The sequence below is a fragment of the Thermoanaerobaculia bacterium genome, from assembly GCA_035717485.1.
Lineage (GTDB): Bacteria > Acidobacteriota > Thermoanaerobaculia > UBA5066 > DATFVB01 > DATFVB01.
Genome location: DASTIQ010000006.1, coordinates 1 through 57,671, shown reverse-complemented (window position 1 = coordinate 57,671; position 57,671 = coordinate 1). Strand labels below are relative to the sequence as shown.

Below are 57,671 nucleotides of genomic sequence, written 5' to 3'. Positions count from 1 at the left end.
CATCGTTATCAGCGGTGCCTCCTATCCCCGGATGCTCGAAGCATTTCGGCGGTCCCGGCCGGCACCCGTTGCCGTTGCCGCCGAAGCCACCGCCCTGCTTTCATGGATCCTCGGATTGACCACGCTCGTGACCGCATCCGGCGCGAGGGCGCCGACGGCACGTGGGCACCGCCTTCGGGTCGGCGCCGAAAACACCGACCACTCGCTCGACTGAAGCGAACCGCCCCTTCCCGGCGGCATGCATTTGCATCTGGCTGCGCCTGCCGCTCTCCGCATAATGGCCACGAGCGACCCGATGAAGCGGAAGTCGAGCATCTCGCCGCCGCGGAGGCGAATCGTCGTATGGAGCGCGGTCACTTCCGTCGCGGCCGCGGTCCTCTGCGTCGTGCCGCCGGCCGCGGCGCAGCACGCCGTCTCCTTCCCGCCGCCCCCGGTCGGTGTCGTCAACGAGTTTCGCTACCTCGGAGGCGCGTTGGTGTGCATCTCCGAGAACGAACCTCGGCCGCGCGACCGGGGCCTCGCTCCATGCCTCCACATCGGAGCGATCGCGGTCGACGAGACGACGGAAAGAGTGGACGACCGCCTGGGGAGGCCGTGGAAGGTCGTCGGGGGCGGAAGAGGCGAGACGATCCGCGTCTATCCCATTCACGGAGACCCCGAAGCCAATCCCTATTTCGCCGTCACGTTCAAAGCAGGGCGCGCCACGGCGATCCAGCTCTCCGGCGAGGAGACGCCCGACCCGTACAGCTTTTCCGGGCTTCGGCTGGGAGATTCGATCCGGCTCCTGAAGGACGTTCTGGGCCCCGTGACGGCCTCGGAGAAATTGCAGGGCACGGAGACCACTCTCCTGAGCTATCAGCCGTTTCCCATTTCCATCGAAGTGAAGAACCGGAAAGTCGTTTCGATCAAGATCTGGGCCGCGCATTCCTGACGAGCGCGCCAGCGGAATTCCAAAGCGCGCCGGGATCGATCGGCCGTCGACTCCCAACCGTTCCGAGTCCGTCGAGAACGGGAGGCAGTTCCCCTTGCTCGTCCATCGGATTGATGCTGGCATCGGTTGAGCAAGCGGCAACGGGGCGCGGGCGGCACGCCCGCCAGCGAAGGAGGACGACCGATGGAGAACGGAGAACGAGGGAACAGCCGAAACCTGGAGGACGAAATCCGGGAGCTTCGGAGGCTGGTGGCGCTGATCGGAGCGGGCTACCTGGTCACTGTCGCCGTGGTCGTCAGCGCCTGTCATTCGCCTCGGGGACGGGAAACACCCGGATTCCTCACCGTCCGCGGGCTCTCCGTCGTCGACGCGAACGGCACGGTACGAGTTCGCCTGGGCGCCCCGTTACCGGACCCGATCGCCGATGGCCGCCGGATCAAGCGGGACGAACCCGTTTCCGGAATCCTGATCTGCGACGCGGCGGGCGACGAGCGCGGCGGCTACGTCACGGACGAGACGAAGACCGGGGGAAACGCTCTCCTGACGCTCGACGGCAAGGACGGACAGGACGTCACGCTCGTCGCCTATCCTCATCGCGGCGCGGAAATCGGAGTTCAGTGGCGGCGGGGAAGCGCCGTCGCACTTCGCTCGGTGGAGGAAGGATCGAGCATCACGATCCTGAACGATGGCCGTGTCTCTTTCAAAGAGCCGCAATAAGGGGATCCGGAACGGCGCTTCAGCATCCCGGGAATCCTGACTCTGTCCCCGCCGGTCGGAGCTTCCATTGCCCATCGCGCTCCCGTTGAGTTACCTTCTTCAGACAAGCCGTTGAAGGGTGTTCCGTGGCAAGCGGATCCCGGCGGGGAGGATCGACCGCGCACCATTCCGTGGGCGATCCTCGGCTCCCTCGCCCTCGTCGCGGTCGCCATTCGCCTCTATCGTCTGAATCATTTTTCGTACTGGCTCGACGAGATCCTGGAATCCTTCACGATTCACGATTCCTGGAAAGGGTTGTGGCGGTCGCTTCGGTCCCAGGGAATCCAGGCGCCCATCGATTACGTCGTCGGAAAGATTCTCGGCACGCTGCATCCCTCCGACGCGGCGAGAAAGCTGCCGGCGGTCGTCTGGGGAACGGCGACGGTCGTCACGGCGGCGGCCTTCATGGCCCGGCGGGCCGGCCGGATCGCCGGGGTCGTGACCGGCGTTCTCCTCGCCGTTTCACCGTTCCACGTCCACTACTCACAGGAACTGAGACCGTACTCGCTCGGGATGTTCCTGTTGTGCGCGTCACTGCTCGCGCTCGAGAGCTTCCTGGCGCGGCCCTCGGTCACGCGCCTGGCCGCCCTCTACGGCGCGAGCCTTGCGACCGCGTACGCTCTCTACGTCGCCGCGCTCGCCCTCCTCCTGGCCGGCGCCGCTCTCGTCATCGAGGACGCGTTTTCCTCCGACCGGGTCCGGTCGCGTTCCGCGCGTCGATTCCTGGCGGCCGGTCCGGTGTTCGCAATCGCCTTGTGGCTCGGGTTCCTGCCGTGGTGGCCGGTCTTCCTGACCGGGATCCGCGGCGCTCCGATGGGAACCGCTCCCGTATTTTCGATGGCGCGGATCCCCCGGTTCTTCTCGTTTTTCGGTTTCGGACACGTCGACTGGCAGCCTCTCGGGTGGCCGGGAGCGCTCTTCGCCGGGGGATGCGCCGCCGGGGCCGTCCTGGCCTGCAGAAGGCCGGGCGTTCGGTTCCTTCTGCCGTGGTCCATCGGCGGGTTCGCGATCCTCGAGATCCTGGAACGACATCATCCGATCTTCGACTCGATCTTCCACTACACGCCGATGGGAATCGCCCTCGTCGGCCTTTTTGCGCTATCCCTGTCGGCGCTGATCGCCCGACCTTCGACGAAGCGGCTCGGAATCGGGCTGCTGATCCTGTCCGCCGCGCTCGAGATCGTGTCGCTCCGCGAATACTTTCGGACCGGCCGACCCGACTGGCGGCCGCTCGGCGCTTACCTGCGGGCGAGCCCGGCCGATGAGCGGATCATCACCGACACCGACTACACCTTCGTCTGCGTCACTTACTACGTCGCGGGGGCGGACTGGTTCGAGACACTGCACTCGCCCGGCGCGCGTTCGATCGTCACGGTCCGGGACGATCCGGCATCGATCGCGTGGCTCCGTGAGCCGGGGAAGACCGCGTGGCTGGTCCTTCGCGGTGGTCGGACTTCGGCGCTCACGCGATGGGCGGAGCCTTACCCCGGGATCGCTTTTCCCGGCGCGGAAGAAGGAGCGGTCGTCAAACGGATCGCTCCCGACCGCTGACGTCACGCGCTCCGGATTTTCCAGTACACCGCGTAACGCTCGTCGAACAGGGAGTTCAACGGCACGAGCTCCATCGCGCGGCCGTCGATAGTCGCGGCCCGGAACTCGAGAGGACGGGCCCCCGGGGACAATGACGCCCCGCGGAGCTCGGGAGCGGATACCGGATCGAGCTTGTACTCCGGGACGGTGCGCGGCTTCGTCGGCTCGGCGCGCAGCGTCGAGGGCGTCAGCCCCTCTTTTCCGAGCCTTCCGGCGAGCACGATCGGCCCGACCATCGCGGCCTGCGTCGAAGGATCGTCCGGAGTCGCTTCGAAGCGCGCCCGCATCGGCAGCGTGAGCGACACCCTGTCGCCGTCGCGCCACACGCGGTCGAGCGACCACCAGCTTCCCGGCGCCGCGAAGCCCTCGACCGGACGGCCGTTCAAGGTTCCCGCCGCGCGGCCCTCCGTCCAGGAGGGGATCCGGAGCCGGATCTCCGCCCGAACCGGCTCGGCCGCCCGGACGACGACGTTCGTCTCCGGGGTTTCCGGGAAGCGCGTCTCCTGGACGAGTCGGAGCTTCTTCTCTTTCCAGTCCAGCTCCGAAGCGATGAACTGATCGACGACGGCGGCCTCGCCGGAGCGGCTCCAGATCTGCTCGCCGACCTTCGCGAACGACTCGCTCCCCGTTCCGGTGCAGCACCAGAAATCGTGGAGAGGCGTCCCGAAGAGCTTCCAGTACCCGGAAGCGAGCGGCACGTAGTAGAGCTTCGACCCGTCCGCGGGATGCTGGGTTCCGAGGATGCCGTTCCAGAGCGCACGCTCGGCGTATTCCGCGGGGGCGGCGTCCTCCGCCCATGCCGCGACGTGCCGGGTGAGCTTCAGCATGTTGTACGTCGGGCAGCATTCCTGCGTGTATCCCGAGAGCTCCCCCGCGATGACGCCCGGTGCGGCGTTCCAGCTCTCGCCGTTGCTCGTGCCCCCCGTGCAGTAGGCGCGCCGCGCGGTGACCTCCCGCCAGAAGTATTCCGCCACGTCGCGATACCGGCGCTCGCCGGTCAGCTCGTACCGGCGGGCGGCGCCGACGATCTTGGGGATCGTCGTGTTGACGTGAAGGCCTTTGAGCTCGTCGCGGCCCTCGGCGAGAGGCGCGAAGATCCGCTCGTGGTCGAAGCGGCGGGCGACGTCGCGGAGGCTCTCGTCGCCCGTGATCGCCGCGAGGTCGTAGAGCGCCTCGTTCATGCCGCCGTACTCGCGCTCGAGGACGCGCGCCATCGCCGCCTCGCCCAGCGGCTGCGTCCACCGCGCCGTCCAGTTCGCCATTCCGCGGGCGACGTCGAGCGCCTGCGCGTTTTCGGCGAGGGTCGCCATTTCGATCATCCCGGCGAGGATCTTGTGGAGCGTGTAGAACGGCGCCCAGACGCGCTCGTCGCGGCGGAGCCGGTCGAAGAGCTCCTCGGGAAAGGCGGAGAGATAGCCGTTTCCGTGCGCCTTCTGGCACTTCGCGAGCGCCTCGACGATCGCGCCGCCCCGGGACTTCGCCTCGTCGTCCCCGAAAGCCGCGAACCGCATCGCGAGCGCCGACAGGTAGTGCCCGGTGTAATGCCCGCGGAGCTCGTTTTCCGGCGCCTCCCATCCGCCGAGCGGATCGGCGGAGGAGGGAATTCGCGCGGTGACCCGGAACGTGTGGAGCAGGCGATCGGGATCGAGGTTCATCAGGAACCGGCGATTCACCCCGGCCGCGTCGAAGAACGGTCCCGGAAGGAGCCGCACCCGGGGGAGGTCGAACGCCAGGAGGCCCTCCGCCGCCGGGGGCGCCGCCGGCGCCCCGAAGGCGAAACGGGCGGCCCGGAGAAGCGCCGCCGTCGAGACGGCGCCGCGAACGAATCCCCGCCGGGAGATCACGACCGGAAGTGTATGCCTCGAATCAGCGGCGAGTCGTGCCCTCCGCCCTTTCGAACCGCGCGAGGAAGCGGAGCACGGCGAAGAGGATCACGGTCGCCCCCGCCGCGAGCACGAAATGGGAGATCCCGCAGGCGAACCCCACGGCGGCCGTCGTCCAGATCGAGGCCGCGGTCGTGAGGCCGTGGACCTTGTCTTCGCTCTTGAAGATGAGCCCCGCCCCGAGAAATCCGATCCCCGTCGCGACCGCCTGGATCGGATCGAGGCGCAGCACGCTCGCGTTCGTCCCGCCCGACTCCGCCGCGGTGACGCGCGCGAGCGCGACGAACATCGCCGCGCCGATCCCGACGAGGATGTGGGTCCGGAGGCCGGCCGACTTCCCCGCCTTCTCGCGCTCCCAGCCGAGAACGGCCGCGAACCCGCCCGCGGCGAGCAGCCGGAGCAGGAGCGAGAGGTCGTCGGGCCACATGATCGAGGGTCAGTACTTCGCGATCTTCTCGATGGCGGCCGAGATGTCCTCGATCTGGGGCAGGATGAACTTCTCGAGAGTCGGCGCGTAGCCGACGAAGGTGTCGGTCGCCGCCACGCGCGCGACCGGGGCGTCGAGCCACTCGAAGAGCTCCCCCGAGATCCGCGCGGCGATCTCCGCGCCGTAGCCCCACGAGATCGGGTCCTCGTAGCAGACGATCGCCTTGCTCGTCTTCTTCACGGACGTCGCGATCGCGTCCCAGTCGTAGGGCGAGAGCGAGCGCAGGTCGATGATCTCGGTCGAGACGCCGGACGCTTCCTTCGATTTCGCCGCGGCGACGATCGAGCGCTGCACCTGCGCGCCGAAGCAGACGACGGTCACGTCCGAGCCTTCCTGGACGATCCGCGCCTTGCCGAACGGGATCGAATAATCCGGCCCCGGATAGGGGCCCTTGTTGTACGTCTGGCGGTAGAGGTGCTTGTGCTCCAGGAACATCACGGGATCGTCCCCGCGGATCGCGGTTCGGAGGAGGCCGTTGGCGTCCTGGGCGTTCGACGGCAGCACCACCCGCAGGCCGGGAACGTGCGTGAACATCACGGGATCGCACTGCGAGTGATAGAGGGCGCCGGCGATGTAGCCGCCGACGGGAACGCGCACGACGACCGGCGCGGAGAAGTTCCCTCCGGAGCGCCACCGCATCGTCGCGAGCTCGTTCCGGAGCTGCATGTACGCGGGCCAGATGTAGTCGAAGAACTGGATTTCGACGACCGGCTTCAGCCCTTTCACCGCCATCCCGACCGCCCGGCCGACGATGTTCGCCTCCGCCAGCGGCGAGTTGAAGACGCGCTCGTGCCCGTACAGGCGCTGGAGATTGTGCGTGACCTTGAACACGCCCCCCTTCCCCTTGACCTCTCCGAGCACCGCCTCGCGCGAGGCGTCGGCGACGTCCTCTCCGAACACGACGATCCGCGGATCGCGCTTCATCTCGTCGCGCAGGCACGCGTTGATGAGATCGACCATCGTCTGCGGATCGCCTTCCTCCTTCTTCGGCCCGTCGAAGGCGGACGACGTCGGATCGACGTCGGGCGAATAGACCCACTGAAGGGCGCTCTCCGGCGCCGGTAGCGGCGCCTCGAGCGCGCGCTCGGCGTCCTCGTCGATCTGGCGGTCGATCTCCTTTTGGAGCGAGGCGATCTCCGCCTCGCTCGCGACGCCCTCCGCGGCGAGGAATTTCGCGAAGTTGACGACCGGGTCGCGCGCGAGCTCCCGTTCCCGCTCCGGGGCGGGACGGTAGAGCTTCTCGTCGTCGGAAACGGAGTGCGAGTAGGGGCGGATCACGTGGGCGTGAACGAGCGCCGGGCCCTTCCGGAGCCGGCAGTACTCCGCGGCGTACCGGAGCGCGTCGTACGACTCCAGGAAGTTGCAGCCGTCGACCTCGGTCACGAAGAGATTCGGGAACCCCCGGACGAGTTTCGAGATCGACGCCCCCGCGAGCCCCACTTCCGCCGGCGTCGAGATCGCGTACCCGTTGTCTTCGATGAGATACAGGACCGGGAGCTTCAGGTTGCAGGCGGTGTTGAGCGATTCCCAGAACTCTCCTTCCGCCGTCTGCCCCTCGCCTCCCGAGACGAGGACGATTTCGTCGGAGCGGAAGGCCTTTTCCTGGAGACCCGGAATCTTCGCCATCCGCATCCCGGCTTCCGCGATTCCGACGGCGTTCAGGAACTGCATCGCCGTGCAGGACGACTTCGACACGAGGTTGAAGTTCTTGTGTCCCCAGTGCGACGGCATCTGCCGGCCGCCGGAGGCGGGATCGTCCTTGGCGCCCGTTCCGCCGAGGAACATCTCGTAGGGCGTCACGCCGAGGGCGAGGCACAGCGCACGGTCGCGGTAGTAGCAGATGAACCAGTCGTGCGCGGGCTTGACCACCATGCCGGCGGCCGTGAGCACGGCCTCGTGTCCCACCCCGTTGATCTGGAAGTACGTTCGGTTCTGTCGCTTGAGCTGGATCTCCTTGTCGTCCACCCGCCGGGAACGGTAGATGTTCCGGTACGCGGCGACGAGCGTCGAAGCGTCCAAACCGTGGTATTTCTCGACTCGTGCTTCCGACGCCATGAACGCCCTCCGTGAGCGGATTTTAGTGCCCCGGAACGCGGATAGCGAACGCGCCGAGCCTGCCGCCGTTGAACGAGGTCGAGACGCGCCGTGGGAGCGGACGCCGGGAGCGTCGGGCCCGCCGGCGTGGCCGAAGCCACTTCGGCGCGGCGAAGGCCCGAGGCGTGACGCAGAGATCGTTCGGAGCGGGGCGGCTCCCTTCGGGTCCGGGCGGCGGCGCTCCGAACGCCACGATCGCCATCGGTGTTCCCGGGCGCCGGCCCGGAACCGGACCGCGGTTCCCGGCGCGGACGCACCGCGCCGCGCGGCCGGCGGGGATTGGCCCCCGCCTTGCTCTCCGGCTTGGCCCGAGTGAGCAATTCGCGCAAATCGTCCGAGTCCGAGCGGATGGACGGCTCCCGGATGTGGCTCGAGCTCGTCGTCTATTCGGCGCTGATCGTCGGCTATCTCCTCCTGGTCCTGAAGACGCTCGACCGCCCCCTCGCGGTCATGTTCGAGCGCCACCGCGTCACGTACGCGTTCACCGCGATCCTCCTCATCCTCCTGCAGGGAATCGTGCTGGAGCTCCTGACGAAGGTCCTCGTCGGGCTCTTCCGGCGGGATTCGAACGGCCGAAGGCGATGACGTTCCTGATCTCGCACGTCACGATCGCGACGCCGTGGCTGATCGCCGTCGGCTTCGTCGTCGGAATTCTCGGCGGATTCTTCGGCGTCGGCGGCTCGTTCCTCGCCGGACCCGCCCTGTACGTGCTCGGTCTCCCGATGAACTACGTCGTCGGGACCGACATCGCGCACATCGTCGGAAAGTCGGTGGTCGCGGCGAAGAAACACCGCGCGCTCGGCAACGTCGACATCAAGCTCGGTCTTCTCATGGCGCTCGGGACGATTCCGGGCGTCGAGGTCGGAGCGCGGCTCGTTCAGGCCCTGAAGCGCACGAAGCACGCGGACGTCGCGCTCGGCCTGTCGTTCTCGATCGTCCTCCTCGTGATCTCCGCGTTCATCATCTGGGAGAGCCTCGGTGCGCTGCGGCGGAGCCGCGCGAGCAAGACGGGAAAGATCCGGACCAGGAACGCGCCGAAGAAAGACCGCCTCCACTTCAACTCCCTCTGGCAGTGGATCCACGGCGTCCGCATCCGGCCGATGATCCGGCTGCCCATCTCCGGGATCCGGGTCTCGTTCTGGGCGGTGCTCGGCATCTCCCTGATCGGCGGATTCTTCTCCGGCTTCCTCGGCGGCGGAGCGGGATACATCCGCATGCCGATGCTCGTCTACGTGCTCGGGGTCCCGACCCACGTCGCGATCGGGACGGATCTCTTCGAGATCATCCTCTCGGCGGGTTACGGAACCTTCTCGCACGCGCTGAAGGGAAACGTGGACATCCTGATCGCGCTCGTCATGCACACGGGCGCCGCGATCGGAGCGCAGATCGGAGCGCAGGCGACCGAGAAGTTCCACGGGCCGGGGATCCGCCTCGCCTTCGCGCCGCTGCCGATCCTCGGAGCGGCGACTCTCCTCTACGAGCTGCATCATCGGGGGCTGCTGTGAGCGACAAAACGATCGGGAGGGTCCTTCTTCTCGTCGCGGACTCCGAAGCCGCGAAGACGGCGACCCGGTTCGCCGGCCTCTTCGCGGCGCGATGCGGCGCGGCCGTGACCGCCTTCTCGGTCGCGCGCGCGGGCGAGGTGCGCACCGATCTCGAGCGGGCTCTCGCCGAAGCGACGACGACCCTCGGCAAGTCTTCCGTCGCCGTCGAAACGGCGATCGTCGAGGGCGAGCTGATCGCCGAAGCGGCGAAGAAGGCGCGCGACGGATACGACCTGACGGTCTTCGGGGCTTCGGCGAGGACCGGGCGCGAAGGACGGCGCCTTTCGCTCGCCGTCTGGCAGCTGGCGAAGACCGTGGACACGCCGGTCCTGCTCATTCCCCGGGAAGCGAAGCCCTCCGTCGAGCGGATCCTCGTCTGCACCGGGGGCGAACGCTACATCGAGAAGGGCGTCCGGTTCGTCGCGACGCTCGCCCGGTGCCTCGCCGCCCAGGTTTCGCTCCTCCACATCCTCCCGGTCGCGCCGGAGATGTACCGGGCCTGGGCGCCGGTGCCGCGAACTCCCGACCGGCTGCTCGCCGGCGAGAGCCGTCTCGCGCGAGTGCTGCGCGACCAGCTGGCGATCTTCCAGAAGGAGGAGGTCGCCGCGACTCTCGTCCTCGAGGAGAGCGACTCGATCGAACGCACGATCTTCGACGTCTGCCGGCGCATCGACGCTCAGCTCCTCGTCGTCGGCTCTTCGCCGATCCGGGGCCGGCTCCGCACGTCGATGCTGGGGAGCGTCACCCGCGACGTGATCGTCCGGGCGAACGTTCCCGTCCTGATCGTCCGATCGAGCCCCGCGGGACTCCTGAAGGATCTGTGGAAGATCCTGAGGGAAGGATAGTCGCGAGTCCGAGAGTCACGAGTGGGGAGACCTTCGATGGGGCCCTCTTTCGAAGAGCCGGCGCCCCGCGCGGGAACCGTTCTCTTCCCCGCGCGAGGCGTTTCCCGGGCCGAACGGCGGCCTGCGCAGCGGGGATAATCGGCCCGTGCCGTCGCCCCGCCGTTTTCCGAGAGCCTTCGCTCTCCTCGTCGCCGTCGCCGCCTTCATCGCCGTCGGTTTCGCCTTCACGCGCGCGGCGGGCAGCTGGCGCCAATACCGCGCGTGCATGCCGGTCGATCCGTCCGGCGCGGAGGTCTACCTCGACGGAGCGGAGATCTGGGGCGGGGCCGGAGTGGCCGCGGTCGCGATCGGGGGAATCGCCGCGATCGTGGCCTTGCGGAGACGCTGAACGCGCCCGCTCACTTCGCCGGCGCGGTCTGCTCCTTCAGCCACGCGAGGATCGTCTCCAGCGCGTCCACGGCGAACGGTCCGGTTCCCATCCGGGTCATTCCCTCCACCGCGGACGCGTGCCGGGCGAAGACGTGGTCCATCCCCGGCACCTCGACGAACCGGGCGGCGCCTGCTCGCCGGGCGTTCACGATCGAGACGATCCGCTCGTGATCCTCCCGGCTCATGATGAAGTCGTACTCGCCGTGGATCGCGAGGACCGGGACGGCGACGCGCGCCCAGGCCTCTTCGAGATTCAGCCCCTGGAGCTGCCGGTAGTACGCGAGCGGGCGGCCGTACTGCCGCTCGGGCTCGTCGGACCACACCCCCGCGAGCTCAGGCCTCTCCTTCGCGATCTCGGCGGGAGTCATGCCGCGATTCAGATAGAGGACGTAGAACGCGGCCGTCTTCCGCATGACTTCGTTGACGTCGCCGGGAGCCTTCCCGGCGAGCGTCATGCGCCGCCGCTCGATTTCCATCATGTGCTCGAACCAGGTCTTCACCCAGCCTCCGGCCGTGACGTACCCGGCGACCGGCGCGTCTTCGGCCACGAGCGGGGCGAAGCCTCCGCCGTTGCTCCAGCCGAAGACGAAGATCCGCGAGGGATCCACGTCGGCTCGGGCGCGAAGCTGCCGGAACGCGGCACGGTAGCCGGCGAGCTCCGCGTCGAAATCCGTTTCGCCGCACACCCCTTCGCTGTCGCCGACCCCCGCCTTGTCGACCCGGTAGAAGAGCATTCCGGAGCGCGAGGCGAGTCCGCGAATCGTCGCGGACGTCGAATCGGAGGCGCCGTCCGGCGCCTCGACCGAGTCGCAGGAAAGCCAGCCGGCGAGGAAGAGCGCCGGAAGACGGCCCGATGCGCCCGCCGGTTTCGTGACGATCGTCCGGAGACGCGGTCCCCCGGGCGCCGCGACGCTCCCGTATTCCACGGCGATTCCGGGATACGTCTCGGAACGGGAGCCGCCCTTACGCGGCAACTCGCCCGCGGCCGCCGCGAGCCGCGCGAGACCGAGTCCCGTGAGGACCACCGCACCGAGGGCGCGAAGCGCGGGTCGCGGAATCATCGGCCGATCACTCCCCTTCGGCCCCCGCCGCGTTTATCGAATCCTGGACTTCCACCTTTTCCGCCGTGTCGTGAGCAAGCGCCATGGCCTTGTCCCATTCGGCCCGCGCGCGGGCGCGGTCTTTCCGGGCGAGATAGGTGTCGCCCAGCTGGGCATGGACCCGCCACAGCTCCCGGCTGTTGGGGTGCTTCGCGGCGTAGTCCGACAGCCAGGCGATCGCGTCGTCGTATTTCTTCTGCGCGTTCAACGTCGAGACGGCGACGATGATCGCCTGGGCCTCGTTGGCGATCGCCTTCGCACGGTCACGGAGCGCCGCCGCGCCCCGCGAGTCTCCCTTCTTCTCCAGAACGGCCGCTTTCGTCCGCAGCGTCGAGAAGGTTTCCGCGAGCGAGAGCGCGTGGTCCGCCATCTCGAGCGCGGCGTCGACCCCGCCGTGCGCGAGCTCCCAGCGCGCCGCCTGAGCCCACGCGTCGGCGTTCCAGTGCTTGCCGCCGCGGAGCTCGTCCCGAACCGAGACGCGCACCGTCGCCGGAACGTCGACCGCGATCCGGACCGGGATCCTCACCTTCTCCCACCGGAGCGAAAGCGTCGCAGCGTCGTCGGCGAGATCGTCGAACGTGTAGAGGAGGCGCTCCTGCGGCTCGGCGAGCGGCTGCGGAGAGACGTCGACGCGGGCGGAATCCTCGGAGGGATCATAGCTGTACGTCCCCCACCCCCCGGGAAAGCGGCTGAGCGCCAAGGTCCACCGGGAAGCCCCCGGGATCATGAAGAGCCCGTAGGTGCCCGCGTCCACGGGTTTTCCCTCGACGGTGACCGGCGTCGAGAAGGAGATCGTGGTGCCCTCGTTGGCGCCCGCGCGCCAGACCACCCCGTACGGCACGAGACCGTTCCAGATCTTCCGCTTGTTCACCGCCGGCCGGTGGTAGCGGACCTCGACGTCGGTGATCCCGATCGTCTGCATCGCGGAGGCCGCGGGACTCGCTTCCGGGAGGTCGAGGACGTATTGGCCGCGGGCGAGCCCGGCCGTTAGAACCAGGCCGGCCGCGATGGTGAAGCTCTTCTTCATGATTCTCTCCGTCCTTGTCGCTACGAACCGGACGGACGAAAGTTTTCGGAGGGGCCGGCGGGGAGCGTCGCCGAACGGCCCGAGTTCAGCGACGCGCACGCGAGTACGCGACCGCGGCAACGAGATGTTCGATACCCCCGATCGGTCCCCGAACGACGATGCCTTCGGGGGCACGCGCCGCCGTGCCCTACGGTGTCGGGTCTTTAGACCGCAGCCGCCAGATATTCGTCCACGTTTTCCGGCGTGATCACGTCGATGCCCGTATCGACGGCCCGAGGCAGCGGAACGCCCAGCGATGCCTGCCACAACATCAGGACGGACATCGAGCCCTGCATTTTCGGAATGGTTGCCGACGAGGACTCGATCACGCCTTCTTTGATGGCATCGAGTATCGGCTTGATCCCGTCCATGCCGACGACTTTCACTTTGCCGACCCTCCCGGCCTCCTTGATGGCGGTGGCGATGCCGATGGGACCCGAAGCATCGCAGCACAGGTAACCACTCAGATCGGGATGCGATTCGAGAACCGCCAAGGCCTGCCGGCGAGCAGTCTCGATGTCGTCATTGTCCATGCCGCCGTCGACAATGAATGTACCGGGATATTTCCCCAGGACGGCCATCTGAGCTTCGTAGCGCTCTTTGTGGTTTGGCGCCGTGGGATATCCCTGCATCACCGCCACCTTGCCGGCGTACCCGATCAGTTTCACGAGACGCTCGGCCGCGACGATTCCCTGCTGGGCAAAGTCGTTGCCGACGCAGGTGATGCCGGGATCCGGCGATGGTGAGTCGAAGAGAACCACCGGAATCCCCTGATCCCTGATGTGGTTGATCGCCGTCATGTGGCCTATCGCGTCGACCGGATCGACGGCGATGCCGGTCGGGCGGCGGCGGGCGGCCTTTTCCAGGATCGCGTTCTGCTCGGCGACGTCCGCAATCGACGGCGGCATATAGTCGACCACAATTTCGACACCAAGCTCACGGCTCAGGATTTCGGCCTGATCCTGCGCGCCTTTGTGTACCTCGTCGAACCAGGGGTGCGCGACTTTCGGGACGATGACGAATCGAAGCGCTTTTGCCATTTCTCGAGTTCTCCTTCGGCACAATCAGGAGTCCACGACCCGATCTCAGGCTACCGCTACTCCCTATATCTCTCCTGCAAGAGGAATCCTCTCAACTGCTCTCCTTGTTTGCATTCGAATTCGCGAAGCGAGAGTTCTGCAGGGCCGTTCCAGAGCGCGGGACTGCTCCGAACTCCCCAATTTGCCTGACTTCTTGAACTCGTCCCTCGCGCGCGCGGGAGGAATGGGGTCGTAACCCATTGGAAAAAATGGTCGGGGCGGTCGGATTTGAACCGACGACCTCCTGCTCCCAAAGCAGGAGCGCTACCGGGCTGCGCTACGCCCCGAGACGCCGACGATTATCGCACCCGCGGCTGCCATCGAAACGTCGCGAGCGAGAGCCGCCCCTCGGCTTCGAACCGGACGCCTTCGCGCTCCAGCATTCGCCTCTGAAGCACGTCGTGCCCCGAGCCGCTCCGCCGCCGGCTGACCATGCCCTTCGCGTTGACGACCCGGTGCCAGGGGAGGGGGGCGCCGTCCGGCAGCGCATGCAGCGCGTAGCCGACGAGCCGGGCGTGGCCCTCGAGGTCCGCGAGCCGCGCGACCTGGCCATACGTCGCCACACGCCCGCGGGGGATTTTCGCGACGACCCGGTAGATCGCGCGATAGGACGGCGAAAGGCCGGGGGGCGTCCTCACCGGCCCCCGAAGACGTCGGGCAGCGTCAGCCTTCCTTCTCGCAGTTGACCATCCAGGGGATGCCGAACCGGTCGATGCACATCCCGAAGCGCTCCGCCCAGAAAGTCTTCGCAAAGGGCATCTTCACTTCGCCGCCTTCGGAGAGCGCCTTGAAGATTCGCTCCCCCTCCGACGTCTTCGTCACGCCGATCGCGACGGAGAAGCCCTGCGGCTTCGTGAAGTACTGGGGCGGAGCATCCGAGCCCATCACGACCGCCCCGCCGCCGAGGTCGAGCCGCGCGTGCAGGATCCGGTCGCGCTGATCGGCGGGAGTCTGGTCCGCGACCGGCGACTCGCCGTTTTTCATCATCTCGAGCTTTCCCCCGAGGATCTTCTCGTACGTCCGAAAGGCCTCCGCGCACGTCCCGTTGAACGCGAGATACGGTTCCAGGTTCACGATTCACTCCTTTCCCGAAGAAATGCCACTTCCCGCGCCGGCGCGAGCGCCGGCGTTCACGACGTCTTCCGCTTCTCCATCTCCCTGCGCATTCTCTCTTCCTGTTCGCGGAGCTCGGGCGTGAACTCCGCGCCGAAATCCTCCGCCTCGAAGATCTGCCGGATCTCGATCTCCGACTCCCCCTCGAACGGATTCGGGCACCGCATCACCCACTCGATCGCCTCGTCCTTCGACTTCACCTGCAGGATCCAGAACCCCGCGATCAGCTCGTCCGTCTCGGGGAAGGGACCGTCGACGACCGTCCGCTTCGTTCCGGAGAACTTCACGCGCGCCCCCTTCGCGCTCGGCTGCAAGCCCTCCCCCGCCAGCAGGACCCCCGCTTTCATGAGCTGCTCGTTGAAAGCGCCCATCTCGGCGAGGATCTTCTCGCTCGGCATGGCGCCCACGACTTCGGACTCTTTCGTCGCCCTGACCATCACCATGAACCTCATCGTCGACTCCCTTCTTCCGTCGTCCCCGTTTTCGAGTCTGCCATTCCCGGCTCGATCTCACGATGACCCAGAACCGGCGGAATCGACAGCTCATTCGACGAAAACCGGAGATTTAAGCAAGTACCAGAAAGGGCGACGGAATCAGTACCGGTTTCGGCCTCGTCCGCCCGGATTTCCGTCCTTCCGGCCTGGGGACGCCCCCAGGACGTCTCTTCCGGCCTCCCCGAAGAGTCCGACCCCGAGGCGTCTCAGCCGCCCTCCCCCGGACCGAGCGCGTCGCGCCTTCCCGGCGGGTTGATCTTCCTGGCCGGATTCTCGATCTCCAGCGCGAGATAGGGATTCAGAGGCGAAGCCGCGAGACCGCGGAGGCCCGGCACCTTCATCGCCGAGAAGAAGGCGGCGATCGCGGGAGAAAAGAGCTTGCCGAACCAGCGCCTCCGCACGCGCTTGAACTGGAGGCGCCCGGAAGGGCTGACGGCGCGGAGCCGAAGAGCGGGATCGACCCGGCGGACGAGCTTCCGGACCTCGCCCACCTTCGGGAGGAAACCCTCGCTCGTCGAATGGAAGCGCGCGCCGCCCGCTCCGGTCCCGTGCCAGAAGTCGATCGGAAAGGCGCCGTTCGGAAAGTCGAGCCACACGACTCCCGAAGGCCCGACGACCCGCAGGAGCTCGCGGAGAAACACCAGGCGCTCGTCGTCGCGCGTCGGAGCGGGACGGACGGCGTACGGCGGGCCGGCCGTCTCGACGACGCCGACGTGCTCGAGGACGCCGGAGCTCACGACGACGTCGAAAGAGGCGGCGGGAAACGGAAGGCGGGAACCCGAGGCGACGCAGAGCCGGGCGGGGTTCTCCCGACCGCGCCACTGCCAGCGGCGGAGCTTCGAAGAATCGTTTCCCCATGCATCGGCGCCCGCCGCGACGAGCAGGTCCGTCGCGAGCCCGTTGCCGCACCCGCAGTCCAGGATCCGCAGCCCCTCGACTCGGCCGAAGCGCGAACGCAGCCGCGGGAGGAAGAAACTCCCGACGCGCGCGCGGGTCCCGGCGACTTCGTCCTCCAGGCCCTGCAGCAGAACGGGAGTGACGTCGCGCTCCGACGAGAACGCGTCGTAGTACTCCCCTTCGGAGAAATCGGCGATCCCGTCCTCGACCGGATACGCGCGGGCGCAGGCGTCGCACACGAGCGCCTCCTCCGCGGAGGAGAGCGCTCCGTGGCAGCGCGGACAGACGTAGGTCAAGCGCCCGGCTTCGTCAGGGTCACCGTCCCGGTCGCCGTTCCGCTCGACGTCAGATCCAGACGGCTCCCGGCGGAACCCCACGGAGCGGCGCGGGAGCGGGCTCTGCCGCCGGGACGGCGAGGCAGAGGGCGGCGGCGAAGAGCGCGGCGATCCGGTTCATGCGGCCTCCTTGTCGGGGAACGGAGGCGAAATTATGTCCCTGCCCGAGGAAGAGTTTCAACGCCGCGTTACCATCCGCGTCGTGACCTCCCGACGCCCGTCCCTCCCGCGCCGCGTGGCCGCCGCCCTCGGCCCGGGCGTGATCACCGGCGCGGCGGACGACGATCCGTCGGGGATTGCGACCTACTCGATCGCCGGCGCGCAGCTCGGGACGGGCCTGCTCTGGACGGCGTTCCTCACCTGGCCTCTGATGGCCGCCGTTCAGATGATGTGCGCCCGGATCGGGATGGTGACCGGCCGCGGCCTCGCGGGGGCCCTCCGGAAGAAGTTTCCGCAGCCGCTCCTCGTCGCCGCGGCCGTGGCTCTCCTCGCCGCGAACGCGATCAACATCGGCGCGGACCTCGCCGGAATGGCCGACGCCGCCGAGATGCTGACGGGCGTCAATTCCCATATCGCCGTCGTGGCGTTCGCCGCCGCGATCATGATCGCGACCGTGCGCCTGCGATACGCGCAGATCGCGTCGGTGCTCAAGTGGCTCGCTCTCGCGCTCGGCGCCTACGTCGTCACCGCGTTCCTCGTTCACCCGCACTGGGCAACGATCGCGCGGGACGCGTTCGTCCCCTCGATGCCGAAAGGGAGGGAAGCCTGGGCGACCCTCGTCGCGATCCTGGGAACGACGATCAGTCCCTACCTCTTCTTCTGGCAGGCTTCCCAGGAGGTCGAAGAGGAGAAGGCGATGGGGCGGCGGATGCTGGTGAGCCGGAAGGGCGCGACGTCCCGCGAGATCACGGACCGGCGAATCGACGTGGGGGTCGGAACGTTCGCTTCGAACCTCGTGATGTTCTTCGTGATCCTGACGACCGCGCTGACGCTCCACGTCCACGGGACGACGGAAATCCGGACGACGAAGGAAGCGGCCCAGGCGCTCGCTCCGCTCGCCGGAAAGCTCGCGGCAGCGCTCTTCACCGTCGGCATCCTCGGGGTCGGATTCCTCGCGATCCCGACGCTCGCCGGTTCGGCCGCGTACGCGTTCGCGGAGACCTTCGGCTGGCGACAGGGACTCGATCAGAAGCTCCGGGGCGCGAAACAGTTCTATCTCGTGGCGGGGCTGGCGACGGCGGTCGGGATCGGAATGGACCTCGCGAGGCTGAACCCCGTCCGCACGCTGTTCTGGTCCGCGGTCCTCAACGGGATCCTCGCGCCGTTCCTGCTCGTCGGCGTCCTCGTCGTCGCATCCGATCGGACTTTGATGGCGCACCAGCCCAGCTCGGTCGCGAGCCGGGTGATCGTGGGCCTGACCACGCTCCTGATGTTCGGCGCCGCCCTCGGCATGTTCGTCTTCTAGGCTTGCACGCGCGTCTCGCTCGGCTCTCGACGCGCCTCAACGTCCGTCCGAGACGTTGCCTCACCTCCACGTCTCCCCGGCTGCCCGACAGACTCAGGGCGCGGCCAGACGGGTTGGAAGACGGGTCCGGGCGGGCCGGCCGGCCGGCAAGGCGTACATGGTCCTGGAAGGCGCCAGGGCGATGGCAACGAGGTGATCGAGGCGCGGCGAGGCGCGAGCCCGGCGGGATGCGGGCAGCCGGCCGTCGGCTAAGGCGTACTGAGAACGTACGTCGTGCCGGCGGCCGGCGGGCACGCGCCCGCCCGGCTCGATGCATCGCCCCGCCTGCCGACGGTGCGTCAGCCGACGCGGACGCTCAGCATCGAAATCGATCCCCCATCGACCCCCTCCACCGGAAACGTTACCTTCTCTCCCGGGCGCCGCAGGGCGATCACGTACAGGAGGGGCAGGTAATGGTCGGGGGTCGGAATCGAGAGCCTGGCGTCGGGCCCGAGCGACTCGTAGTCGACGAGCGGGCCGTCGTCGCCCTCTTGGAGGAGACGGCGCGCGCGCTCCTCGAAACGCACCGCCCAGTCGAACGGGGCGACCGGATGACGACCCCAGGCATAGGCGTGCAGGTTGTGGACGAGATTTCCGCTGCCGATCACGAGGACGCCTTCGTCGCGGAGCGGAGCCAGGAGCTTCCCCACCTCGTAGTGGAAGATCGGTGGCCGGGTTTCGTCGATCGACAGCTGGACCACGGGGACGTCGGCGTCGGGGTAGACGCGGCACAGGACCGACCAGGCGCCGTGGTCGAGCCCCCACCGCCGGTCGCGCTCGACGGGAAGCGGCGACAGGAGATCCGCGACGCGCTCGGCGAGCGCGGGACTCCCCGGCGCCGGGTACCGCACCGCGAAGAGCTCCGGCGGAAACCCGCCGAAATCGTGTATTGTGCGGGGACTCTCCATCGCGGTGACCGCCGTCTGCGGGACGTACCAGTGTGCGGAGATCGCGAGCACGGCGGCCGGACGCGGAAGGGCGCTCCCGATCGCCGCCCACGCGCGCGTCCACGCGTTCTCCTCGATCGCGTTCATCGGGTTTCCGTGACCGAAGAAAAGTGTGGGCATCGTGGTCGGCACGAACTGGATCGTTTCGCCGGGCCGGCGCCGTGTCAATCCACAAGGCCGAGTTAGGCCGAGTCGAAGCGGCTGAGCCGCTTGACTCGGCGCTTCTGATGTGCGCCCGTCACGCGACGGCGGGCGGCACGCGCCCGCCCGGCTCGATGCATCGCCGCGCCGGCCCACGATAGGATGCGCGCCGCATGACTCCCGACCTCTTGACCGCGTGCGTGTTCTGCGGGATGTCGCTCCTTCGGACGGGACTTCCCGCTTCTCCGGGGCTCTCGGCCGAGTTCGCGGCGTCGTACGCGACGCTCGAGCGCCGGGACGACAGTCCCACCGTCTTCCACAACGACGCGTCCGACGTGACGCCGAAGTTCCTCCTCGTCGGGATGGGAAATGCCGGGGATGCCGCGCCCGGTCTCGGCGCCGGAACCCCCGCGCGCGAGTGGTTCGCGCGTCTCTCGATCGCCAACTCGCACGACGAGCAGAGCCAGACGTTCCGGATCCCCGACGCGGTCGTGGCGACCGGCACCGGGCGCTACGAGAACTTCGAGGCCGGGGCGCGGATTCCCCTCGGGGCGCGCGATTCGGTGGAGGCGGCCGTCGCTCAGCGCGTCCACAAGATCGTCGATCTCGTCAACCTGGGCGGATCGAAGTTCCAGTTCTCCGAGGAGCGCGATCTCTTCGCCCAGCGCGTGGACGTCTCGATCGGCTGGAGGCACCGGTTCACGAACGCGGAGATCGGCGCGGCGTTCCGCGAGGTCCGCCCCGAGGGGAAATACAACACGGCCTTCGTCTACCGCCAGGGAAAGCAATGGATGCCGGGGGGCCAGATCGAAGGGCGATGGCGGCACGGTACGTTTTCTCTCGGTGCGTCGGCCGAGGCGGAAGCGACCGACATGGACGTCAACGAACAGAGGGTTCCCGATTTCGCCCACGTCTCGTACACGGAGCGGGCGACGCTCTCGGCGGCCTCGCTCTTCGTCGAGAAGACGTGGGGCGGCACCGACCTGTCCTTCTCGATCGGGGCCGACCGGTCGCGGCTGCCGTTCGTCGCCATGGCGATCCTGGGGGAAGAGACTCGATATTTCGATGCGGGCTACCGTTCCGTCTCCCGAACCCGGGAGGTCGTCTGGGATCTCGCGGCACGGCACCGGATCTCGCCCGGCGTCCACCTGCGCGGCTACGTTCGCGTGATCCAGGGGGGCGAGACCGTGTCGATGACCGATCCGGCCGGCGCCCTCCCGCCGGTCGAGTTGTCCGTGCGGCGCGGAGGACATTTCCCGATCACGCAGTTCACGCTCGGCGGCGGCGCGGACTTCTCGATCGGAAGGTCGCGCGGCGCGGATTGAGCTGCGGGCGCGATGACGATTCCCCGCTCACGGCCGTGAGCGGGGAATAGGTCACTTCTTCTTCGACGGTCGATCGCCGCGGTCGCCTTCCCCCGGTCTGGCCACGGTGTTCGAATGCTGCCGGCGATCCTGCGACAGCGATTTGCCGACGTCGACGACGTCGGAGAATTGTCCCTTGTCGTCCCGCCGCACGAAGCGTTTGTCTCCGGGGTGCGGTTCGATCAGCTCTCTCTTGCCGGACATGGGTTTCCTCCTGTTCATGGACATGCCGTCGGGGTGAAGTCGGGCACGCCGTAGGCGGGCGCCGACAGACTCGGGTTGGAGAAATCGAGGACCTCCGCGAGGTTTCGGGCGTTCGTGTCGCGCACCGAGAGCGGCCGGAGATGGAACCGCCACTCGATCATCTTCAGGACCGACGTGTGGTCGTACACGTTCGAGCCGACCCAGCCGCGCCGGGACCACGGCGAGATGACGAGGGCGGGAACGCGGAAGCCGCGCTGCGTGAAGGCCGGATCCACGTCGTCGGCGGCGGGCGGCGGAACGTGGTCGAAGAACCCTCCCCATTCGTCGAAGTTCACGACGAGGACGGTCGACGACCAGTCGGGGCTCGCGACGATCGCCTCGTACGTGCGGTCGAGGAAGGATTCTCCGGCGCGGATGTCGCCGTGCGGGTGGTCGTCGGCGGACGTGCCGTTCGACTCGCCGTTGAACGGCGGGTCGACGAACGCGACGTCCGGCAGCGTGCCCGCGGCGCAGTCGGCGAGGAAGTCGTCGTACGTCCGCGTGATCGAGGCGTATTTCGTTCCCCAGAGGGCCAGGAACGGAATGTCGCTCGCGTAGTAGCGCCCGGAATATCCCTCTTCGGCGAGCCGGTCCCAGATCGTCGGAAGGGTCGAGGGGGGAAAAATCGAGTCGTCGAGGCGGTCCGTCACCGCCGCGTGCTGGTAGATCCGGTTCGGATACGTCGGAGCGAGAACCGGCGCGAAATAACGGTCGAGAACCGTCCAGTCGCCCGCCGCGCGTCCGAGGAACGCGAGATCGCTCTGCCCGTAGTAACCGATCGGGAACAGGTCGTCCGTCCCGGCGAGCAGCCACCCGTCGCAGAGCCCCCCGTCGAGCTGGATCCGGCCTCCGTCGAAGGAGTGGTCGGGATCCGCGTACGCGCACCCCTGATAATCGGGAGCGAGCGGGTAGGTCGGCTGCGGGTTGCCGTTCTTGTCGGTATAGGTGGCCGTCTGCCGCCCGTCGGCGCCGGGAAGCCATCCGAGCAGGTGATCGAAGGAGCGATTCTCCATCATCACGACGACGATGTGCTGGATTCCCGACTTCTCGGGAAGCGGAAGTGCCTTGTCACGCTTGGCGGCTCCGGCCACGGCGGCGGTGGCGAGCGCGACGAGGAGTGCCGTGGCGATTCGGGCGCGCGGACTCTGCGAATTCACGTTCACGTTCCTTTCCGGCGCGGGAAACCGGCTTCGCGCCGGGCGCCACGGGAGAGGGAGGGAGCAATCGACGTGCCGCCGGAAGTCAGTGACGAGCGGCGAGTCGCGCGGGGTGAGGTCGGAAAAGCGAGAATCAGGAAAGAAAGCCGGCGAAAAGGGCTTCGAAATCGGCCGCTCCGTCAGGGAGGACGCCCACCGCCCGGACCCGCCGTTCCAGCCCCGCGATCCCGCGGAAGGCCACCGGCTCACGGAACCGGATCGCGTATCGCGGCTCGTCGAGCATCGAGAAGCGAAGCGTGTCGCGCGACTTCGGGAACTCGCCCGGGGCGACCCGGTCGACCGTTTCGATGTTCGAGGCGTCGATCTCGGCGGACCACCGCAGGCCGAACCGGAGCCGGAGCGTCTCTCCGTCGAAAGTCGCGGGACGCAGCCGCAGCGCCTGGAAGTCGCCGAGGAGCCACAGGACCGAGTAGAAGTCGAGAGCGGTGAAGGTCCATGCCGCCCGGATGCTCCATCGCGAGAGGAGGAGGTGGGCGCCGAAGCCCTCCCCCGCGATCAGGAGGAACACGACGGCGAGGACCGTCGGCCATCCGCTCGCGCGGTAGAACGTGAGACCGTCCGCGGAGGGGCGCCGACGCGTTTCGGCGTGCGCCGTCGTCCGGCGCCACGAGAAAAGCGCATACCAGAGAATCGCGATCTCGGCGGAGACCGCGCCGGCCAGCCGCCCGGCGCCGAAGATGCCCTCGCACGCGATGCGGATCTTTTCGACCGGGTCCGCCGCGTCCGCCGCCCGAAGAACCCGCGAGATCCGCCGGACGCGCGCGAAGACGACCGCGAGGAGAACGAGATCGAGGACCGAGCCGAGCGGGGCGAGCGAGTGGAGGAACTCCTGGTGGCCTCGGGGGACGACGAGCCGCGCCAGGAGCATCCCTCCGCCGAAGACCGGGATGAGCGTCGCGGGGTGAGCTCCCCGGCGTACGACGAGCGCGTAATAGAGCGCGGGGATCGTCACGCAGAAGTCGAAAGTCACCCCGAACGCGCCCATCTCGGGGGCGCGCTCGAACAGCGGGGTGCGCACGATCGCGGCGCAGACCGCCGCGATCAGTCCCGCCGACGCCCAGAAAGCGGCCGGAAGGGGGCGGCGGGCCTCGGCGTCGGTCATCTCCCGGATATTACGCGACCCGGGCACGAGAGTTTCCGGAGGCAACCCGCTGAGCGGGCAGGGAATGGGTACCTCCGGCGACGCGTTACTATTGCCGGATGATCAGTTTTGGCTTCGCAGGGAGCGCGGTCGCCGGATAGCGCCGTCGCCACCGGCCGGCAACGCCCGGAGCTCGCGGAAGTGGCGGAAGCCCTCCGGCGCGCGGGGGTGCGCGCGCCCGACGCGCGAAAAGGCCGGCGGACGCTCGTCGTCTCGGGCGCCGTGGGGGCGCTCCCCGGCGCGATCGCCGCCCTGCTCTCCGAATCCGGACCCGTCATCGTCGTCGCCACCGACGAGCCTTCCGCGGAAACGACCGCAGCGGACGCCGCCGCGTTCGGAGCGGGCGCCATCTGCGTGGCTCCGGAGCCCTCCCTGACTCCCTACCAGCGGGTCGGGCCCTCGCTCAAGTACCGGCGGTCCGAGTTCGCCCTGCTCTCCTCGCTCGCGGAGGGGACCTGCCGGATCGCGGCGGTGCCCGCGCGCTTCCTCTTCGCGCGGCTCCCCTCCCCCGAGAGCTTCACCGCCCGCCGGTTTCCGATTTCCCGCGGCGGGGCGATCGAGCGGGGAGCGCTCCTCGCGTTCCTCGCGCGGGAAGGGTACGCGGCAACCGACCTCGTGACGGAAACGGGAGACTTCGCCGCGCGGGGCGGAATCGTGGACGTCTTCCCTCCCGATCGGGACCGGCCGGTCCGCATCGAGCTCGACGGGGACGAAGTCGCCTCGATCCGCACGTTCGACCCGGACACGCAGCGCTCCGACGCGACTCTCGAGCGCGTCGTCTTCGGGCCCCTCGCCGCCGTCTCGGAATCGAAGGAAGCGGAGGCGCTCCTCGAGGAAACCCTCGGCCGGGTCCCGTCCTCGGCCGAGAGAACTCTCTTCCTCCCGGCCGTCGCCGGAAATGCCGCGACGATCTTCGACTTCGCTCCCGAGGCTCAGGTCGTCGTGCTCGAGCCCGCCTCCGTCGAGGACGCCCTGACGCGGTGGAGCGACCGGGTCGCGGCGGACTACGAGCCCGAGCGCGACGCGATCTCGCCGGAGGCGCTCCTCCATCCGGTCCCGGCGATTCGGGAGATGCTCGCCTCCCGCGCGACGGTGGCTCTCGACCGCCTCGGGCTCGTCCCCGGAACTCCCCTCCCGCTCTCCGCCGAGGAGGTGACGGCGTTCGACGGGCGCGTGCGGGAAGCCGCCGCGGAGCTCCGCGCCGCCGCGGCCCGCGGCGAGAGCGTCCTCGTGGCGGTGCATCCGAAAGGGGGCGCCGAGAAGCTCCGGCGATTCGCCCGCGAATTCGACGTCCCGGCGACCGCGATCCCGGGACCGATCTCCGCGGGCTTCCGGCTGCGCGAGAGCGCGCTCGCCGTCTGGGCCGAGGAGCAGATCTTCGGTCCGGAACGGACGACGCCGGCTCCGCGGCGGAGGGCATCCGAAGCGTTCCTCTCCGACCTCCGGGACTTGAAGCCCGGCGACTTCGTCGTCCACGTCGATTACGGCGTCGGGCGCTTCCGGGCGCTGAAGCGCATTCCGGTGGAGGGGAACGAGCGCGAGTTCGTCGAGATCGTCTACGTCGACGACAAGACGCTCCTTCTCCCCGTCGAGCGCCTCGATCTCGTCCAGAAGTACTCGGGCGCGGAGGGCGGCGAGCCGAAGATCGACCGGCTCGGGAGCGCTTCGTGGGGCCGCAAGAAGGAAGCGGCGCGGAAGGCCGTCAAGGACCTGTCGGAAGACCTGCTCCGGATCTACGCCCGCCGCGCGCAGGCGCAGGGCTTCGCGTTCTCGAAAGACTCCCCCTGGCAGAAGGAGTTCGAGGACGCGTTCGAGCACGTCGAGACGCCGGATCAGGCGCAGGCGATCGCGGACGTGAAGCGCGACATGGAGCGGCCCTCGCCGATGGACCGCCTCCTCTGCGGCGACGTCGGGTACGGCAAGACCGAGGTGGCGATGCGCGCCGCCTTCAAGGCGGTCCTCGACGGGAAGCAGGTCGCGGTCCTCGCGCCGACGACGATCCTCGCCGACCAGCATTACCGGACGTTCACGCGCCGTTTCGCCGCGTTCCCGGTGACGATCGAGCTCCTCTCGCGGTTCCGCGACCGCGGGGAACAGAAGAAGATCGCGGCGAAGACGGCGGAAGGGGGCGTCGACATCCTCATCGCGACCCATCGACTGCTCTCGAAGGACATTCGCTTCCACGACCTCGGACTCCTCGTCGTCGACGAGGAGCAGCGGTTCGGCGTCGCCCAGAAGGAACGCATCAAGGAATGGAAGGCGTCGATCGACGTCCTGTCGATGTCGGCCACGCCGATCCCGCGTTCCCTCAACCTCTCGCTCTCGGGACTCCGCGACCTCTCGATCATCGAGACGCCGCCGCGCAACCGCCTCGCGATCGAGACGCAGATCATCCCGAAAGAGGGCGATCTCGTGCGCGAGGCGATCGGATTCGAGCTCGAGCGCGGGGGACAGGTGTTCTACGTCCACAACCGCGTCGAATCGATCCTCGCGGAGAAGACGTTCCTGTCGGAGCTCCTGCCGAACGCGCGGATCGCGGTGGGCCACGGCCAGATGAGCGAGGGGGAGCTCGAAAAGACGATGATCGACTTCGTGTCGCGGAAGTCCGACATCCTGCTCGCGACGACGATCATCGAAAACGGGATCGACATCCCGTCGGTCAACACGATCGTGATCGACCGCGCCGACACGTTCGGCCTGTCGCAGCTCTACCAGCTCCGCGGGCGCGTGGGCCGGAGCGACAAGGCGGCGTACTGCTGGCTCGTCATCGAGCCGGGAGCGGCGCTGACGGAGACGGCGCGGGCGCGCCTGGCGACGATCCGCGAGTTCTGCGACCTCGGCGCCGGGTTCCGGATCGCCGCGAAGGATCTCGAGATCCGGGGCGCGGGGAACTTCCTCGGCGCCGAGCAGTCGGGGCACATCGCCGCCGTCGGCCTCGAGATGTATCTCGACCTCCTCGACGAAGCGATGCGCCAGATGAAGGGGGAGGAAGTCCTGCCCGAACGGACCGTCACGATCTCCCTCGGAAGCGACCTGTCGATTCCCGCCGCGTACCTCCCGGAAGAGAGCCTCCGGATGGCGCTCTACAAGAGGATCGCGCGCGCGCGGGACGACGCCGAGATCCGCGAAATCGCGAAGGAGACGGAGGACCGATTCGGCCCTCCGCCGCCCGCCGTCACGAATCTGATCGAGTACGGGCGCCTCCGACGCCGCGCGGAGCGCCTCGCGATCAAGTCGATCGAGCGCCGCCGCGGCGCGTATCGCCTCGTCTTCGACGGCGAGTCGCGGGCGGAACCCGGGCGCGTCGTCGCGCTTCTGCGCGGAAAGACCGGCGCGGCCGTGTCGCCGTCCGGCGTCGTCTCCCTGCCGCCGGAATGGAGCGTCGAGGCCGTGATGGCGTTCCTCGACGCGCTCCTCGAGGCGGCGTGAACCCGTCGCGGAAGCTGGCTCGGGGACCGAGAGCGAGTGACGGCTCCGCAGCTCCTCGAACGAGCGACTCGACCGCGGAGCCGCCACCCCCTCGCCCACGCTTCCGCTCCCGCATCGCGGGACCTCCGCTCGGTTACTTCGCGGAGGATCCCCCGCAATGCGAAGGGCCCGAACCGAAGCTGCTCGACTGCCGTCGCCGCTCCGAATCCCGTTCCGAGAGCACCGCGCTCCGGCATTTCAAGAATCGATTTGGCAACGGCGGGATTTCGACGGCGATTCTCCTCGCCGCCGCGGCGCTTCTCGCCGGCGCCTGCGCCCGGCGCCCCGCTCCCCCGATCGACACGATCGCCGAGATCGACGGCCGCCCGGTCGCGCTCCGGTCGTTCCGGGCGTTCTTCGAAGCCAACGCGGGAAGGCCGATCGCGGAGTCCCAGCCCGCCGTCGTCTCGGGGCTGTTCGACGAGTTCCTCCGGGAAGAGACCTGGCGCCGCGAGGCGAAGCTCGACACGGGAGACGACAATGTCGACCGCCGCGAGGCGCCCGGAATGCTCGTCGCGCGCGCGGGAGACGTGGTCCGGCCGACCGACGCGGAGGCCTCGGAGGAATATGATCGCCACCCGGAACGGTGGCGGCGTCCGGAGGAGGCGAAAGTCGCGCGAATCTTCACCCGCACCCGCCCCGAGGCGGAGAGGGCCCGCTCCCGCGCCGTGTCGGGCAACGACTTCGGCGAGCTGGCGCGGACGGTTTCGCGGGCGCCGGACGCGGCTCGCGGGGGCGCCCTCGGATGGGTTCAGCGCGGCGATCTGCCGTCGGAATTCGAGGCGGCGGTCTTCCGTTTGAAGCCGGACGAGGTTTCGCCGGTGATCGCCGCGGAGGAGGGATTCCTGGTCTTCAAGATGCTCGACCGCCATCCGGCGCGGACACTCTCCCGGGACGAGGCCGCTCCCGAGATCCGGAGCCGTCTCGCGAGGGAAAAGACCGACCGGTATCTCCACGGGATCGTCGACGCGGCCCGGCGCGAGGGTCGCCTGCGCGTGTATTTCGACCGGCTCCCCTTCGTCTACACGGGAAGCTTTCTTCCCGGAGGAAAGGAATCATGAGGAAGCTCTTCGCCCTCCTCGCCCTCGGCGCGCTCGCCTCGGCGGCGACGGCCGCCGATCTCGTCGAGCGCGTCGTCGCCCGGGTCAACGACGCGATCATCACCCAGAGCCAGCTCGACGAGCGCGTCGACCGGGCCCGGAAGGATCCCCAGGCGCCGACGGATCTGAACAAGCTGCGGATCACGGTCCTCGAGCAGATGATCCGGCAGAAGCTCGTCGAGGGGAAGGCGGCGCGCCTCGAAATCACCGCGACTCCCGAAGAAGTCGACGAAGCCATGGACCGCGTCAAGACGCAGTACGGGCTCACTTCCGACGCGGACTTCGACCGCGCGCTCGCGGCCAACGGCATCGACCGGGACACGCTCCGCGAGCAGCTCCGGGAATCGCTCCTGACGAACAAGGTGCTCGCCCGGGAAGTGCCGATCAACCTGAACGACGATGCCCTTCGCACCGAGTACGAGAAGGTGAAGGAGCAGAAGTACGGGATTCCCGAGAAAGCGCACGTCGCGGAGATCCTCGTCCGGTTCGAGCCGTCGGACGCCGCCTCGAAGGAGGCCGCCCGGACGAAGATCGACGCGGCCCGCTCGCAGATCGCGGCCGGAAAGGCTTTCGGAGACGTCGCCCGCGAGATCACCGAGGGCCCCGCCCGCGCGAGGGGCGGCGACCTCGGCATCGTGTCGCACGGCGACCTCACGCCGCCGCTCGACCAGGCGATCTTCGGGAGCACCGACGCCCTGGCGGGCCCGGTCGAGCTGAAGGACGGGTTCGCTCTCCTCTCGATCACGGATCGCGAGAAGGCCGGGTTCCGGCCGTTCGACGACGTCAAGGAAGAGATCCGGAAGCGGATGTCGGAGGAGATCTACGACAAGAAGTTCGCCGATTACCTGGTCGACCTCCGCAAGGGCGCGATCGTCAAGATCTTCGACAAGGACCTCGCCGCGGAGGACGAAGAGGCGAGGAAGAAGAGCTGATGCCGCATCCCGTCCCGACCTCCATCCAGCAGATCGGTCGCGAGCTCGTCGTCGTCTGGGCGGACGGCCGCGAGGACTACTTTTCGCTCGAGACGCTCCGGCGCGAATGCCCGTGCGCGATGTGCAAGGGGGAAGGAGACCTGCTGGGCAACGTCTACCGCGCGCCGAAGCGGCCGTTCGGCCTCGGCGCGTTCCTCATGCACGGCTGGAACAAGGTCGGCGGCTACGCGATCCAGATCTACTGGCAGGATGGGCACAACGACGGCATCTACTCGTACGAATACCTGAGGAAGCTCGGAGAAAAACCCGAAATGGCGTAGCGGCGGCCAGTCGCGAGTCGGCGAGTTTCGGGTCGGAAAACATTCGAGCGTCGTGAACCCGAGTCCGGATTCCCCGACTCGTGACTCGCGGACTCGCGACTAACGGACTTCTCCCATCAGGCTCTTGACCGGTCTGATCAGCGCGAACATCAGGAGTCCCGCCGCGAACGAGATCAGCGCGACGATCCCGAACAGCCGGTCGAGCGGCATCGAGCTGAAGAACTCGGCGGCGAACCCGGCGAGCTTGTTGCCGAGCGCGTTCGACAGGAACCAGACGCCCATCATCAGTCCCACGATGCGCACCGGCGCGAGCTTCGTGACGATCGAGAGGCCCACCGGCGAGATGCAGAGCTCGCCGAGCTCCTCGATGAAATAGGCGCCGACCAGCCAGAGCGGGCTCACCCGCACGTTCGCCGCGCTCTGCGCGAGCCTCGCCGCCGGGATGAGCATCAGGAACGCGAGCCCCGCGAAGACGAGCCCCAGCGCGAACTTGGCCGGGCTGGAGGGCTCTTTTCTGATTCGGTTGAGGCGCGTCCAGACCAAAGCCATGACCGGAGCGAGGATGATCACCCAGAGCGCCTGGACGGACACGTACCAGGAGGAGGGGAAGTTGAACCCGAAGACGGTCGTCCGCGTGTAACGATCGCCGAACAGGTTGAGCGTCGAGCCCGCCTGCTCGTACGAGCCCCAGAAGATTCCGGCGAACAGGAAGAAGACGACGACCGCCGCGATGCGCTTCCATTCCGCGGGCGTGAACCCTCCCGCGAGCGACACATCGCCGCCGGGTCCCTCGGGAGGCGTCCGCCGGGATGACAGGCGTTCGACGGCGGGCCGCAGCCGCTCCCGCCCGGCGACGTACTGGATGACGCCGAGGAGCATCCCCACGCCCGCGCAAGCGAAGCCGACGTGCCAGTTCACCTTCTGCGCGAGATAGCCGGCGATGATCGGTCCGAGGAACGCGCCGAGGTTGATCCCCATGTAGAAGATCGAAAAGCCGGCGTCCCGTCGCTCGTCGCCGGGCGCGTACAGGGAACCGACGATCGTCGAGACGTTCGGCTTGAGCATCCCGGTTCCGATGACGATGAGCGCGAGACCCGCGTAGAACGTCGGGAGGACCTTGAAAGCAAGGGTGAAATGGCCGAGCGCGATGATGATCCCGCCGACGAGGACGCTTCGGTACTGTCCGAGCCAGCGGTCGGCGATGATCCCGCCGAAGATCGCGGCGAACCAGGCGCTTCCCGTGTAGGTGCCGTACAGGCTTCCCGCATGCTTGTCGGAGAATCCGAGACCTCCCGCGGAGACGGACGCCGTCATGTAGAGGATCAGGAACCCGCGCATCCCGTAGTAGCTGAAGCGCTCCCACATCTCGGTGAAGAAGAGCGTCGAGAGTCCTTTGGGATGCCGGACCCGGGTCGGTTCGGCGTCGGGCGGCACCGCGACTTCTACCAAGTTCTCCTCCTCGCGCCTTCCGGACGTTCTCCGCGAGCGAGCATGGCTTTCGCGAAAATCGCCCGGATCCTTTTCGCGGAGTATAGGGGATTCGAAGTTCCCAGTCCGCACAGTCGAGACCGTCGCGACTCGGAGAAATCAGTCGCCGGTCGGAGGGACGGGCCACCTGTCAGTTATCACAACAAGGAAGCACGGCGAGGCGCGAGCCCGGCGGGATGCATCGCCGTGCCCGCTATCGCTTCGGAGCTAATACCCGCAGCCGCCGCTCGGCTACCCGGCACACGACGGGGGTCTCCAGCACGCAGTCCCCGTCGACCTGGACTTCGACCGCATACGACTCGAGCGAGGTGATCCTCACGGCGCGCCCCCGCACGATCCGGGCGATCCCGCGCTCGAGGTGGGCGCCCTTGCCCCCCTGCATCCCGAGGAAGAGGTGGAGAAGGTCGATTCGGCGCCGGGAGTCGAATATCAGGACTTCCAGGGTGTCCGACTCGGCCGAGGCGTCGGGGGCCACGATCCAGTCGCCGGCATAGTGCTTCGAGTTCGCGACCACGGCGAAAGTGGCCGCGTGGTGGGTTCCGTCCACCTCGACGTCCAGGCGGGGAAACTCGTACTTCAGGAACTCGGCAACGGCGGTCACGAAGATCCCCGCCCGGCCGAACCATCGCTTGAGGAACAGGCTCATCTTCCCCATCACGCGCGCATCGAGCCCGATGCCCGCCATCAGGAGGAAGGGGCGGTCGTTCGCGACGGCCGCGCGCACCGTCCGTACCTCCCCGTCGAGGATCAGCCGGCAGGCTCGGGTGACGTCGAATGGAATTCCGAGCTCGACGGCGAGCACGTTCGACGTCCCGCCCGGGATGATCGCGAGCGGGACGTCGGTGCCGAGGAGAGCCGCCGCGGCCTCCGACACCGTACCGTCGCCGCCGCACACCGCCACGACGTCCGGCTTCTCCGGAAGGTGCTCGTGGACGATCCGCGTCGCGTGACCGGGTCCGCGCGTCGGGGCGTTGGCGAGCTCGATGCCCTCGGCCCGCATGCGGTCGATCAGGGAGTGCATCGCCGCGTGTCGGTCCCGCTGCCCCGCGGTCGGGTTGTAGATCAGGACGCCGCGCCGCGGCGCGCGGGACGGCGCCGGTTCCGCGGGAGAGCTCAAAAGAGCGAGCCCCCGGCGGCGCCGGGCGAAACTCCCAGCCGCTTGTAGGCGCGCGCCGTCGCCACGCGCCCGCGGGGCGTGCGCTGGATGAATCCCGCCTGGAGAAGGAACGGCTCGTACAGGTCTTCCAGGGTCCCGCGATCTTCCCCGAGCGACGAGGCGAGGGACGACACGCCCGCCGGGCCGCCGCCGAACTTCTCGACGAGCACGGTGAGGATGCGGATGTCGAGCTCGTCGAGGCCGTATTCGTCGACCTCCAGCTTCGCCAGCGCGTCGGCGGCGGCCGCGCGGTCCAGCCGCTCGCGGCCGGCGACCTGCGCGAAATCGCGCACGCGCCGGAGCAGGCGGTTCGCGATCCGCGGCGTTCCGCGGCTCCGCCGGGCGATCTCGCGGGCGGCGTCGTCCTCGATCGGCACGCCGAGGATCCGCGCCGAACGCTCGATGATCGTCGCGAGAGAATCCGGATCGTAGAAATCGAGCCGGTGATGGATCCCGAACCGCGCGTGGAGCGGCTGCGAGAGGAGTCCCGGGCGCGTCGTCGCTCCGACGAGGGTGAACGGTTTCAGGTCGATCCGGTGCGTGCGCGCGGCCGGGCCCTCGCCGATCACCACGTCGAGGACGAAATCCTCCATCGCGGAGTAGAGGACCTCCTCGACCGCGGTCGGAAGCCGGTGGATCTCGTCGATGAAGAGAACGTCTCCCGCCTGGAGATTCGTCAGGATCGCCGCCAGGTCCCCCGCGCGCGCGATCATCGGACCCGCGGTGATCCGAAGACCGACGCCCATCTCGTGCGCGATGATGTGGGCGAGCGTCGTCTTCCCGAGGCCGGGCGGGCCGGTCAGCAGGACGTGATCGAGCGCCTCGCCGCGCGCCTTCGCCGCTTCGAGGAAGACGGCGAGGTTGTCCCGAACCTTCGTCTGCCCGATGTACTCGGCGAGCTTTCGCGGCCGGAGCTTCGGCTCGACGGCGACTTCGTCTTCGAGGGCGGAGGGCGACAGGACGGAACGTGTGGCTTCGTTCACGGCGAAGCGATTATCGCGCATCCGCGCGATCGCCAGATCGCGCGGATCAGTCGCGAGTTCCGAGTTGCGAGTCGAAAGTTTGATGCCGGGCCCGATCACGGACAGGGCGCCGGCCAGAGTTCCGACTCGCGACTCGGAACTGACCCGGTCCGGCGCCTGATTCAGGCGCCGGAGAGCGCCGCCAGCGCTTCCTTGAGGAACTCCGCGAACGATTCCGGCGCGCCGCGCCGCGTCAGCTGCTCGACGGCCCGTTCCGCGTCCGACTTCCGGTAGCCGAAGTTCACGAGCGCCGACACCACGTCCTCCGCTTCGACGCCCGTCCCGCCCTCGGGCGGAACGAAGAGCTTCTCCGCCTTTTCCTTCAGCTCCAGGGTCAGGCGCTCGGCCGTCTTCTTTCCGATCCCGGGGATCGAGACGAGCCGCCGCGCGTCCCCCTTCGCGAGCGCGCGGAGGAGGTCGTCCGCGGGAATCCCGGAGAGGAGAGTCAGCGCGAGCTTCGGGCCCACTCCCGAGACCGAGATCAGCATCTCGAAGAGCTTCTTCTCGCGCTCCGAAGCGAAGCCGAAGAGGGCGAGCGTGTCCTCGCGGACGTGCGTGTGGACGAGGAGCGCCGCCGGGCTTCCCGCCTCGGGGAGCTCCTGGTACGTCTGAAAGGAGATCGCGACGGCGTACCCCACGCCGCCCACGTCGAGAACGACGCGGTCGGGGAGCTTCTCGAAGAGAACGCCGGAGAGACGCGCGATCATTCGCGGCCGGCGCCGGGCGCCGCGTGCCGGGCAACGTCGGGCGTCGCATCCCGCGCGGCCGCGAGCGCCGCTTCGAGGTCCGCGACGATGTCCCGGACGTCTTCGGCGCCGACGGAGAGCCGGATCGTCGATTCGCGGATGCCGAGCGCTTCCCGGCGCTCGGGCGCGATCATCGCGCGGGAATGCGACGTGATCGCCGGGAGATCCGCGGTCGACTCGACCGAGCCGAGGGACGTGGCGCGCCGGATCAGCCGCAGCGCCTCGACCGGCCGGCGCGCCGCCGGCGCGCCGCCCCGCACGTCGAACGCCAGCATGGCCCCGAACGCGCCGCTCATCTGCCGCGCGGCGGCGGCGTGGCCGGGGTGATCGGGAAGGCCCGGATAGTGCACCCGCTCGACCGCCGGGTGGGAGGCGAGCCGGCGCGCGATCTCCATGGCGTTGGCCGACTGCGCCCGCACGCGGAGCGCGACCGTCTTCATCCCGCGGGTCAGGAGCCACGCCGCATGCGGATCGAGAACGGTGCCGGACATCTTGCGCGCGCCGCGGAGCCGCGCGGCGGCCGCGAACGACGCGCACGCGAATCCCGCCGTCACGTCCGCGTGGCCGTTCAGGTATTTCGTCGCCGAGTGGAGCACCAGGTCGAAGCCGGCCGCGGCGGGCCGCTGCAGGACGGGGCTGCCGAAAGTGGAGTCGACCGCGCAGAGAAGCCCCCTCTCCTTCGCGGTCCGCGCCACGAACGCGAGATCCACGATCTTGACGAGCGGGTTGGTCGGCGTTTCGACGTAGAGCAGCCGGGTCTCGGGACGGATCGCCGACGCGAAATCGGGCTCGGGCGCGGTCGGCACGAGCGAAACGGCGATTCCCGCCGCGGAGAAGACGTCCCGGAAGAGCAGGAGCGTTCCGCCGTAGAGGTCCTCCGTCGCCACGATGTGGTCGCCCGGCGAGAGCAGGGCGCGGAGCGAGACGCCGATCGCGGAGAGGCCGGAGGAAAAGAGGACGGCATCCTCGGTGCCTTCGAGAGCCGCCATCTTCCTTTCGGCGCCGGTGATCGTCGGATTCCCGTAGCGCGAGTAGAAGAGATCGGGCCTCTCGCCGAGGGCGGTTCGCTCGAGCTCGGCGACGTCCTTGAACCAGAACGGCGCCGTCTGCCAGATCGGGTCGACGAGCGCTCCGGTCGCGTCGTCTTCGCCGGCGCGGACCGCCGCCGTGTCGAGCTCGCGAGGATGCGGCCGGTCGCGGTCCGCCATCACCCCTGCGTGTAGCGCTTCAGCAGGTCGTCGTTGACGACGATCTTCTCCTGGGCGCGTCGGCGCGCGAGCTCCGCCTGGATCAGCTTCTGGGCCTCCTGCTGGCGCGCCGCTTCGGCGAGCTTCGTCTTCTGGATCGCGAACGCGGCCGGGTCGAAGTCGGTCTTCGAGACGACGTGGAAGATCACGACCCCCTTGCCCGGGAGCGCGACCGGATCGCCGTACTGGCCGGCCGGCGTCTTGAAAACCGCGTCCGAGAGCGCGGGAGACGCTCCGAGACTGCCCACCGGCGCCCCCTTCCCGAATTCGGCGGGCGTCTGCACGTCGGTCTCGTACTTCTTGGCGACCGCGGCGAGCGCGGTCCCGCCCCTCAGCTCCGCGACGACCGGAGCGGCCGTGGCGAGCTCCTGCTGCTCGGTCTTCCGTCGCGTGTATTCGGCGGCGACCTTCCCCCGCGCCTCGGAGAAATCGGCGATGCCCGGCGGCGTGACGTCGGCCACCTTGACGATCGCGGGGCCGCGCGGGGTCGGGATCGGCTGCGGCGAGACTTCCCCCTTCTTCAGCGCGAACGCCGCCTTGAGGAATCCCGGCGCGTACCCGATTCCGGGGACCTGCCCCTGCGCCGTCACCCAGTCGGTCGCGTCGAACGAAACGACGTCGTCGGCGAGCTTCCGCAGGTCTTCGTCGCTCGCGTTCCGGCCGACCGACTTGGCGAGCGCGTCGGCCCTTCGCTCGGCGGCGCTCTTGACCTGATCCTGCGTGAGGAGCGCCGTGATGCGGGGCGTCGCCTCGGCGAGCGTCTGCTTGCCCGCGGGGATCTTCGCGAGGAGCTTGATGACGTGATACCCGAAGTCGGACTTGACGGGGCCGCGGATCTCGCCCGGGGACATCGCGAAGGCCGCCTGTTCGAAGGGCGGGACCATCTGACCGCGGCCGAACGGCGGGAGATCGCCCCCCTGCTCCTTCGATCCGGGATCTTCCGAGTTCTTCCGGGCGAGCTCGCCGAAGTCCTCCCCCTTCTTCGCGCGGGCGAGGAGATCTTCCGCTTTCCGGCGCGCCGCGGCGTCCTGCGCGGGAGACGCGTCCTTGGCCACCTTGACGAGGATGTGGGCGGCGTGAACCCGCTCCGGCACCGCGAAGTCGTCCCCGTGCGCGTCGTAGTACGCCTGGATCTCGGCGGGCGAGGGCTTCAGCTTCTCCCGGAGCTTCCCCTGCTCGACGAGCAGGTACTTGAGCTTCCGCCGTTCCGGCTCGCGGAAGAGCTCCTTGTTCTGATCGTAGAAAGCCTTGAGATCCGCGTCCGAGGGCACGGCGACGGACGCGGCGGCGAGCCGGGCGGAAGGGATCAGGACGTACTCGATCTTCGCCTTCTCGTTCTGCGCCTCGAACTGGGACTTCAGCCGGTCGTCGGGCACCACGAGGCTCGCGGCCACGAGCGCGTTGAACTTCTCGATCAGCATGTCCTCCCGGTAGCCGTGCTCGAACTGCTCGACGGTCAGCCCGTAGGAGGCGAGCACGCTGGCGTACTCGGAGGCGCCGACGAACTGCCCGTTGCGCTGGAAAGCGGGCATCGCCTGGATCCGGTCGGCGAGCTCGTCGTCGGAGACGCGAAGCCCGCTCCGCTGGGCGGACTCCAGGAGCATCCGGCGCTCGATCATCCCGTTCAGGACCTGGTTCGGAAGGTCCATGGCCCGGGCCAGCGCCGGAGACCAGTTCCCCTTGTACATCTGCCGGTAGCGGTCCTCGGTCTGCTTGTACTGCCGATCGAAGTCGACGGCGGTGATCGGCTCCCCGTGGATGCTCGCGATCTCGCCGGACGAGGTCTTGTCGCCGCGGACGCGCCCCATTCCCCAGTCGACGAAGATGAAGGCGACGAACACCACGACCACGAACCAGAGGACCCACTTCAGATGCTGGAAGCTCCGACGCATCACTTTGAGCATGGACTGACGTTCTCCTTCCGAGTCGTTCGAGCGAACTTGATATATTAACAACGCGGGGCGCACTCGGCAAAGCGGACTCCGTGCGTTCCGGTCCGGGGGCTATGGTATAAGGCGGTCGGCGGCAAGTACCGCTCACTCCACAAGTTATGGCGCAAGCAGCGAACAAGAGGGCGACTCGGGGAGACCTCGAATGGATCGTCTTCTCCTATTCGACCGTCCGTCGCTGGATCGTGATCCTCCTCGTCGCCGGCGCGGGCGGCACGTGGGGCGTCTACGTCTACCGCCACAACCACGTCTCGCCCGAGGTGCGCGCGCAGCGCCAGATCGACCAGGCCGACAAGACCTACCGCAGCGCGGAGGCGAGCCCCGAGGCGTCGCGGTTCTCGGCGACGCTCGGGCAGGCGAAAGAGCGGCTCGCCGATGCCCGGAGCGCCCTCGAGAACGCGAAGAACATCGAGGCGTACAACCTGGCCGTCGAGTCGGAATCGCTCTCGCGTCGCGCGCTCGGCCGCGCCGGGCATTCCGACATCGGAGACGCCACGTTCGTCGCGCTCGACGGCGAGGTCTCGCTCCAGCGCGCCGGCCGAGGCACGTGGGAGGAATGCCGGCTGCGCCAGTCGCTCTACGACGGCGACTTCATCAAGACCGCCTCTTCCGGATCGGCCGAGATCATGTTCTTCGACGGCACGCTCTACCAGCTCCACCCGGATTCGCTGTTCGAGGTCAAGAGCGGCCAGCGCCCCGACCGCGAGAAGTCGAGCGCGGTCGACATGGTGTCCGGCTCGATCCAGGTCTACACGTCGAACTCGCCGTCGCAGATCAACACGAAGGCGGTGTCGGCCGAGGTGCAGCGCGATTCCGAGGTCGGGGTCTCGGTCGACGACAAGCGCGACACCGAGATCTCGAACTACCGCGGCCAGGCGGTGCTCCGCACGGAACGGGACAGCGTGGTGCTGTCGGAGCGCGAGCGCGTGCGCGCCGACGTCTCGTCGCAGCGCCTCGGGAGCAAGATCGCTCTTCCCGAATCCCCGGCGCCCGTCGACCCCGCCGACAACCGGATCTTCGACCTGAAGAACAACGCGGACGTCGTGCTGCGCTGGACGTCGGTGAAGGAGGCGGCCCGCTATCGCCTGCAGGTGTCGCGCTCCCGCCTCTTCATCCCCGACGCGACTCCGCTCGACCTTCCCGACCGACGCGGCCTGTCCGCGGCGATCCGGCCCCACGAGGAGGGCTCGTACTACTGGCGCGTCGCCGCGGTCAGCTCGAAGGGGATCGCTTCCGACTGGAGCCCCTACCGCCGCTTCCGGGTGGTCGCCGACGCCGCCAAGACCGGCGCCCCGGCCGGCGCCGCTCCCCCGCTGCAGCTCGAAACGCCGCAGCAGATGGGAAACCTGTTCCTGATCTTCGGGCACACCGATCCGTCCGCCTCGGTGTCGGTCGCGGGCAAACGCGCCGACGTCGAGCCGGACGGCTCGTTCAAGACGACCGTCTCGGTGGACACCGAGGGGGAGTCGCAGATCGTCGTCAAGGCCGCCGACGCCGCGGGGCGAGAGACCGTCAAACGCATTCGCGTATTCGTGGAATTATTCTGATCGGGTAGCTCCCGCACGAAGGAGATCCATGGGCTGGAAATCTCTCTTTTCCCTCTTTTCGTCCGATCTCGCGATCGACCTCGGAACCGCGAACACGCTCGTCTTCGCCGCCAACCGCGGCATCATCGTGCGGGAGCCGTCGATCGTCGCGATCAACAAGATCTCCAACCGCGTCGAGGCGGTCGGGAAGGAAGCCAAGGAGATGCTCGGGCGGACGCCCGGGAACATCGCGGCGATCCGGCCGATGAAGGACGGGGTGATCGCCGATTTCGAGGTCACGGAGAAGATGCTCGATTACTTCATCAAGAAGGCGCACGGACGCTCGCTCTTCGTCCGGCCGCGGATCGTCATCTCGGTGCCCTCGGACATCACCCAGGTCGAGAAGCGCGCCGTGCAGGACTCGGCCATGCGGGCGGGGGCGTCGGAGGTCTACATCATCGAGCAGGCGATGGCGGCCGCGATCGGCTCGGGGCTTCCGATCACCGAGCCCGCCGGGAACATGATCGTCGACATCGGCGGCGGAACGACCGACGTGGCGGTGATCTCGCTCGCCGGAATCGTGTATTCCCGCTCGGTGCGGATCGCCTCGAACGAGATGGACGAGGCGATCGTCCAGTACATCAAGCGCAAGTACAACCTGCTGGTCGGCGAGCGGACGGCCGAGCAGATCAAGATCGAGATCGGGTCCGCGCACCCGCTCGACGAGCCGATGACGATGGAGGTCAAGGGGCGCGACCTCGTCGAGGGCGTGCCGAAGACGCTGCTCCTCTCCGACGAGGAGATCCGCGAGGCGCTGTCGGAGGTCGTCGCCGCGATCGTCGAGACGGTCCGCGTCGCGCTCGAGCGCACGCCGCCCGAGCTCTCCGCCGACATCATGGATCGCGGAATCGTCATCACGGGAGGCGGCTCGCTCCTGAAGAACCTCGATCGCCGGCTCCGCGAGGAGACGGGACTCCCCATCTCCTACGCCGAGGATCCGCTCGCTTCCGTCGCGCTCGGGACCGGCGCGATGCTCACGGACTTCGGGCTCCTGAAAAAGATCTCGATTGCCTGATCCTCGCCTCTCCTCGCCCGCCGCCGCCTCCCGCCACGCGCGGATCGTCCTCGCCGGGACTCTCGGCGGCTGCCTGCTGCTGATGTCCGCGCAGGCGCGCCAGAAGGGACGGGGACCGTCGATCCTCGAGCGCACGGGACTCCTCGTCCTCGGCCCGGTGGTCGCGGGCAGCCACCAGGCCGCGCGCACGGAGCAGGACTTCGTCGCCTCGATCCGCTCGTACTTCGGCGCGCGGACCGAGAACGAGGCGCTCCACCGGCGCATCGCGGCGCTCGAGAAGCAGCTCTTCGCGCTGCGCGCCGGCGCGGAAGACGCCGAGCATCTTCGCGCGCTCCTGAAGCTCTCTCCGTTCCTGCCGGGCGTGCGCGCCGCCGCGCCGCTTCTCTCGATCGAGGAACGCGGGGCGTACCGGCGGGCGCTGATCGGCGCGGGAGCCGAGAAGGGCGTTCTCGCCGGGTCTCCGCTCGTCGTGCCCGCGGGGCTCGTCGGCCGCGTCACGACCGTCTCGACGCGGTTCGCGAAGGCGATCCTCCTGACCGACGCCGACTCGGCCGTCGGCGCGAGGATCGTCCGGACGGGCGAGCAGGGAGTCGTGCGCGGCGACGGCGGCGCCCTGCGGATCGACTACCTGTCGGCGATCGCGGACGTCCGGCCGGGCGACGCGATCGAGACCGCCGGAATCGACGGGATCTTCCCGCGCGGCATTCCGGTCGGGACCGTCACCCGCGTCACCCGCGGAAAAGCGCTCTTCCTCGCCGTGCGCGTCGCGCCCGCGGCGCCCCTCCACCGGCTCGACGACGTGCTCGTCCTCGATCCCGCCCCTTCCGCGGAGCCCGGACGGAGCCCGTCCGAGCAATGAAATGGGCCGGGCGCGGCCGGGAGGGCCGCTGATCCGTGAAGGCGCTCCGCGTCGCGATCTCGATCCTCGCGGCCGCCGGTGCGACGGTCCTGTTCGGGTCGCTCCGGGCGCCGGTCCTCTCGGCGGTCGACTGGTTCCTGCTCGCGGTCGCCTACCAGGCGGCGTCGGCGAGCTTCGTCCCGGCGACGATCGGCGGCGCGATCGCGGGCCTCGTCGAGGATCTCCTGCTCCATCCGCTCAAGGGCGCGCATGCGTTCTCGAAGGCGTTTCTCGGCTACACGCTCGCGCTCGTCGCCGTGCGGATGGTCTTCGGAGGCTCGATCGTGATCGGCGCGACGCTCGCCGTCGCGGAGCTCGCCGACGGAGCGATCGTCTCCGTTCTCGGCCGGCTCCTCCTCGGCACGCCGTTCGCGGTCACGCCGGCGGACGTCGGCGGGAGCGTCGCCACGGGGTGTGCCGGCGGCCTCCTCTACTGGGCGTGGCGGTTTCCCTGGAAGGAAGAATGGCGGCGCCGGCAGCGGCGGCGCCTGCGGTAGGTCATGGCGAGATCGTCTGAGGATCGCGAGTCCTTCCATCGGATGATCGAGGTCGCGTTCATCGCGGCCGCGTTCTCGTTCGCCGCGATGGCGACCGCGTACTGGTACACCCAGATCGTCCGCGGCGACTACTACTTCCGCCTCTCGGAGAACAACCGGCTCCGCTCGGTCGCCGTCACCGCCGCCCGGGGCGTCATCTACGACCGCCGGGGCGTCGCGCTCGCGGAGAACGAGCCGTCGTACACGCTCTACCTGTACCGCCGGGAGACGAAGAACCTCTCGGCGTCGATCGACACCGCGGTCGCGCTGCTCGGGCTCCCGCGCGAGGACGTCGAGCGGCGCGTCGCGCGCTACCGCACGTACTTCGACTTCGTTCCGATCGCGCTCGCCGAGAACCTGTCGATCGGCGAGGTCGCCGCCATCGAGGCGCGCGGAGCGGAGCATCCCGAGTTCGCGGTCGGCGTCGGACAACGGAGGCTCTACACGAAGTCTTCCGCCGCCGCGCAGACGCTCGGTTATCTCTCCGAGGCGACGCCGAACCAGATCGCCGCCCAGCCCGACCGCTATCGCCCGGGAGTCTCCGTCGGGCAGCGCGGCGTCGAGAGCGCGTATCAGGACCTCCTCGCCGGGCGCGACGGCGAACGGCGGATCATCGTCGACTCCTTCGGCCACGAGACGGCGGAGGAGAGCCGCGTCGACCCCGTGCCCGGCCGGAACCTCACGCTCACGATCGACCAGCGGCTCCAGGACGTCGCCGAGCGGTACTTCCGCGACCGCGTCGGCTCGGCGGTCGCGATGGACCCGAAGACCGGCCAGATCCTCGCGCTCGTCTCGGCCCCGTCGTACGACCCGAACCTCTTCTCGCGGCGGATGACCGGAGCCGAATGGGCGACGCTCGTCGACAATCCGTTCCGTCCGCTCCAGAACCGCGCGATCCAGAACGTCTACTCTCCGGGGTCGGCGTTCAAGGTCTTCCTCGCCGCCGAAGGCCTCGCGGGCGGATACGTCACCCCCGACACGAAGGTGTTCTGCCCCGGCTACGCGACCTTCTACGGCCGGGCCTTCAAGTGCCACAAGAAGGAGGGGCACGGGTGGGTGAACCTCCGGGAGGCGATCCGCGGATCCTGCGACGTCTACTTCTACACGCTCGGCAAGAAGATGGGGATCGAGAAGATCGCCGAGGCGGCCCGCGCGTTCGGGTTCGGCCAGCCGACCGGCCTCGACCTCCCGAACGAGAAGAGCGGCCTCGTGCCCTCGGAAGAGTGGAGCGCGAAGGTGCGCAAAGCTCACTGGTATCCGTCGGAGACGATCTCGGTCGCGATCGGCCAGGGTCCCCTGCTCGTTTCGTCGGTGCAGCTCGCGCGGGGGCTCGCCGGGCTCGTCAACGGCGGCCGGTTCCCGCGGCCCCACCTCTTCCTCTCGGCGCAGGACCCGCAGAGCGGAGCGCGCTTCGAGTACGTCGACGAGGTCGAGCCGCGCATGAAGATCGATCCGTCGATCGTCGAGCAGATCGAGGACGCGATGTGGGCGGTCGTCAACGAGCCGGGGGGGACGGCGTATCTCTCGAAGCTCGCCGGGATCGAGCTGTGCGGGAAGACGGGCTCGGTCCAGGTCGTCGCGCAGAAGGACACGAAGAAAGAGGGTTCGCTCCCCTTCGAAAAGCGCGATCACGCCTGGTTCATCGGCTTCGCGCCGAAGCGCGATCCGAAGATCGTCGTCGCGGTCTTCGTCGAGCACGGCCAGCACGGCGCCTCGGCCGCGGCGCCCCTGGCGCGCGATCTCGTCGCCACGTATTTCGGCGTTCCCGTCCCGCACCCGGCCGAGCCGCCGGAAGCGCCTCCCGCGCCCGCGACGATCGCCGCTGCGCCCGCCGCCGCCGGGTTCCCGGTGCGGCAGGCGGCGGCGCCGGAGGCGCGTGTTCCGCCCCCCTCGATTCCGGAGAGACGCCGGTGAGGGGACTGCTTCGCCGCCGCCGCGTCGACGTCGCGCTCGTCCTGCCGGTCCTCGCCCTCCTCGGGATCGGCCTCCTGCTCGTCACCTCGGCCACCCTCGGCGGCCGTTTCGGGGATCTCGCCGGCCGCCAGGCGCTCTGGATGGCCGTCGGACTGGCGGCGATGCTCGCGATGCTCGCGATCGACTACCGCGTGCTCCTGAAGTTCTCCTTCCCGATCTACGCGGCCTCTCTCGTTCCCCTCGTCTATCTCCTCGCCTTCGGGCACCGGATCGCGCACGTCCGGTCCTGGGTGCGGTTCGGCGGATACCAGTTCCAGCCGGCGGAGGTCGCCAAGGTCGCGACCGCGCTGCTCCTCGCCTACCTCTTCGAGAACGAGCAGGACCGGAGACTGCGGCCGGCCGCGCTCGTGAAGCTCTTCGCGATGGTCCTCTTCCCCTGCCTCCTCGTCTTCCTGCAGCCCGACCTCGGACTGGCGCTGACGTTCATTCCCCTCCTCCTCGTCGGGATGTACTTCGGCCGCATGCGCCGCCGGTGGTGGGCGGTCCTCGCGATCACGTTCGTCGCCTGCTGCGCCGTCGGATGGCTCTTCCTGAAGGGATACCAGAAGCAGAGGATCGCGACGTTCGTCCACCCCGACGCGGACGTGTCCGGCGCGGGATACCAGGTGCGCCAGTCGAAGATCGCCGTGGGATCGGGCGGGCTCGTCGGAAAGGGATACCGGCGCGGCACGCAGAGCCAGCTCCGGTTCCTCCCGGTCCGCCACACGGACTTCATCTTCGCCGTTCTCGCCGAGGAGTTCGGATTCCTCGGCGTGCTCGTCGTGCTGTCGCTCTATGCGGCCGTCGTCCTGCGCGGCCTGCGCCTTTCGCTCCACGCGCGCGACCGGGGCGGAGCGTTCCTCGTGCTGGGACTCACGGCGTGCCTCTTCTTCTCCGTCATGCTGAACACCGGGATGATGATCGGCCTCTTTCCGACGACCGGGATTCCGCTGCCGCTCCTCTCGTACGGCGGATCCTCCGTCGCGACGACGCTCGCCTCGATCGGCCTGATCCTCTCGGTCGAAGCGAGGAGATTCGCCAATGCCTGAGGCGCGGCGGTTCGGCAACGCATGAACGACGTCGTCAAGGAGATCCTCATCGACTGCAGCCCGGCGCAGACCCGCGTCGCGCTGACGGAGAACGGCAAGCCCGCGGAGCTCTTCCTCGAGCGCGCCCGGCGCTCGGGCACCGTCGGCGACATCTACCTCGGCCGGGTGTCGCGCGTCCTTCCCGGGATGCAGGCGGCGTTCGTCGACATCGGGCTCGACAAGGACGCGTTCCTCTATGTCGCCGACGTGCGCGACGACTGGGAGGACGAAGAAGACGTTCCCGACGAGGAGCCGCGGCCCCGTCCGGCGATCTCGATCGACGATCTCCTGAAGGAGGGGCAGGACCTCGTCGTCCAGGTCGTCAAGGAACCGATCGGCGCGAAGGGAGCGCGGGTCTCCACGAACGTCTCGCTCCCCGGGCGGCTCCTCGTCTTCACCCCGTTCTCGCCGCGCGTCGGGATATCGAGGCGCATCGAGGACGAAGCCGAGCGCGAGCGGCTGAAGACGCTGCTCGACGCTTTCCGCGGCGAGGGGGGGTTCATCGCCCGCACGGTGTCGGAAGGCCGCGCCGCCGACGAGTTCGAGAACGACCGGACGTACCTAGCGGCGCTCTGGGAGTCGATCCAGGCGCGCGCCCGGTCCGCCCGCCCGCCGACCCTCCTCCACCGCGAGCAGGACCTCCTCCTTCGTTCGATCCGGGATCTCCTGTCGCGGGACGTCGCGGCGATCCGCGTCAACGATCACGAGGCGTTCGGCCGCGTCGTCGAGTTCGTCAACGCGATGGAGCCGGCGCTCGTTTCCCGCGTGCGCCTGCACAAGCCGAGTCCCCTCTTCTTCGAGGAGTTCGGGATCGAGGCGGAGATCGAGAAGGCGATCAAGTCGAAGGTGTGGCTGAAGTCCGGCGGCTACATCGTGATCAACCCGACCGAGGCCCTCGTGTCGATCGACGTCAACTCGGGGAAGTTCGTCGGGAAGGACAGCCTCGAGGACACGGTGCTCGCCGTCAACCTCGAGGCGGCGCGGGAAATCGTCCGGCAGATCCGCCTCCGGGACCTCGGAGGCATCCTCGTCGTCGATTTCATCGATCTCGAGGACGCGCAGCACCGGCAGCAGCTCTTCGAGACGTTCGAGGCCGAGATGAAGAAGGACCGCGCGAAGTCGAAGATCCTCCAGATCTCCGAATTCGGCCTCGTTCAGATCACGCGCAAGCGCTCCCGGGCTTCGCTCGAACGGGCGCTCACGAAGCCGTGCCCGTCCTGCGGCGGCAACGGGCGCGTCAAGAACGATTACACGGTCGCCCTCGACATCCGCCGCGAGATCATGAAGCTCGCGCGCTCGTTCACGTCGGGAGAGACGATCCTCGTCCGGGTTTCGGGAGACGTCGTCCGCCTGCTCCGCGAGGAGAAACGGATCCTGGACGACGTCGAGCGCGAGCTGGAAGTGTCGATCGTGCTGAGGGAAGACGAGAGCCTGCCTCCCGCGCGATACGAAATCGCGGTCCTGTAAAAGGCGCGGACCATACGCGCGGTTATACGGGTCCGTCGAGGCCGTGCCGCCGAACCCGTCTTCCCGCACGTCTGGCCGCGCCTCAAGTTCGGCGGAACTGAGGGCGCAACCTCCGGGACCCGCGCAGAGCCTCGACGATTGGCCACCACGCCTGCGAAAAAAAGAGGCCCGGGGATTGCTCCCCGGGCCCAGGAAAAGAAGGAACCCTCCCGGGGTTCAAGATTCGCGCCAGTTCGTTTTCCGGAAATAACGAAACCTTCCCGCGCGTTCGACGTAATAACCAGTAACCTTCATTACTCCTCCTCGGCCCCGCAAGAGGCGGGGCCCCTCTTTGTCCGTCAAAAGATGAAGCCCGGATTAAGAAGGCCTCCGCCTCCGCGGTTGTGTCCGTCCCCGAAGACTCGACAGCCGTTCGAGATCGAGGCGCGGTCAGACGGGTTGAAAGACGCGTTCGGGGCGCCCGGCCGGCGGGTGAGGCGTACCGGCGCGTACGTTGATCCCGCCGGCGGACGCCACGGACGCGTATGGCGACCCGTATGGCCGCGCTCGCTACAATTTTCTCGAGAAGTCGGCGACGTCCCTCTTCCACACCACGTCGCCGCAAAACCGGTCTCCCTCCGGGCACACCGGCCGCACTCCGGCCGCGTGGCGGAGCGAGCAGGGCGGGAGGAGCCAGCGGCCGATCCGCGGATTGATCTCGCGGATCTGGAGCGCCTCCTCGCGCGACGCGGCCCAGATCTCTTCCTGGGCGTTGTAGCAGAGACGCATCGCCATCTTGTGGTGGAGGTTCAGGAGATCGGCCGACTCGGTGAACCGGACCGGCACGGCGTTGGGGAGGAGGTACGCGGCGAACTCGTCGGCGACGCCGCGGGCACGGAGGGTCCCGATCGCCTCCCACGTCCGCTCCATCGTCTCCCGGTAGAGGCGGGCGGCTTCCGGCACCTCGCCGATCAGCATCGGGACGACGTAGTCCGGCGCGTCGGATAGGTAGGCGGGAAGCGCCGGCCGCGACGCCGGCGTCATCCGGTGGCGCTGGTCCTGCGAGTCCGCGGTGTGCGAGAGCTTCTTCCGGAACGTCCACGCCGGGTGGAACATCGCCCGGCTGACCTTCCCGTGGGTCGTGAGCGTCAGCGTCTCGCCCAGCAGCCGGTTCTTCGAGGGATCGAGGCAGAGCGCGATCGCATCGTCGTCGCTCATCTCCGAGGCGGGGAGTCCCAGGACCTCGCGGACGGCGGCGGCGAGCACCGCTTCGTTGTTCGCCTTCCAGTCGACGAGCTTCGAGGTCTTGCCCTCGAGCGACGCGTCGAACTCTTCCCGGAACCGAGCGTGGAACGGGGGCCGGCCGGCGACGCTCCGGAACGCCTCGAACTCCGGCGTTTCCTCGAGGGGAATCGGATCCTCGAGCACCGTCGCGTACAGAGGGTCGAGCGCCAGGACTTCCGCGACCATGCGGTCGACGACGTAACGCTGCTCGACCGGGGCGTCGAAAGACTCGCAGAGCCGGCGGTAGCGGAAGAGCGTGATGCCGGAGACCGTGTGGTAGAGGAACGCGAACGTCGCGACCGGAAGGACGTAGCGGGCGATCTCCTGCGCGCGCTTCCCGACCGCTCCCGCGAACCGCTGTGGCCCGTCTCCCCGGAGGCGTCCCGGAAAGAGCCCGAAATACCGCTCGCGGCAGATCGGCACGAGGAGCTCCGTCAGGCGGGCATACGCCTCGTTCTGGAGCCGCGCGGTCCTCTCGAAGAGCTCGCGCGCTTCGCCGGCGAGCGGCGGAACGGCGAAGTTCCCGGCCTTGACCTCCACGTACCTCTGCGAAACCTGCTCGGAGTTGTAGAACGGGTGGCTGTGGAGGAACGTCCAGAGGAACTGTCGCGACACGTTCGAGATCGCGAACTGGAAGTGGGCGTGCTGGAAAGTCGTGTGGTGCCCGGCCTCGTAGATCGACTTCGCGAGGGCGTCGCGCTTCCCGGGATTTCGCGACGCCTGGTCCTCGTCGACGACGCCCTTGCTCGAGTAACACGTCCGGGCGGTCGCGACGACGTTCTCGAAGGGACGCGTGAACGCGTGCGTCAGGCGCACGTGCGGCGCCGGAGAGAGGAAGGCAAACGGGGGATTTTCGGGCGCTCGCACGGTGGACATCGAAGCGACGATTTTACCAGTTCGCCCGACGGCGCGCCGCGTTCGGCCGGCCGGTGCGGCGTAGAATCGAATCATGAAGGCGCCGATCTACATGGACAATCACGCGACGACGCCGATCGATCCGCGGGTGCTCGACGCGATGATGCCCTACCTGACGACGGCTTTCGGGAATGCCGCCTCGCGGAATCACCTCTACGGCTGGGAGGCGGAGGCCGCCGTGGACGAGGCGCGACAGAAGGTCGCCGCGTTCCTCGGCGCAACGGCGGCCGAGATCGTCTTCACCTCCGGCGCGACCGAGTCCGACAACCTCGCGATCCTCGGCGCCGCGCGCCACGCTCGCGAGAAGGGGAACCATATCGTGACGGGCGCGACGGAGCACAAGGCCGTCCTCGACTCCTGCCGCGAGCTCGAGCGCGAGGGCTTCGAGGTGACGGTGCTCGCTCCCGACCGCTTCGGGCAGGTCTCTCCGGCCCAGGTCGAATCCGCGCTCACCGAGCGGACCGTGCTCGTCACGCTGATGCTCGCCAACAACGAAATCGGGACGATCCATCCGCTGCGCGAGATCGCGGCGATCTGCCGCGCCCGCGGGGTGCTCGTCCACACCGACGCGGTGCAGGGAGCGGGAAAGATCCCGTTCGACGTCGAGACCTTCGGCGTGGATCTCGTGTCGATCACCGCGCACAAGATCTACGGGCCGAAGGGATGCGGGGCTCTCTACGTGCGGGGAAGGGCGCCGCGCGTGCGGCTGTCGCCGATGATCCACGGCGGCGGCCACGAGCGCGGGCTGCGTTCGGGAACCCTGAACGTCCCGGGAATCGTGGGGCTCGGCCGCGCCTGCGAGCTCGCGGCGGCGGAGCTCCCGGAAGAGTCCCGGCGCCTCCGCCGCCTGCGCGCGCGTCTGTGGGCGCGAATCTCCGCGCTCGACGACCTGCATCTCAACGGCTATCCGCTGCCGGAGATCGACGCCGACGGGAATCTGGAGGGGCCGGAGTGGCGGATCCCCGGAAACCTGAACGTCTCGTTCGGGGGGGTAGAGGGAGAAGCGCTGATCGCCGGCATTCGCGACGTCGCGGTCTCCTCCGGGGCGGCGTGCACGTCGGCTTCGATCGAGCCCTCGCACGTCCAGAAGGCGATCGGCGTCCCCGACGCGCTCGCCTATTCGGCGATCCGCTTCGGCCTCGGCCGATTCAACACCGAGGACGAAGTCGATTACGCGGCCGGCGAGGTGGTCCGGGCGGTCCGCGAGCTGCGGGCGCAACGCGTGGCCAGCGCGGACCATCCCGGCCGCTAGACACGTGCCGCCGCGACTCGAAAGTCCTTCCCGGGAAGGGCGTCCGTCGTCCCGGCCTCCCGATTGCAGAACGGTTCCGGCGGAGGTCTCGATGTCCGAATATGCCGATCGTCCCGGAAAGATCGTCCCGCCCCGGGAGCCGTCGTCCCCGCGCCGCCCCGAGCCACCGGTCGTGACTCCGCCCCGATCGCCCGAGGTTCCGCCGACCGGTCCGACGCCCCCGATCGGCGACCCCCCGCCGGCGCAGCCGCCGATCCAGGCCGAAGCGTAGCCGCGAAGAGCGCGCTCCCGCCGGAATTTCGTGTATTGTCTTCGGTCCGGGGAAACCCGGCGTCCGGACGCTCGACGGGAACCGGATCCCGGGTGCGCGGCCTATACTGACGCCGTGGACTCGCCCGCCGAATTCCTCATCTACTTCGAAAAGATCCGGGCGCGGACCGAGCGCGTCGCGGTTCTGATCCCGGACGACAGGATCGAGTGGGCGCCCGCCGAAGGAAAGTTCACGCTCGGCGACGTCGTGCGCCACATCGCGGCGACGGAGCGCTGGATGTTCGCCGAGAACGCGATGCGCCGTCCGAGCCGCTACGCGGGCTGCGGACGGGAGCTCGCCGACGGCCGGGACGCCGTGCTCACCTATCTCCGCGACCGCCACCGGGAATCCGTCGCGATCTTCGGGAGCCTCTCGGCCTCGGACCTCGAGGCCCGCTGCGAGACGCCGGGCGGCGCGTCGATCCGCGTCGGCAAGTGGCTGCGGTCGATGATCGAGCACGAGGTGCATCATCGCGGCCAGATCTACCTGATGCTCGGGATGCTCGGGATCGAGACGCCGCCGCTCTACGGGCTGACGTCGGAGGAAGTCCGCGCGAGAAGCGTCGAGTGAGCCCGCTGTTGGCGGCGGGCGCGGTCTCGCCGGGAGCGGCGACCCCCGGGATCTCCTTTTCCCCGTTCGCCGCCGCCGTCCTCTTCCCGGCGTCCGTCGTCGCTTCCGCGATCGGCGCGATGGCGGGAGGCAGCACTCTGATCACGTTTTCCGCGCTCGTGCTGCTCGGCCTCCCGGCCGTCGTCGCCAACGCGACGTCGACGGTCGGAATGCTTCCGACGGGCGCCGGCGCGATGGTCGGACACCTCGAAGACGTTCGCAAGCACCCGCGCTGGATCGCCTCGCTCCTGGTTCCCGGCCTCGCGGGGGGCGCGATCGGCTCGGCGCTCCTGATCGCCACGCCGGAACGCGACTTCGCGCGGATCGCGCCGTGGCTCGTCCTCTTCGCGACGTCGCTCTTCGTCCTGCAGGGCGCGCTCTCGTTCCGGCGGCCCGCGTCCGTCCGCCCGCCGAGCCGGCGCCGCATCGCCTTCGTCGGCGGATTGCTTCTCGTCGTCGCCGTCTACGAAGGGTATTTCGGGGCGGGAAGCGGGATTCTGATCCTCGCCCTGCTCGGTTTCCTGGGCCTCTCCGACATCCACGCCGCCAACGGCCTGAAAGGCTTCTTCGTCACCGCGATCAACGGCGTCGCCTCCGCCTACTTCATCGTCCGCGGCGCCGTCCACTGGCCCTCCGTCGCCGTGATGGTCGCCGGGTCCGCGATCGGCGGTTACGGCGGCGCGCGTCTGGCGCGGCGGATCGGAAGAGGTCCCGCGCGATGGACCGTCGTCGCGGTCGGCCTCACGATGACCGTCGCGCTGCTGCTGCGAGGCGAAAGGCTGTAGCCATCAAAAGAACCGAAAACCGAATCCGAAATCGGAAACGACTCGAATCCCGGATGTCGAACGCTCGCAAACGGGCTTCCCGGCCGCGCCTTTTCGGTCAGAGATGAGGCGCGGCCAGACGGGTTGAAAGACGCGTTCGGGGCGCGGACGCGCATGGCAGCCCGTATGGTCCGCGCTTGCAATACCTGAACTTCCCTTCCTGTTCTCCGTTATTACCACTATGACGACCACGGTCCTCGCCGCGCGCGGTCTCCGCAAGGTCTACCGCTCGATCACCGCGCTCGACGGGATCGATCTCGAAGTCCATTCCGGCGAGCTGTTTGGGCTGCTGGGCCCGAACGGCGCCGGCAAGACCACGACCGTCAAGATCCTCCTCGGCCTGACGCGCGCGACCTCGGGCGACGCGTCGATCCACGGAATCCCCGTGTCGGACCCCGAGAGCCGGCGGCGCGTCGGATATCTCCCGGAAGGACATCGTTTTCCGGGATACCTCACGGCCCGCGAGACCCTCTCCGTTTTCGGCCGCATGTCGGGACTGGACTCCCCGACGCTCGCGCGGCGCATTCCGGAGCTTCTCGCGCGGGTCCGCCTGGAGAAATGGGCGGGCGTGCGGGTGAAGAAATTCTCCAAGGGCATGGTCCAGCGGCTCGGGCTCGCCGCGGCGCTCGTCCACGATCCGGACGTCCTGCTCCTCGACGAGCCCACCGACGGGGTGGATCCGGTCGGCCGCCGGGAAATCCGCGATCTCCTCCAGGAGGAGGCCGGACGCGGAAAGGCCGTGCTCGTCAATTCCCACCTCCTCTCCGAGATCGAGCTCACCTGCTCGCGCGTCGCGATCCTCCGCGCCGGAAAGATCGCCGCGCAGGGCACCGTCGAGGAGCTCACGCGCCGCGAATCCCGCTGGCGCATGGCCGCGGCTCCCGTCGACGAGGCGCTCCTCGCGGCCTTCCGCGAGACGGGCGCCGGCGTCGAGCGGCAGAACGGACACCTCCTGCTTTCGGTCCGGGACCTCGATCACGTCAACGCGCTCGTCGACCGCCTCCGCACCCGCGGCGCGAACCTCCTCGAGCTCGCGCCGCTCAAGTCGAGCCTCGAAGACGTCTTCGTCGGGCTGTTCCGCCCCGCCGACGAGCCCGCCGGAGCCCCCGCCGCCGCGGCGCCGGAGGAGAACCGATGAGAACGCTCGCCGCCAACGTCGAGGACGTCTTTCGCGAGGCCGCGGCGCGGTGGACGCTCGTCGCCTACTTCGTGCTCTCTTCCCTGTTCATCCTGATCTTCGCCTTCGCCGTCAATCTCGACATCGTCAACGGCGCGCTCGCGGGAGCGAAGCTCTTCGGGCAGTCGGTGCAGATGGGAGGAGAGCGCGTCGACCTCGACCGGCTCGTCATCGGATTCGAATCGGGGTTCTCCGCGTTCCTCTACGTCATCGGAACGTTCCTCGCGATCTTCGCGACGGCGCACCTGACGCCGCGCCTCCAGGAGAAGGGAACGATCGACCTCTACCTCTCGCGGCCGACCGGCCGCGTCCGCCTCCTCGCGTCGCGTTACGTGGCCGGGATGCTGCTCGCGGCCGCGAACGTCGTCTATCTCGTCGGCGCGATCTGGGCGATCGTGGCGTGGAAGACGAAGGTCATGCACCCGCGGTTCTTTCTCGCGGCGCTCGTGATCCTGCTGACGATCGCGGTCTTGATGGCGTTCTCGTTCTGCATCGGCGTCGTGACCTCCTCGACCGGCGTCTCGATCATGGCGACCTACGCGATCTTCTTCCTCTCGACGATCTTCGCGGGCCACGAGAAGATCGAGGCGGCGATGGCGCACGAGTGGCAGGCGGCGATCGTGCGGGGGCTCTACTGGACGCTCCCGAAAGTCGTCGAGCTCGGCCGCGCCGCCATCGCGCTCGTCGGCGGCCGCGCCGTGCCGCACGAGGTGACGGGCTCGATTTCCGCTCTTTCCTTCGGAACGACGGCGGCCTTCGGGCTCGCCTGTTTCCTGCTCGCCTCATGGCTCTTCCAGAGAAAGGATTTCTGATGAAACGCCTCGCCCTTCTCCTCTGCGCTTTCGTCCCCGCTTTCGCGGGCGCCGTTTCGGCGGCGCCCGCGGCGCCGCCCGCCGACGGGCTCGCCCTCGTGCCTTCGGACGCCCTCGCGGTCGGCGAGGTCCGATTCGACCGGCTGAAATCGAGCGCGGTCTCGGCCGACCTGTTCCACGAGACCGATGCGGTTTCGGCCGACGGAAAGGCCGCGCGGTTCCTGAACGACGCCGGCCTCGATCCGAAGAAGGACGTCGACTCCGCCGTCTTCTCGCTCACCGCCGCCGGGACCGGCGATCCGGGACCGCTCGTCGTCTTCGAGGGACGCTTCCACCCCGACGCTCTCGCCGCGGCGACCGCGTCGCGGGGAGCGGTGCGCATCGACGCCGCCCCCTTCCCGTATTACCGGCTTCCGGCCCACGCGGGAGAGCACGCGCACGACTCCGGCGCGGTGGCCTTCGTCTCGTCGACGCTCGTGATCGCGGGAAGCGAACCGGCGCTTCTCCACGCGCTCGACGCGTATGCGGCCGGGTCGGCCGGCCTCCCGCCGCACTCCTTCGTTTCCGACGCTCTCGGCCGCGTCGATACGCGTTCGGCCGCCTGGGCGATCGTCGACGCCGCCCGGATCCAGCGGATCCATCCTTCCTCGGCCCGCGAAGGCGGAGACAGCCCGGCGGCGCAGCTCGCGGGAGCGCTCCGGTCCCTGTCGCTGGTGACGTTCCAGGCGGACGTCTCCGGTTCGGCCGTGTCGATCTCGGCGACGGGCGTCGCTTCCGACGAGGAGACGCGGCAGAACCTCGAGGACGTCCTCCGCGGGATGCTCGCGGCGTGGCGCATGTCGGCGCAGTCGAAGAACCCCGAGCTCGTGTCGGCGATCCGCAGGATCAAGGTGAGCCGCACCGACGACGGCGTCACGATCTCCGGGGACGTGCCGGCTTCCGCGTTCGCGAAGAAGAGCGGCGCGAAGTAACCGCGGATCGCCGCGCCGGCAGGCTAGAATCTTCCCTCCGGGGCCGTCCCGGAGGGAGGTTCTCATGCGTCTTCGTCCCCTCGCGCTCCTCGGCGCCGCTCTGGCCCTCGTCCTGGCGCCCTTCGCCGCCCGCGCGGCCGACGAGCCGCCCAAGCCGCCGGACTCGCTGCCCGCCGTCACGGCCATGACGACGTGGCTCCACGTCATCGACGAAGGAAAGTACGGACAGTCCTGGGACGACGCGTCGAAGCTCTTCCAGGGCGCCGTGTCCCGACAGCGATGGGTGGACGCGATGAACGGCGGGAGGAAACCGATGGGCGACCTCGGCAAACGCACCCTGAAATCCGCCGACTTCCGGAGGTCGCTGCCGGGCGCGCCGGACGGCGAGTACTTCGTGATCCAGTTCCACGCCTCCTACGCGGCCAAGGCCGATGCCGTCGAGACCGTCACGGCCGTTCGCGAGGGGAGCGACTGGAAGGCGGCTGGATACTTCATCAAATGACGCCGGAGCGGGGCACCGAGGAATGGCGCATCCCGCAGGAATCCGCGTCGTGGTGCGACGTTTCCCTTCCGGAGCGGCCCGCCGCGCCGCTCCTCGTCGCGCTGCACGGCTACGGGGGCAGCAAGAGGTCCATGGGACGGCTCGTCCGGCCCGCGGTTCCCGACGGCTTCGCGCTGGTCTGCCTTCAGGGTCCTCACCCGCATCTCATCCGCCCCGAAGACCGGTCGAAGCCGCTCGGCGTCGGTTTCGGGTGGATCTCGAACTGGAAGCCGGACGAGTCGATCGCGCTCCACCACGCGGCGATCGACGCGATCGTGGCGCGGCTCGCCGCGGGGCGCCGGATCGATCCCGGGGCGGTCTTCCTCCTCGGATTCTCGCAATCGGTCGCGCTCAATTTCCGTTACGCCTTCACGTATCCCGGGAGGGTCCGGGGCGTGATCGCGATCGCCGGAGGGATTCCGGGAGACTGGAGCGATTCCCCCCGGTACGGCGACGCGGCCCTCGACGTGCTCTACCTCGCCGGGCGTTCGGACGAGTTCTATCCGCCGGAGACGATCGCCCGGAATGCCGCGGCGCTCGAGAGTCGCGGCGCGAACGTCACGCGTGAGGTGCTCGAGACCGGGCACGACTTCCCCGCCGAAGCGCTGCCGCTCGTCCGAGGCTGGCTCGAGGCGCGGGTCTCGCGCGCCGCGCCGGAGAACTGAGCTCCTGGCCGCCGTCCTCTCCCACGCGCTGACGGCGACGGCGATCGCAGCGGTTCTCCGGCCGACGAAGAGACCTCCCGCGCGATACTGGGTCGCCGCGGCCGCGATCGCGGTCGTGCCGGACGTCGATATCAGCTTCGTGTGGATGGGAGCCCGCTATCGAGGGATGTTCGGGCACCGCGGGATCACCCACTCCGTCGCGTTCGCGGTCGCCGCGTCGGCGGCGCTCCTCTTCTTCCTGTTCCGCAACGACCCGCCGGACTTCCGCGCGCGCGCCGGCGCGGCCCTCCTGCTCGCCGGGCTTTCGCACGGATTCCTCGACGCGTCGATGGCGAGCGGCGTCGGCGTCGCCGTCCTCGCGCCGTTCTCGGCGACCCGATATCACTCCTTGTTCCGCCCGATCCGGGTCACGCCGCCGACCGGAAATCCCTGGCTCGATCCGGGCGGGATTCGCGTGACGAACAGCGAGATCGCCTGGCTCTGGATCCCCTCGCTCGCCGTGATCTTCGCCGCGCTGAGGTTGCGGAGGCCGGCCGGGCGGCCGAACACAACGGGAAAACCGGCCGCCTGAAGCAGATCGGGCGCCTTTCGGCGCCCGATCGGAATGCCGCGGCGAGCTGGGGTCAGAAGACGCGGCCGCCCGCGATGTCAGCGGAAACCGAGTGGCCGCAGTTGTCGTGCCCGGTGTAGCTCCCGTTGAGATGATTTCCGTCCGCCGCGAGGGTCATCGATCCCGTGCCCGTCATCGGCCCCGAGCAGGCGGTGATCTGCGTGATCGAGAAGGCGACCACCCCCTGGCTGTCGACCGTGCCCGCGATCTGCATCCCCCACTCGACCTGCTCGGAACCGTAGTTGTAGGTTCCGTAGAGGGTGCCCGACGCGTTCGAGCCGGAGGTCACCAGGGTCATCCGGCCCGGGGCATGCGTGTTCTTGGGCGGTACACCCGATCCGGAGCTCGCCGTGATCGTGAACGTCAGGTTCCACGTCCCGTCCACGGTCGGAACCGGCGTCTGCACGGGACGAGCCTCGTGCATCTCGAATCCCGAGGGGTCCTTGGTGGTCTGGTCGATGATCGCCCCGATGCCCTGGATGGCCGAGAGCCCGTTCACGACTTCCGCCTTGACGATGATCGTGTCGTCCTCCGTCGGCGGGTTGACTCCCATGTACTTGACGACGTCGGAAACCCCGACGGTCTGGAACGGCGCGAGCTGGACGGTACGGACGACTCCGGTCTCCTGGCACGTCGTCGTCGAGTAGGCGGTCAGCCGGACGTCGATCGTGTCGCCGACGAGCTGGCTCTGGTCGTTGACGTAGCCGACGTTGTTCAGGAACATGTTGGAGTAGAGCTGGGGCGTGCCCGACAATCCGCGGCTGTCCCGAAACACCCCGTAGAGCGTGCGGGGCTCGTTGCGTCCGATGTCGTTGCTGTTCAGGGACACGCCGATCGTCCCCCCGGCCATCGTTCCGCCGGCCGATCCGACCTCGCTGTAGAAGCGGGCCTGCATCGCTCCCTGACCCGTTCCGAACCCCTGGAAGACGACGAATCCCGAGCCGAGGAATCCGTCCGTGAGGAGCGAGGCGGGGAGGAATTGCTGATCGACGAGGTCGGCGACGATGTCGTCGGTGTGAAAGTTCGTCATTCCCTTCATCAACTCGTCGGTGTCGTCGTTGGTGATGTTGCCGTAGGCCGAGATCGTCTCGCCGGTGTGGAGATTTCTCCCGTGGATCCAGAACGTCACGAGCGTCGCGGCGTCGGTGTTGTTCTGGATGTCGACGGACGTGCGGAACAGGATGTCGTCGGCGCCGAGGAGACGCCCGATCAGGGGCATGTTGCGGGGAACGCCCGACGCCACCGCGGCGTTCGGACCGATCAGCACCCCGGGTTCGCCGCCGGACGCCCGGCGGAATCGGGCCTGGGCCGCGGCCGACGACGCCAGGACGAGGACCATGATCACGCCGGAAACGGCGCCTCGAAGCATGGATTTCATGAGACTCACTCCTTCTCGAGAACGCACCCACGCTACGCCGAGAGCCATCGCGGCGCCTGATCCAGGAAAATCACGGCGCTCGTCGGCAATCCCTTTGCGACGTTTGCGCTCCCCTTTTCGTAGAATGCTCCGCGATGACCGGGCCCGGCTCCTACGACGTCGCGCGGGCCAACCGCGACCGCTCCTCCGAAGTCGATCGGCTGCGCCTCCAGGCGGCCCTCGCCTGGAAGAGCGAGTCGCGGGCGCTCGAAAGCGCCGGACTCTCCGACGGCCAGGAGGTCGTCGAGCTCGGGAGCGGCCCGGGCTTCTACACGGGCCAGATCCTCGATCGCTGGCCCGCCGCTCGAATCACCTGCGTCGATCGTGACGCATCGCTGTTCGCCGATGCCCGGGCTCATCTCGCCGGCAGGGGTCTGGATCGCGTGACGTTCGTCCACGGCTCCGCGGACGCGACCGGCCTTCCCGCCGACCGATTCGACTTCGGCGTCGCGCGGCTCCTCTTCCAGCACCTCCCCGACCCCGCCTCCGCGGCGGCCGAGGCGTTCCGGATCGTGAGGCCGGGCGGCTCGTTCGCCGTGATCGACGCCGACGACGACCTGCTCGCGATCTTCGATCCGCCGATCCCCGGGTTCGCCGAGCTCGAAAAGACGATGGCCGCGGTCCAGGCGCGGGCGGGTGGGAACCGCCGCATCGGCCGGCGGCTCTGGAAGATCCTTTCGAATGCGGGGTTTTCCGACGTGACGGTCGCGACCGCGGTCGCGCACAGCGACGAGCAGGGAATCGAGCCCTTCCGCCGCCAGTTCGACATCGGAATGCTCACCCCGCTCGTCCGCGCGGGAGCGATGACGGAGGAGATGCTGAAGGGACTGGAAGCCGCGGCGGCGGCCTACTGGCAGAACCCCGACGTGTTCGTGATGCTGAACTATTTCGTGGTCTCCGGCCGGAAACCCTCGGCTTAGCGCGCAGGCGCGTCCATACATCGAGCGAATACGCGCGTCCTCGACCGCCGTGCCCCTCCGACGTACGCCGCGGTACGCCTGCGGGGTCCGGCGGTCTGTGGGTGCGCGTCTCGCTCGCGTCTCGCGCCGCTTCAAGGTTCCGGCGAGAACCTTCGGCGCGTGCCGCCCGCGCTCTTCCTGCGGAGTGCCGGCATCGGTACGCCTCGGTCGCCGC

General features: G+C 68.7%; 53 protein-coding genes and 1 tRNA gene (1 of these 54 running past the window's edge). 31 read left to right on the top strand and 23 right to left on the bottom strand.

Annotated elements, in window-relative coordinates:
• The 4 genes from VFS34_00385 to VFS34_00370 form a co-directional block, all read left to right on the top strand.
• On the top strand, positions 1-214 hold the final stretch of the coding sequence (locus VFS34_00385) for a hypothetical protein (protein ID HET9792889.1). The gene continues 1,337 nt to the left of window position 1, outside the view; only the last 214 of its 1,551 coding nucleotides appear in the window; its start codon lies beyond the left edge, outside the window; it ends in the stop codon at positions 212-214.
• A gap of 81 nt (positions 215-295) precedes the next feature.
• The gene (locus VFS34_00380) at positions 296-931 is read left to right on the top strand and encodes a hypothetical protein (protein HET9792888.1); all 636 of its coding nucleotides are present in this window, start codon (positions 296-298) and stop codon (positions 929-931) included.
• Between the two features lie 183 nt (positions 932-1,114).
• Positions 1,115-1,648, top strand: a complete 534-nt coding sequence (locus VFS34_00375) for a hypothetical protein (protein HET9792887.1) — start codon at positions 1,115-1,117, stop codon at positions 1,646-1,648.
• 111 nt (positions 1,649-1,759) lie between these two features.
• A complete protein-coding gene (locus VFS34_00370; GenBank protein HET9792886.1) occupies positions 1,760-3,238 on the top strand; it encodes a glycosyltransferase family 39 protein in 1,479 nt (492 codons plus the stop codon).
• A 2-nt stretch (positions 3,239-3,240) separates the two neighbouring features.
• Here VFS34_00370 and VFS34_00365 read toward each other — a convergent pair whose 3' ends face one another.
• From VFS34_00365 to VFS34_00355, 3 genes are read right to left on the bottom strand one after another with little or no spacing between them, the layout of a single operon-like run.
• Positions 3,241-5,121, bottom strand: coding sequence for a glycoside hydrolase family 127 protein (locus VFS34_00365; protein ID HET9792885.1), 1,881 nt, complete (start codon positions 5,119-5,121; stop codon positions 3,241-3,243).
• A gap of 22 nt (positions 5,122-5,143) precedes the next feature.
• Entirely contained in the window at positions 5,144-5,587 is a 444-nt protein-coding gene (locus tag VFS34_00360; protein HET9792884.1) for an MgtC/SapB family protein, read from the bottom strand.
• 9 nt (positions 5,588-5,596) lie between these two features.
• On the bottom strand, positions 5,597-7,702 hold the full coding sequence (locus tag VFS34_00355; GenBank protein HET9792883.1) for a dehydrogenase E1 component subunit alpha/beta: 2,106 nt from the start codon (positions 7,700-7,702) through the stop codon (positions 5,597-5,599).
• Positions 7,703-8,053: 351 nt separating this feature from the next.
• Between VFS34_00355 and VFS34_00350 the strand changes: the two genes are divergently transcribed.
• The 4 genes from VFS34_00350 (at position 8,054) to VFS34_00335 (ending at position 10,518) form a co-directional block, all read left to right on the top strand.
• On the top strand, positions 8,054-8,326 hold the full coding sequence (locus VFS34_00350) for a hypothetical protein (GenBank protein ID HET9792882.1): 273 nt from the start codon (positions 8,054-8,056) through the stop codon (positions 8,324-8,326).
• Positions 8,323-9,246, top strand: a complete 924-nt coding sequence (locus VFS34_00345; protein ID HET9792881.1) for a sulfite exporter TauE/SafE family protein — start codon at positions 8,323-8,325, stop codon at positions 9,244-9,246. Before VFS34_00350 ends, VFS34_00345 begins: the two co-directional genes overlap by 4 nt.
• On the top strand, positions 9,243-10,130 hold the full coding sequence (locus VFS34_00340) for a universal stress protein (GenBank protein ID HET9792880.1): 888 nt from the start codon (positions 9,243-9,245) through the stop codon (positions 10,128-10,130). Before VFS34_00345 ends, VFS34_00340 begins: the two co-directional genes overlap by 4 nt.
• Positions 10,131-10,275: 145 nt before the next feature.
• A complete protein-coding gene (locus tag VFS34_00335) occupies positions 10,276-10,518 on the top strand; it encodes a hypothetical protein (protein ID HET9792879.1) in 243 nt (80 codons plus the stop codon).
• Between the two features lie 10 nt (positions 10,519-10,528).
• Here VFS34_00335 and VFS34_00330 read toward each other — a convergent pair whose 3' ends face one another.
• The 8 genes from VFS34_00330 to VFS34_00295 form a co-directional block, all read right to left on the bottom strand.
• Entirely contained in the window at positions 10,529-11,620 is a 1,092-nt protein-coding gene (locus tag VFS34_00330; GenBank protein ID HET9792878.1) for an alpha/beta hydrolase, read from the bottom strand.
• Between the two features lie 7 nt (positions 11,621-11,627).
• Positions 11,628-12,686 (bottom strand): DUF2911 domain-containing protein, encoded by a 1,059-nt coding sequence (locus tag VFS34_00325; protein ID HET9792877.1) that lies wholly within the window; start codon positions 12,684-12,686, stop codon positions 11,628-11,630.
• A gap of 203 nt (positions 12,687-12,889) precedes the next feature.
• The gene (locus tag VFS34_00320; protein HET9792876.1) at positions 12,890-13,765 is read right to left on the bottom strand and encodes a substrate-binding domain-containing protein; all 876 of its coding nucleotides are present in this window, start codon (positions 13,763-13,765) and stop codon (positions 12,890-12,892) included.
• A gap of 249 nt (positions 13,766-14,014) precedes the next feature.
• Positions 14,015-14,091 (bottom strand) — tRNA-Pro (locus tag VFS34_00315).
• A gap of 12 nt (positions 14,092-14,103) precedes the next feature.
• On the bottom strand, positions 14,104-14,442 hold the full coding sequence (locus VFS34_00310) for an MGMT family protein (GenBank protein HET9792875.1): 339 nt from the start codon (positions 14,440-14,442) through the stop codon (positions 14,104-14,106).
• A 25-nt stretch (positions 14,443-14,467) separates the two neighbouring features.
• Positions 14,468-14,878: a VOC family protein gene (locus VFS34_00305; GenBank protein HET9792874.1), complete on the bottom strand. Its 411-nt coding sequence runs from the start codon at positions 14,876-14,878 to the stop codon at positions 14,468-14,470.
• 56 nt (positions 14,879-14,934) lie between these two features.
• Positions 14,935-15,369: a YciI family protein gene (locus tag VFS34_00300; protein ID HET9792873.1), complete on the bottom strand. Its 435-nt coding sequence runs from the start codon at positions 15,367-15,369 to the stop codon at positions 14,935-14,937.
• 248 nt (positions 15,370-15,617) lie between these two features.
• Positions 15,618-16,604, bottom strand: coding sequence for a methyltransferase domain-containing protein (locus VFS34_00295; GenBank protein ID HET9792872.1), 987 nt, complete (start codon positions 16,602-16,604; stop codon positions 15,618-15,620).
• 241 nt (positions 16,605-16,845) lie between these two features.
• Between VFS34_00295 and VFS34_00290 the strand changes: the two genes are divergently transcribed.
• A complete protein-coding gene (locus VFS34_00290; protein ID HET9792871.1) occupies positions 16,846-18,108 on the top strand; it encodes an Nramp family divalent metal transporter in 1,263 nt (420 codons plus the stop codon).
• Between the two features lie 338 nt (positions 18,109-18,446).
• On the opposite strand, the gene ygiD is transcribed toward VFS34_00290, so the two are convergent.
• A complete protein-coding gene (ygiD, locus tag VFS34_00285) occupies positions 18,447-19,226 on the bottom strand; it encodes a 4,5-DOPA dioxygenase extradiol (GenBank protein ID HET9792870.1) in 780 nt (259 codons plus the stop codon).
• Between the two features lie 182 nt (positions 19,227-19,408).
• Between ygiD and VFS34_00280 the strand changes: the two genes are divergently transcribed.
• Positions 19,409-20,560 (top strand): hypothetical protein, encoded by a 1,152-nt coding sequence (locus tag VFS34_00280; GenBank protein HET9792869.1) that lies wholly within the window; start codon positions 19,409-19,411, stop codon positions 20,558-20,560.
• A gap of 51 nt (positions 20,561-20,611) precedes the next feature.
• Here the strand turns inward: VFS34_00280 and VFS34_00275 are convergent, their stop codons facing one another.
• The 3 genes from VFS34_00275 to VFS34_00265 form a co-directional block, all read right to left on the bottom strand.
• Positions 20,612-20,803: a hypothetical protein gene (locus VFS34_00275; GenBank protein HET9792868.1), complete on the bottom strand. Its 192-nt coding sequence runs from the start codon at positions 20,801-20,803 to the stop codon at positions 20,612-20,614.
• A gap of 14 nt (positions 20,804-20,817) precedes the next feature.
• On the bottom strand, positions 20,818-21,999 hold the full coding sequence (locus VFS34_00270; GenBank protein HET9792867.1) for an alkaline phosphatase family protein: 1,182 nt from the start codon (positions 21,997-21,999) through the stop codon (positions 20,818-20,820).
• Between the two features lie 133 nt (positions 22,000-22,132).
• Positions 22,133-23,161, bottom strand: coding sequence for a hypothetical protein (locus VFS34_00265; GenBank protein ID HET9792866.1), 1,029 nt, complete (start codon positions 23,159-23,161; stop codon positions 22,133-22,135).
• A gap of 180 nt (positions 23,162-23,341) precedes the next feature.
• Here VFS34_00265 and mfd point away from each other — a divergent pair, with 180 nt between their 5' ends.
• Genes mfd through VFS34_00245 form a run of 4 tightly spaced genes read left to right on the top strand, consistent with a single transcriptional unit; the run spans position 23,342 to position 29,020 of the window.
• The gene (gene mfd, locus VFS34_00260; GenBank protein HET9792865.1) at positions 23,342-26,629 is read left to right on the top strand and encodes a transcription-repair coupling factor; all 3,288 of its coding nucleotides are present in this window, start codon (positions 23,342-23,344) and stop codon (positions 26,627-26,629) included.
• On the top strand, positions 26,626-27,729 hold the full coding sequence (locus tag VFS34_00255) for a peptidylprolyl isomerase (protein HET9792864.1): 1,104 nt from the start codon (positions 26,626-26,628) through the stop codon (positions 27,727-27,729). The genes mfd and VFS34_00255 overlap by 4 nt, the downstream gene beginning before the upstream one ends.
• Positions 27,726-28,700, top strand: a complete 975-nt coding sequence (locus VFS34_00250) for a peptidylprolyl isomerase (protein HET9792863.1) — start codon at positions 27,726-27,728, stop codon at positions 28,698-28,700. The genes VFS34_00255 and VFS34_00250 overlap by 4 nt, the downstream gene beginning before the upstream one ends.
• Complete coding sequence (locus VFS34_00245) at positions 28,700-29,020, top strand: DUF971 domain-containing protein (protein ID HET9792862.1); 321 nt, start codon at positions 28,700-28,702, stop codon at positions 29,018-29,020. Before VFS34_00250 ends, VFS34_00245 begins: the two co-directional genes overlap by 1 nt.
• Before the next feature lie 99 nt (positions 29,021-29,119).
• On the opposite strand, the gene VFS34_00240 is transcribed toward VFS34_00245, so the two are convergent.
• The 6 genes from VFS34_00240 to VFS34_00215 form a co-directional block, all read right to left on the bottom strand.
• Positions 29,120-30,469 (bottom strand): peptide MFS transporter, encoded by a 1,350-nt coding sequence (locus tag VFS34_00240; GenBank protein HET9792861.1) that lies wholly within the window; start codon positions 30,467-30,469, stop codon positions 29,120-29,122.
• 232 nt (positions 30,470-30,701) lie between these two features.
• Entirely contained in the window at positions 30,702-31,625 is a 924-nt protein-coding gene (locus VFS34_00235) for a diacylglycerol kinase family protein (protein HET9792860.1), read from the bottom strand.
• Complete coding sequence (gene ruvB / locus VFS34_00230; GenBank protein HET9792859.1) at positions 31,622-32,647, bottom strand: Holliday junction branch migration DNA helicase RuvB; 1,026 nt, start codon at positions 32,645-32,647, stop codon at positions 31,622-31,624. Before ruvB ends, VFS34_00235 begins: the two co-directional genes overlap by 4 nt.
• Positions 32,648-32,808: 161 nt before the next feature.
• Positions 32,809-33,393, bottom strand: a complete 585-nt coding sequence (gene ruvA / locus VFS34_00225; GenBank protein HET9792858.1) for a Holliday junction branch migration protein RuvA — start codon at positions 33,391-33,393, stop codon at positions 32,809-32,811.
• The gene (locus tag VFS34_00220) at positions 33,390-34,640 is read right to left on the bottom strand and encodes an aminotransferase class I/II-fold pyridoxal phosphate-dependent enzyme (GenBank protein ID HET9792857.1); all 1,251 of its coding nucleotides are present in this window, start codon (positions 34,638-34,640) and stop codon (positions 33,390-33,392) included. The genes ruvA and VFS34_00220 overlap by 4 nt, the downstream gene beginning before the upstream one ends.
• The gene (locus tag VFS34_00215; protein ID HET9792856.1) at positions 34,640-36,583 is read right to left on the bottom strand and encodes a peptidyl-prolyl cis-trans isomerase; all 1,944 of its coding nucleotides are present in this window, start codon (positions 36,581-36,583) and stop codon (positions 34,640-34,642) included. The genes VFS34_00220 and VFS34_00215 overlap by 1 nt, the downstream gene beginning before the upstream one ends.
• A gap of 146 nt (positions 36,584-36,729) precedes the next feature.
• On the opposite strand from VFS34_00215, the gene VFS34_00210 reads away from it, so the two are divergent.
• The 7 genes from VFS34_00210 to VFS34_00180 are packed head-to-tail and all read left to right on the top strand — an operon-like array spanning position 36,730 to position 45,171.
• Positions 36,730-38,175 carry a FecR domain-containing protein gene (locus tag VFS34_00210; GenBank protein ID HET9792855.1) on the top strand — a complete coding sequence of 482 codons (1,446 nt, stop codon included), beginning with the start codon at positions 36,730-36,732 and terminating at the stop codon, positions 38,173-38,175.
• Positions 38,176-38,203: 28 nt separating this feature from the next.
• Positions 38,204-39,229 (top strand): rod shape-determining protein, encoded by a 1,026-nt coding sequence (locus VFS34_00205; GenBank protein ID HET9792854.1) that lies wholly within the window; start codon positions 38,204-38,206, stop codon positions 39,227-39,229.
• Positions 39,222-40,088 (top strand): rod shape-determining protein MreC, encoded by an 867-nt coding sequence (gene mreC / locus VFS34_00200; GenBank protein HET9792853.1) that lies wholly within the window; start codon positions 39,222-39,224, stop codon positions 40,086-40,088. The genes VFS34_00205 and mreC overlap by 8 nt, the downstream gene beginning before the upstream one ends.
• Before the next feature lie 35 nt (positions 40,089-40,123).
• The gene (locus VFS34_00195) at positions 40,124-40,624 is read left to right on the top strand and encodes a hypothetical protein (protein ID HET9792852.1); all 501 of its coding nucleotides are present in this window, start codon (positions 40,124-40,126) and stop codon (positions 40,622-40,624) included.
• 3 nt (positions 40,625-40,627) lie between these two features.
• Positions 40,628-42,577 carry a penicillin-binding protein 2 gene (gene mrdA / locus VFS34_00190; protein ID HET9792851.1) on the top strand — a complete coding sequence of 650 codons (1,950 nt, stop codon included), beginning with the start codon at positions 40,628-40,630 and terminating at the stop codon, positions 42,575-42,577.
• Positions 42,574-43,665 carry a rod shape-determining protein RodA gene (gene rodA / locus VFS34_00185; protein HET9792850.1) on the top strand — a complete coding sequence of 364 codons (1,092 nt, stop codon included), beginning with the start codon at positions 42,574-42,576 and terminating at the stop codon, positions 43,663-43,665. Before mrdA ends, rodA begins: the two co-directional genes overlap by 4 nt.
• 21 nt (positions 43,666-43,686) lie before the next feature.
• Positions 43,687-45,171, top strand: coding sequence for an Rne/Rng family ribonuclease (locus VFS34_00180; protein ID HET9792849.1), 1,485 nt, complete (start codon positions 43,687-43,689; stop codon positions 45,169-45,171).
• A gap of 549 nt (positions 45,172-45,720) precedes the next feature.
• Here VFS34_00180 and VFS34_00175 read toward each other — a convergent pair.
• Complete coding sequence (locus VFS34_00175) at positions 45,721-47,310, bottom strand: FAD-dependent thymidylate synthase (protein HET9792848.1); 1,590 nt, start codon at positions 47,308-47,310, stop codon at positions 45,721-45,723.
• Between the two features lie 73 nt (positions 47,311-47,383).
• Here VFS34_00175 and VFS34_00170 point away from each other — a divergent pair, with 73 nt between their 5' ends.
• The 9 genes from VFS34_00170 to VFS34_00130 all read left to right on the top strand — a co-directional run bounded on the left by VFS34_00170 (position 47,384) and on the right by VFS34_00130 (position 55,081).
• A complete protein-coding gene (locus VFS34_00170) occupies positions 47,384-48,601 on the top strand; it encodes an aminotransferase class V-fold PLP-dependent enzyme (protein HET9792847.1) in 1,218 nt (405 codons plus the stop codon).
• A gap of 385 nt (positions 48,602-48,986) precedes the next feature.
• Positions 48,987-49,481, top strand: a complete 495-nt coding sequence (locus VFS34_00165; GenBank protein HET9792846.1) for a DinB family protein — start codon at positions 48,987-48,989, stop codon at positions 49,479-49,481.
• On the top strand, positions 49,478-50,305 hold the full coding sequence (locus VFS34_00160) for a sulfite exporter TauE/SafE family protein (GenBank protein ID HET9792845.1): 828 nt from the start codon (positions 49,478-49,480) through the stop codon (positions 50,303-50,305). The genes VFS34_00165 and VFS34_00160 overlap by 4 nt, the downstream gene beginning before the upstream one ends.
• 220 nt (positions 50,306-50,525) lie before the next feature.
• Positions 50,526-51,482: an ABC transporter ATP-binding protein gene (locus VFS34_00155; GenBank protein ID HET9792844.1), complete on the top strand. Its 957-nt coding sequence runs from the start codon at positions 50,526-50,528 to the stop codon at positions 51,480-51,482.
• A complete protein-coding gene (locus VFS34_00150; GenBank protein HET9792843.1) occupies positions 51,479-52,333 on the top strand; it encodes an ABC transporter permease subunit in 855 nt (284 codons plus the stop codon). Before VFS34_00155 ends, VFS34_00150 begins: the two co-directional genes overlap by 4 nt.
• Positions 52,333-53,304, top strand: a complete 972-nt coding sequence (locus VFS34_00145; protein HET9792842.1) for a hypothetical protein — start codon at positions 52,333-52,335, stop codon at positions 53,302-53,304. The genes VFS34_00150 and VFS34_00145 overlap by 1 nt, the downstream gene beginning before the upstream one ends.
• A 64-nt stretch (positions 53,305-53,368) precedes the next feature.
• Entirely contained in the window at positions 53,369-53,806 is a 438-nt protein-coding gene (locus tag VFS34_00140) for a DUF4019 domain-containing protein (GenBank protein ID HET9792841.1), read from the top strand.
• Positions 53,803-54,510: a hypothetical protein gene (locus VFS34_00135; GenBank protein ID HET9792840.1), complete on the top strand. Its 708-nt coding sequence runs from the start codon at positions 53,803-53,805 to the stop codon at positions 54,508-54,510. The genes VFS34_00140 and VFS34_00135 overlap by 4 nt, the downstream gene beginning before the upstream one ends.
• A complete protein-coding gene (locus tag VFS34_00130; protein HET9792839.1) occupies positions 54,410-55,081 on the top strand; it encodes a metal-dependent hydrolase in 672 nt (223 codons plus the stop codon). Before VFS34_00135 ends, VFS34_00130 begins: the two co-directional genes overlap by 101 nt.
• Before the next feature lie 52 nt (positions 55,082-55,133).
• Here the strand turns inward: VFS34_00130 and VFS34_00125 are convergent, their stop codons facing one another.
• Positions 55,134-56,498, bottom strand: coding sequence for a hypothetical protein (locus VFS34_00125; protein ID HET9792838.1), 1,365 nt, complete (start codon positions 56,496-56,498; stop codon positions 55,134-55,136).
• A gap of 134 nt (positions 56,499-56,632) precedes the next feature.
• Here VFS34_00125 and VFS34_00120 point away from each other — a divergent pair, with 134 nt between their 5' ends.
• The gene (locus VFS34_00120; protein HET9792837.1) at positions 56,633-57,457 is read left to right on the top strand and encodes a methyltransferase domain-containing protein; all 825 of its coding nucleotides are present in this window, start codon (positions 56,633-56,635) and stop codon (positions 57,455-57,457) included.
• Positions 57,458-57,671: the final 214 nt, after the last annotated feature.

Coding starts and splice junctions, on each gene's coding strand:
- VFS34_00380 (HET9792888.1), top strand. CDS start 296: ATGAAGCGGAAGTCGAGCATCTCGCCGCCGCGGAGGCGAATCGTCGTA.
- VFS34_00375 (HET9792887.1), top strand. CDS start 1,115: ATGGAGAACGGAGAACGAGGGAACAGCCGAAACCTGGAGGACGAAATC.
- VFS34_00360 (HET9792884.1), bottom strand. CDS start 5,587: ATGTGGCCCGACGACCTCTCGCTCCTGCTCCGGCTGCTCGCCGCGGGC.
- VFS34_00355 (HET9792883.1), bottom strand. CDS start 7,702: ATGGCGTCGGAAGCACGAGTCGAGAAATACCACGGTTTGGACGCTTCG.
- VFS34_00345 (HET9792881.1), top strand. CDS start 8,323: ATGACGTTCCTGATCTCGCACGTCACGATCGCGACGCCGTGGCTGATC.
- VFS34_00330 (HET9792878.1), bottom strand. CDS start 11,620: ATGATTCCGCGACCCGCGCTTCGCGCCCTCGGTGCGGTGGTCCTCACG.
- VFS34_00325 (HET9792877.1), bottom strand. CDS start 12,686: ATGAAGAAGAGCTTCACCATCGCGGCCGGCCTGGTTCTAACGGCCGGG.
- VFS34_00320 (HET9792876.1), bottom strand. CDS start 13,765: ATGGCAAAAGCGCTTCGATTCGTCATCGTCCCGAAAGTCGCGCACCCC.
- VFS34_00300 (HET9792873.1), bottom strand. CDS start 15,369: ATGAGGTTCATGGTGATGGTCAGGGCGACGAAAGAGTCCGAAGTCGTG.
- VFS34_00280 (HET9792869.1), top strand. CDS start 19,409: ATGACTCCCGACCTCTTGACCGCGTGCGTGTTCTGCGGGATGTCGCTC.
- VFS34_00275 (HET9792868.1), bottom strand. CDS start 20,803: ATGTCCGGCAAGAGAGAGCTGATCGAACCGCACCCCGGAGACAAACGC.
- VFS34_00265 (HET9792866.1), bottom strand. CDS start 23,161: ATGACCGACGCCGAGGCCCGCCGCCCCCTTCCGGCCGCTTTCTGGGCG.
- VFS34_00250 (HET9792863.1), top strand. CDS start 27,726: ATGAGGAAGCTCTTCGCCCTCCTCGCCCTCGGCGCGCTCGCCTCGGCG.
- VFS34_00245 (HET9792862.1), top strand. CDS start 28,700: ATGCCGCATCCCGTCCCGACCTCCATCCAGCAGATCGGTCGCGAGCTC.
- ruvA (HET9792858.1), bottom strand. CDS start 33,393: ATGATCGCGCGTCTCTCCGGCGTTCTCTTCGAGAAGCTCCCCGACCGC.
- VFS34_00220 (HET9792857.1), bottom strand. CDS start 34,640: ATGGCGGACCGCGACCGGCCGCATCCTCGCGAGCTCGACACGGCGGCG.
- VFS34_00215 (HET9792856.1), bottom strand. CDS start 36,583: ATGCTCAAAGTGATGCGTCGGAGCTTCCAGCATCTGAAGTGGGTCCTC.
- VFS34_00210 (HET9792855.1), top strand. CDS start 36,730: ATGGCGCAAGCAGCGAACAAGAGGGCGACTCGGGGAGACCTCGAATGG.
- VFS34_00205 (HET9792854.1), top strand. CDS start 38,204: ATGGGCTGGAAATCTCTCTTTTCCCTCTTTTCGTCCGATCTCGCGATC.
- mrdA (HET9792851.1), top strand. CDS start 40,628: ATGGCGAGATCGTCTGAGGATCGCGAGTCCTTCCATCGGATGATCGAG.
- VFS34_00180 (HET9792849.1), top strand. CDS start 43,687: ATGAACGACGTCGTCAAGGAGATCCTCATCGACTGCAGCCCGGCGCAG.
- VFS34_00175 (HET9792848.1), bottom strand. CDS start 47,310: ATGTCCACCGTGCGAGCGCCCGAAAATCCCCCGTTTGCCTTCCTCTCT.
- VFS34_00170 (HET9792847.1), top strand. CDS start 47,384: ATGAAGGCGCCGATCTACATGGACAATCACGCGACGACGCCGATCGAT.
- VFS34_00155 (HET9792844.1), top strand. CDS start 50,526: ATGACGACCACGGTCCTCGCCGCGCGCGGTCTCCGCAAGGTCTACCGC.
- VFS34_00150 (HET9792843.1), top strand. CDS start 51,479: ATGAGAACGCTCGCCGCCAACGTCGAGGACGTCTTTCGCGAGGCCGCG.
- VFS34_00145 (HET9792842.1), top strand. CDS start 52,333: ATGAAACGCCTCGCCCTTCTCCTCTGCGCTTTCGTCCCCGCTTTCGCG.
- VFS34_00140 (HET9792841.1), top strand. CDS start 53,369: ATGCGTCTTCGTCCCCTCGCGCTCCTCGGCGCCGCTCTGGCCCTCGTC.
- VFS34_00135 (HET9792840.1), top strand. CDS start 53,803: ATGACGCCGGAGCGGGGCACCGAGGAATGGCGCATCCCGCAGGAATCC.
- VFS34_00125 (HET9792838.1), bottom strand. CDS start 56,498: ATGAAATCCATGCTTCGAGGCGCCGTTTCCGGCGTGATCATGGTCCTC.
- VFS34_00120 (HET9792837.1), top strand. CDS start 56,633: ATGACCGGGCCCGGCTCCTACGACGTCGCGCGGGCCAACCGCGACCGC.